A 57671-nucleotide genomic window follows, 5' to 3' on the forward strand; every position below is an offset into this window, starting at 1 on the left:
TTGTCAGAGTAAATTCTATGTAAGTCTTTGCCATTTGAAATTCCAGTGATACGCAGAATTTATTTTGGCAAATAATAAATTTGAGAAAATATGAAATATCCTTTAACTTTCGTGGTGAATTATGGTATACTAAGTAGGAGTATTATTTTCGCAAGAAAGGAATGCAATATCTATGCGTAGCGATAGAAACAAAAGATCAAAATCAAGACAAACAAAGCAGCAGGTCACTGAGCAGGCAGTTATGCACTCTGAGAGCAATACTGCTGTCCCCACTACTAATAAAAAGAAAAAAAAGCACAGGCTCAACTGGAAACGGTTTATCCTGTTCTTATTCTGTATCTTCCTGCTGGTCTGTATTGCAGTAGGTATTTACGTCGGCCGCGCAATTTCAGCAGCACCGGATATTGATACCAGTGAAATTTATTCTATTCTGTCCGAGAGCACAGTTATCTATGACGATGAAGGCAACGAAATTGATACTGTATTTTCAGAACAGAACAGAACCAATGTAGAATACAAAGATCTTCCGCAGGATTTAATTGACGCAGTTGTCGCTCTGGAGGACAAAACTTTCTGGGATCATCACGGATTTAACTTTATTCGTATATTGGGTGCCATTAAGGAATCTATTTTCGGCGGCGGACAGGTCAGCGGAACCAGTACCATCACCCAGCAACTTGCCAGAAATCTATTTCTGAAAGATAAGCAGTTCGACCACGACATGACTCGTAAGATTCAAGAAGCTTATTACACCATAATACTGGAAAAAGAGCTCTCCAAAGAAGAAATTATCACCGCCTATCTGAATACCATTTATCTGGGATACGGCAGTTACGGCGTTCAGGCGGCTTCTCAGGCATATTTTTCCAAAGATGTACAGGACTTGACTTTAGCGCAGTGTGCAGCCCTTGCTTCCCTTCCACAGTCCCCTGCTGATTCTCAGTTGGTGCTCTTTGTGGGAAGTCAAGATGTTTCTGCCAAGGACAAAAACATCCTAAAGAGCAATTCCAGAGGTACTTATATCGCCAATGACGCCAGCAAAGATCGGCGTGACATCTGCCTTTCCCTCATGCTGGAGCAAGGCTACATCACACAGAAAGAATACGATAAGGCTTCTTCTACTAAATTAAAGAAAATGCTGAATCCTACTTATAACAGTATTTTAGAAAAGTCTGCATACTTTGAGGACTATGTCATTGACCAGGTCATAGAAGCCCTGATGGAAGAAAAGGAATGGGACTACGATACAGCCTGGAACAAAGTATATAACGGCGGTCTGAGGATATATTCCACTTTGGACGCACAAGCACAGCAGGTCATCGAAACTGAGTTTGACAACGATGCAAACTTCCCTGCCTCCTATACTTACAATACACCAAATATGGACTCCTATGACAGTTACTTTGACGCAGAAGGCAACTTTACTCTGCAAAAAGGCGAGTTCTTAAAACGAAAGGACGGCGGTCTGGTCATCAAGACCGGCAAGCGTCTCAATGTATACGAAACTACCGTAAACGGAGAAACCGATTATAGTATTGAGTTTAAAAACATGTACAAATACGAAAATGGAACCCTTTATACCATCAGCGGCGGTTTTATCAATATTCCGCAGAAATATAAAATTATGAACAAAAAGGGTAACATTCAGATTCCGGCAGAATTCTTTGAGGATGAGGACTACGCAAACTTCTTCATCTTTAACGACGACGGAACCATAACCATTCCGTCTACTTCCTATACGCTGAACCAGAAAGTTGTTCAGCCTCAGGCCGCCATGACCATTGTGGAAAATTCCACCGGTTATATCAAGGCCATGGTTGGCGGCGGAAAAACTGCCGGCAGAAGGCTGCACAATAGAGCTATCAGCCCGGAACAGCCTGGATCTTCCATCAAGCCGCTGGCAGTATACTCTGCTGCTATTGCGCAGAGTGCTGAGGAAGCAAAAAACGGAAAAAAACATAATTTTACCAATTTCAAAATTGATAAACAAGGCGATAAGCTCTGGGGCTACTATCTAACACCGGCTTCCATTGTCATTGATGAGAAAACTACCATCAATGGCAAGGTTTGGCCTCAAAATGCTGGCGGTGCCGGCTATTCCGGGCCTATGACCATGCGTACTGCCCTCCAACAGTCCATCAATACCTGTGCTGTTAAGATCTTCCTTCAGGTTGGTGCAGATTATTCCGCAAACCTGGTAGAAAAATTCGGCATCACGACTTTAGAGCGAGAAGGCAGTGTTAACGACATGAATCCTGCCGGTCTTGCCCTCGGTGGTCTGACTAATGGTGTTACTACACTGGATATGGCAAGCGCCTATACGGTATTCCCTAACAACGGAACCCGTCGCGAAACAACCGCATTTACCAAAATTGTAGACAGTCAAGATGAAACTCTGGTTGACCGCACAAAAACAAAGAGCCACCGTGTTTTAGACTCCGGTGTTGCATGGATTATGACAGATATGCTGAAATCCGTTGTATCACAGGGCATCGGCTATCCCGCAGCAATTTCCGGCGTACAGGTTGGCGGAAAAACCGGTACAACTGACCATCAGGTTGATATCTGGTTTGATGGATTTACTCCATCCTACTCCGCTTCCCTTTGGATTGGTGTGGATCAGAACTGCAACGGTACAGAAATGAGTGGACCTGCAGCAAGACTCTGGGGTAAAATCATGAATCAGATTGACGGCGCAAAACAGGGCTCCTACAAGAGCATGCCAAGCAATGTCATCTCCTCCGGCGGAGAATATTACATCGCAGGTACGCAAGGCGGCGTCGGCAGTATCAAGGATTTAGAAAAGAAAGTTGCTATCTGTAAGGAAACCGGTTATCTGGCTACACCTGATTGTCCGGACACCGAAAAGAAAGGCTATTTCGACTTTGGCAATGACGATGATATTCCAAGATTCTACTGCCATAAACACAATGCTAACCCTGAAAAATATCCAATCAATCCGGATGAAAACTATGTTCCGTTCGTAAAACCAGAAGAGCCAGAGGACGATGATCCGGATAAACCAAAACCGGATGATTCTGATAATGAGAATGATGATGGTGATGGTGATGGCGAAGAAGACGACGCAGCATAAAATCATGTATGATAAAAGCGGCTAATTGACCTAACTGGCCATAGCCGCTTTTGTTATAAGTTTTTTTATATGGTTTGCGAAAGCCTCGCTATATTTACCTATACTTCTCCCTCCAAAATGTGTCTACAGTACTTCCTTAAATTCTTTTACCCGTTCCGTCAGATTTTCTGCACCAAAGACTGCTGAACCTGCCACAAAGATATCGCAGCCGGCAGCTTTAACCATTTCCACATTGTCGAGAGTGATACCTCCATCTACTTCAATAGTATAGTGATAACCGGCTTCCCTGCGCAAGGTATCCAACTGGCGGATTTTATCCAAAGCTACCGGAATAAATTTCTGTCCTCCAAAACCCGGATTTACAGACATCACCAGAATTAAATCTACATCCTCCAGCACACATTCCAGTGTAGAAATCGGCGTTGCCGGATTAATTGCAACTCCTGCCTTTACGCCGTAAGCTTTGATGTTCTGCAGGCTCCTATGCAGGTGGGGGCAAGCTTCTTGATGAACCACTATGTATTCAGTCCTATCAGTTACAAAATCGCTTACATACTGGTCAGGATTTTCAATCATCAAATGAACATCATAAGGGGCTGTGTCCAGCTTGTTCAGCGCTTTCATGACAGCTGCACCAAAGCTGATGTTGGGCACGAAATGACCGTCCATCACATCTATGTGGACGTAATCAGCGCCCGCCCTGCTGATTTCCTCTACCTGTTTGCCCAATTCGGCAAAATCTGCCGATAAAATTGAAGGTGCAAGTTTTCCCATCGTTTTCTCTCCGTTCTGCTGCAGGTGCAGCTACAAATTTAATACTTCTTTTTTTTCTTTATTTCTTCCATATTTGCAAGGTAGGAATCATACCGAATCCTGCTGACTTTTCCCTCTTCCAATGCCGCTCTAACCGCACAGTTCGGCTCTTTGATATGCCTGCAGTTATCAAATCGGCAGGCATAACTAAGTGCTGCAAACTCTGGATAATATGAAGCCAAATTCTCTTCTGAAGCCTCTAAAATATCAAAGGAGGTAAAGCCCGGCGTGTCAAAGACCAGGCCGCCATTATCAGTCTCAAAGATTTCCACATGTCTAGTGGTGTGCTTTCCCCTCTGCGTCTTCTGACTGACCGTGCCGGTTTCCATGTTCGCGTGAGGAATGAGAAGATTGGTAATGGTCGATTTTCCCACACCGGAAGGTCCCGCAAAAGCTGCTCGCTTTCCAGAGAGCTGTGCGGATAATTTCTCAATTCCTTCGCCGGTTTTTCCGCTGACAAAGACCATAGGATATATACTGCCGTAAATATCCCGTATTTCCTCCAGCGCTGTTTCCTTTGCCAAATCACACTTGTTGACGCAAAGAATCACCTCCGTATCCCAATATTCCGCCATAATCAGAAACTTGTCAATGACATGAAAGTTCGGCTTAGGTTTGGTCGCCGCAAAGACCACTATAAAACAGTCCACGTTGGCAATAGGAGGCCTGATAAATTGATTCTTTCTGGGCAAAATCTCATTGATGATTCCATCACCGTCTGGAAGAACCTCCATTTCCACATTATCTCCAACTGCCAAAGTAATCCCTTCTTTTTTGAAAATCCCCCGCCCTTTTGTCTGATATACACCATCAGCGGTTTTTACATAGTAAAAACCGCCGATTCCTTTCATGATAATCCCTTTCATCCTATTCTTCTTCTCCGCCGTCATCATCACTGTTATCTCCAGGTTCGTCGCCTTCATTTCCCTCATCAACAGGCGGCTCAGGCGGCGTTACAACCGGTTCACCCTTGCTGACTGTTATAATAACGGTGGAACCCAATTTCACCTTGGTTCCTTCTCCCGGCGTAGAGCCGATGACGATATTCTTAGCATAAACAGTACTTTCTTCATACTTAGGCTGACCCATATGCAGCCCTGCAGCTTCCAACGTCTCTCTCGCTTCATCCAGAGTAAGACCAGTCAGAGGTGGTACCGCTATCTTGTCAGTACCCTTGCTGATGGTAATATCAATCTTTGAGCCTTTCTTTAATTCCGCACCAGAACCCGGCTCCTGATCGATAATTTCACCAACATTTGCATCGCTTTCCATCTCATGAACCACACCAAGTTCATAGCCCGCGCTTTCCAGTATATTTTCCACTAAATCCCTGTTGGTATTATAGTTCATACCGATAACGCTCGGCACCTGTCCATTGGATTTGCCGTTGCTGAGAATGACAGTGATGGTATCGCCCTTGCTGACCTTTTCGCCTTTTCTCGGATCCTGTGCCGCAATCTTACCTTCATCAATATCATCACTGCTAATAGTCTGTTCGTCGACTTCCATCTTCAGACCCATTTCTTCCAGAATTACCTTAGCTTCATCAGGAGTCTTTCCTTCTAAATCCGGTGCTTTTAATCCACCACCGAAGAAACCACTTGCAAAGAGTATTACTGCTGCAAGGGCAATCGCTCCAACTACTACAGCTGCAATAATAATTGGTTTCTTAGACTTCTTTGAAGACCTATCATCTTCCTTTATTGGAGTAGCTTTTATCTTCTTTTCTTTCTTTTTATGAGGCTTCATATCCTCAAAGATTTCATCCTCCAACTCCTGGTTATGCTTCTGCCGGTTTTTCTCCTGAAAATCTTCTACATCAGAAGCAACAAAGACAGAATCACCTACCATCTTTGTCACAAAATCGATGTTTCCCAATTCTTCAATCATTTCCTCCGTACTCTTATATCGGTTGGACTGGAATTTGTCAGTTGCCTTCATCACCAGTTTTTCCAATGCCGGCGGAATGCCTGATACCAGATGGGACGGCGGCGTAATCTCGTCGTTAATGTGCATGAGCGCTACCTGTACCGGATTTTCTCCGTCAAAAGGTACCTGACCTGTGAGCATTTCATAAAGAACGATACCCAGCGAATAAATATCGGACCGTTCATCCACATAAGCGCCTCTTGCCTGCTCCGGTGAAAAATAGTGTACTGAGCCGATGACTCTATTCGTCTCGTTTGCCATAATAGTGGAATTGCTCACCGCTTTGGCAATACCAAAATCAGCCAGCTTTGCAGTGCCGTCTCGGGTAATCATGATATTATGTGGCTTAACATCTCTGTGAATGATATTGTTCCTATGAGCAAGCCCTAGCGCAGAAGCTACCTGTCTGGTAATCTCAATGGCACGCTTGTAGTTCATCGGGGCTTCTTCTTTGATAATATCGCTCAGCGGTCTGCCGTCGATAAGCTCCATGACTATAAAGTTTATATCGCCTTCCTTACCGACATCATATACGCTTACAATATTCGGATGCTGAAGCCCTGCTGCCGCCTGAGACTCACGTTTAAAACTCTCTACAAACTGTATATCCTTGGTAAACTCCGGTCTCAAAATTTTAATTGCTACATATCTGTTTAAGAGTCGACATCTGGCTTTATAAACAACCGCCATGCCGCCCTCTCCGATTTTCTCAATTAGTTCATATCTTCCTGCAAGTAATTTACTCATCTGATATCATCCTCCGTCACTTTCAAGACTACCATCGTAATATTGTCGCTGCCACCATTTCTGTTGGCGGCTTCTACCAGTTCGTTACAGATGTGGGTCATGGATTCTTCCTCGGTTAACCGGCTAATTAATTCGCTCTTTTCAACTTCTCCGTAAAGTCCGTCTGTGCAAATCAGTATCATGTCCCCCGCTTCAATGGAAACCTGAAAAAAATCAGGCTCAATGGTATAATCTGCGCCTACGGCTCTTGTTATCATATTTTTGTTCTCGTGGTTTGCTGCCTCTTCTTCTGAAATAATCCCAGCTTTCAAAAGTGTATTCACATAGGTATGATCCTCAGTAATCTGGTTCAGTTCTCCGTCTCTGAGAACATATGCCCTGCTGTCGCCTACATTAGCTATGTAAAGCTGATTATCCGCTACATAAGCGATGACCACTGTAGTTGCCATACCTTTATTTTTCTCAAAACGCTGTGACATCTCAAGTATCTTAAAGTTTACATCCTTCAGACATTCCTCAAAATATGCGCCAATTTCTTCCGCTGTAGAAAGTGCCTCCATCGAATGAGTTTCGACATATTTTGCAATGCCGTTTACACAGGTCCTGCTGGCAATCTCTCCGGAATTATTCCCCCCAACTCCGTCAGCGACAATAAACACCCTGTCCTTTTTCATGACAAAACAAGCGTCTTCGTTGTTGCTGCGCCTCTGGCCTTTATCTGTCTTAAAGCCTACCTCCATATATAATCTCCTTTCAGCATTTTTGCTTTCTCATTTTACAGATATAAAATCCGTCCGTTTCATCTGTGTCCGGCAGATACTGTCGTTCAAACAGCAGTGTAAACCCTGACCTTTCTTTGAGAAAGCGTTCTACAACTTCTGTATTCTCTATTCGATTCACCGTACAGGTACTGTAAACCAAAATCCCTCCCTCTTTTACATAACAACTGGCAGTTAAAAGAATCCGAAGCTGCTTTTCAGAAAGTTCTCTGCCCTCGTCTGCAAGCTCTTTATATTTGATCTCAGGTTTTCTCCGAATCACTCCAAGACCCGAACATGGACCATCTACCAGAACGCAATCCGAAGAATCCCTCAAATCTTCCCGCAGTACACATCCGTCACTTTCTTCGGTGATAATGTTGGAAAGCCCAAGCCTCTGCGCCTGCTGCGATATTAATGTGAGTTTGTGTCCGTATATATCAAAGGCTTTTACTACCCCTTTATTTCCCATCATTTCAGCCATCGCCAGACTCTTGCCGCCCGGCGCTGCACAAATATCAAGCACTGTCTGTCCTGGCAAAGGATTCACCGCCTCTGCTGCAAGAACCGATGCCTCGTCCTGTACAGAGAAAAGCCCCTGTTCATAAGCCTTCGTCCCCAAAAGTCCGCTACCGCTTGCAAAGAGCACCCTCTCGCTCAAGGTGGCTTCCTCTATAACAAAGCCTTCTTCAGTCAACTGCTCTGCCAGAGACTGTCTGTCTGTCCTAATCATATTCACCCGAATGGAAAGTTTTGGTCGATCGTTTCCTGCTTTCAAAATCTGCTCTGCTCGCTGCATCCCATACTGAGATAGCAGGAGTTCCACAATCCACTGCGCATAAGAATATCTGACGGAAAGATAGGAAATTAGGTCCTCTTTCGAATCAGGCAGTTTAATATCTGCGCCCTTTTTCTGATAACCTCTAAGCACACCATTTATAAAACCGTCTCTGCCCGGTGCCAGCTTCTTAGCAAGCTTTACTGTCTCCCCGATAGCTGCATAAGGCGGCACTGATTCCATAAAAATCAGCTGATAAAGCCCCATGCGAAGCAGCGTCAGAACCTGTTTTTTTATGCCGGAAAGTCCCTTGGGAATCAGATGCGCAAGAAGATAGTCAAGGTATATCCGATTCTCCAACACGCCGTATACCAGTTCCCGTACAAAGGCAGGATTATCTGGATTTTGCAGCCCAATCTGTCTGTTCAACTCCAGATTGGAATACGCCTGATTCTTTTCAATTTCAAAAAGCACTAAATAGGTTGTTCTCCGATTGCAGTCCATATCAATCACGCCTTCCCCTGATTGCTAAGATTCTGAGAAGATTGGCAACTGCTACAGCAAGAGCTGCCACATAGGTGAGCGCTGCTGCACTAAGCACTTTCTTTGCGCCTGCTTTTTCTTCCATGGTGACAATCCCCAGTTCCTCCATCTGCACAATCGCTCTATGGCTGGCATCAAACTCCACCGGAAGCGTAATCAGATGAAATATAACTATCGCAACAAACGCCAGTACACCGATATTAAAAATAGTATTTCCCATGGCATACATCTCATAGCTTTGTCCTGCTAAAAGTCCCAGCCCTACAATAATTAAAATCCATGTAAAGCTAGATGCAAGGTTAACTACAGGCACGATAGCATTTCTGATTTTCAGCGGCGCATAACTTCTGGCATGTTGAATAGCATGACCTGCCTCGTGACAGGCTACACTGATTGCCGCAACCGAAGAAACACCATACACATCCTGAGACAAGCTCAGTGTTCTGTTTCTTGGATCGTAATTATCTGTTAGATTGCCAGGAATCTGGCGAATCTCCACATCTCTAAGTCCATTGCTGTCCAGCACTCTTCTTGCTGCCTCTGCACCAGTCATATTTCTGTGATTGCGCACAGAAGAATATTTCCTAAAAGAACTTTTTACTTTTGCTTGTGCAAACAACGCCAGCAACATAGCTGGCAGCAGAAAAATGAGACTGGATCCTCCATAATAAAAATGAAACATTTCTTTTTCCCCCTTTTATTTATTCGAATAAGCTGTCTATCTCTATTTTGTTGCCCCTGAGATAATCCTTCACAGAAACCCGTTTCTTTCCAGGCATTTGAATTTCTGTAATGCGAAGCACCTGCCCATCTCCGCAAGCCGTATCAACGCCGTTATCTGAAACGCAGATAATGGTACCCGGCGCCTTTGATGTTTTTTCTGCCACAGGCTCCGCGCTCCAAATCTTCATCACCACGTCGCCATAATTGCAAAATGCTCCTGGCCACGGATCAAAAGCGCGAATTTGCTGCTGAATTTCTATAGGACTCTTGTGAAAGTCAATTTTTCCATCCTGTTTGGAAATCATGCCGGCATAGCTTGAGAGACTGTCATCCTGCTTTTCCGGGGAAATATTCCCCGCTTCAATGCGCGGCAAAGTCTCCACTAAAAGCTTTGCGCCGAGTTCTGCCAAATCGTCGTGAAGCTGCTGACAATTTCTATCTCCGATAACAAGACTTGCTTTGCTGAGCATATCTCCGGTGTCAAGCCCCACATCCATCTGCATAATGGTTACACCGGTTTCCTCCTCACCCTGCAAAATCGCATGCTGTATAGGCGACGCGCCGCGCAGCTTCGGCAAAAGAGACGCATGAACGTTGACACAGCCGTATTTAGGCAAATCCAGAATCTCTTTTTGAATAATCTGTCCGTATGCCACTACGACGATGATATCCGGCGCATAGTCTTTAAGGGTTTGTAAAACTTCTGTATCCTGCTTGATTTTTTCAGGCTGCAATACCTTAATTCCATGTTCTGCTGCCAGTTCCTTCACCGGCGTAAACTGGATCTTCTTTCCTCTGTTTTTGGCTTTATCAGGCTGAGTTACCACGCAGCCCACCTGATGACCTGCCTCCAAAATTTTCGCAAGCACCGGAACCGAAAAATCCGGTGTGCCCATGAAAACTACTTTCATTAACCTTCTACCTCTTCATCATATTCCGGTTCTCTGACGTTTACCGCTTTATCCGTATAAAGAATACCGTCCAGATGGTCGTTTTCGTGACACATCACGCGAGCGTCCCAGCCTTCAAAGTCATAAATCTTCTCTTCTCCATTAAAATCCAGCGCCTTGATTTTGATTCTTTCAGGTCTGTCCACAGTACCGATCAGTCCCGGCACGCTGAGGCAGCCTTCGTCGCCGGAAACAGAACCTTCCTGCTCCAAAATTTCAGGATTAATCATATAGTAAATCTTGCCGCCTTGCTCAGGTTCCGCTACAAACATTCTGCGCATAATGCCAACCTGCGGTGCTGCAAGTCCGCAGCCCGACTGCTGGTGCATGGTTTCCACCATATCCTCCAAAGTCTGCCGAATGCGGTCTGTCACTTCAGAAACCTCGCGGCAGTGCTTCCTAAGAATTTCATCTCCATCTAACACAACATTTCTAATTGCCATCTCTCATTCTCCTTTTATGCTTTATCTTAAATGGTGCTGTACGGATTGACGTCAATAGTCATCGCACAACTATCCCTATTTTTCTTTAAATTTTCTCCGAAACAGTCAATGCAGTAAATATACTTGTTTCTAAGTCCTTTCGGACATTTAATCAGTATAAAATAGCGAAAACTGTCCTTCCCCTTAAAATGATAGGACGGCTTGGCTTCAAAGATACTGCTCTCCTCTTCAAGCTTACAGCGAATCAGATAGTTCCTGCAGCTTTCTGCCGTCTCAAAGGCATATTCTTCCTTCTCACTTGTAAATTCTACCAAAATCAAATCCGAGAAAGGCGGGTAGTCCATCATCTGCCTGATAGAAGCCTCCATCTGAAAGAAGCCCTCATAATCATGGTTTGCTGCTGTAGTCAGCGCAAAATTGTCTGGCGTATAGGACTGCACGATTACATGCCCTTCCTCTTCACCTCTGCCAGCTCTTCCAGAAACCTGAGTCACTAGCTGAAAAGTTCTCTCCGTCGACCTGTAATCGGGAATATGAAGACTGACGTCGGCAGCAACGACACCGACAAGTCCAACATTTTTAAAGTCCAGACCTTTCGCGACCAGCTGCGTGCCGATAAGAATCTCCGTCTTTCCCTTTGAGAAGTTCCCGATAATCCGGTTAATTTCTCTGCTATTTTTAGCGGTATCAAGGTCCAGCCGCTCCACCTTTCTGTCTGGAAACAGCTCCCTTGTGAATTCTTCCACCTTTTCAGTACCTGAACCAAAATACTTGATATATTTGCTGCCGCATTTTGGACAGCTTGCCGGTACAGAAAATTTTTTTCCGCAGTAATGGCAAACCCCTGCGTTTTCTTTCTTATGATAAGTTAAGGAAATACCACACTCCGGACACTCCATTACCTCACCACACTCCCTGCAGGAAATAAAGGTGGAATAGCCTCTGCGGTTGAGAAACAATATAATCTGCTGTCCTTTTGCAAGGGTTTCCTCCATCTTTCGATAAAGCCTGTCGCTGAAAACAGTTCGATTGCCTTCTCTCAATTCTTCCCGCATATCTACAAGTTCTACCGTAGGAAGAGGTGCGCTGTTATAGCGCTGCTTTAGGGTGATAAGCCGGTAAATCCCTTCCTTCGCCCGCTGGTAAGAAACCACCGACGGCGTTGCGCTGCCCAGAATCAATACCCCCTGATAGTACATGAGTCGTTTCAGAGCAATATCCACTGTATCGTATTTCGGCGTCATATCCGACTTATAGGTCGCTTCGTGCTCCTCATCCATGATGATAACGCCGATGTTTTCAAGGGGAGCAAAGACGCCCAATCTGGCGCCGATGACGATGTTCGCCTTTCCCGCCCTGATTCTCTGCCATTCATCAAAACGCTCTCGTTTTGTCAGCTTGCTGTGTAAAACTGCGATGGATTTCTTTCCAAACCTGGCAATAAAACGGTCGATAATCTGCTTCGTCAGCGCGATTTCAGGCACGAGCATAATAGCTGTTTTACTCGCCGCAAGAACCTCTGCGATGACCTGCATATAAACTTCCGTCTTGCCACTTCCGGTGACCCCGTGAATGAGAAAACTTTCCTGTCTTTCTCCTCTGACCGCACAGCTGATGGTATCCACCGCTATCTGCTGCTCCTCTGTCAGCCTTCTGATGTCCTGTCTCTCGCCCTCCGCGTCCTTGTAGGGTTCCTTTTCTTTGCCTTCTTTTGCAGGATTTCCGTTTGGCACAAAACATTTAACAGCGTCCAAATATTTGATTCCGTATCGCCGCTTCATCCAAATACAAGTTTTCACCATCTCAGGATTCAGGGAGATATCCGGATTTTTTCCAGTAATCGCTTTGATTTTGGAAACCTCGCAATCGGGGGTAACTCCCTCTTCAAAGACATAAGCGTTCTTTGGCTTATTACCTCTGTTAAAGGACACCTCTACGATGTCCCCAACTGTAATATCATCGGGCGCTGCATATGTATAGTATGTGTCCGTATGCCTGCTGTTATGATTAATAACTACGTTTATATATTTCATCTTATAGTAAGAAAATATTATCTTTTTTGCACTCGGAAATCATATCCTCCGGCCATACAGAAACCTGCACCTCACCAATGTGAGCTTTACGCAGGAAGTACATGCACAGCCTGCTCTGTCCGATGCCGCCGCCAATGGAATACGGCAGCTCATCGCTTAAAATGGCTTGATGGAAAGACTGGCTTCTTCTGTCATCAGCGCCTGCCAGCTTCAACTGGCGATCCATAGCATCGGCATCTACGCGGATGCCCATAGAGGATATCTCAAAGGCTCTGTCCAGCACATCGTTCCATAAGATAATATCCCCATTCAGTTCCCAGTCGTCATAGTCCGGAGATCTTCCGTCGTGCTTTTCGCCTGAGGTCAAGGTTCCACCGATTTTTTCAATAAAGACTGCGCCGTGAGTTTTGCAGATTAAATCTTCTCTTTCCTTTGGTGTCTTATTTGGATACATATCTGCAAGTTCCTGGCTGGTAATAAAATAAATCTCATTAGGAATCTCTGTCTGTAAATCTCTGTAAAGACGATTTACATAATCCCCCAGATTCTTCATTGCGTTGTAAATGGTTGTCACTGTCTCGTGGAGATACTCCGTGTTTCTCTGCTCTTTGGTGATTACCTTTTCCCAGTCCCACTGATCTACGTAGACAGAGTGGAGGTTGTCAAGCTCTTCGTCTCTTCTGATTGCATTCATATCTGTATAAATGCCGTGTCCCGGCTTAATTCCATATTTTCCAAGAGCCATTCTCTTCCATTTTGCGAGAGACTGCACTACTTCAACTTCTTTTTCTTCAAGGTCAAGCAGGCTGAATGAAACTCTACGCTCCACACCGTTCAAGTTGTCGTTCAGTCCGGTCTCCGGAAAAACAAAGAGAGGTGCGGATACTCTTCGCAGGTTTAACCCGTAAGCCAGTTCCTGCTGAAAGTAATCCTTAATTTTTTTGATTGCACGCTGGGTTTCCAGCGGACTGATTACCGGTGAGTAGTCCTTCGGTGTGATTAATTGTGCCATTTTTGTTTCCTCCATATTATATCTCAAAAATATTGAATTATCGTTTTGAATACTCGCAGCCACAGTAGTTCTGTCTGTAAAGACCGTATTCCTTAGATAGCTGAATGCTGCGATGAAATCCCGCCTTTTTCTTAAAGTCGATGTCCAAAAATTCTATGCCATACTGCACTGCAAATTTCTTTCCGATTTCTGAAATGAGCGGATAATTTTTATGAGGACTTACAGTCAGGGTTGTGGCAAAAATGCCATATCCCTTGGCTGCCGCTGTCTGTGCCGTCTTTTCAAGACGCATATCGAAGCAAATCGTGCAGCGCGCCCCGCCTTCCGGTTCATTACTGAAGCCGGATACCCGCGTATAATACGCGTCCGGCTCATATATTCCCTCCATAAAGTGAATCTTCTGCGTACCGCCGAGATTCTGGTTATATTTCTCAATAAAAGCGATTTGGTTCATCTTCCGCTTCTCATATTCCTCTCCGTCAGTGATACACGGGTTATAGAAAAAAACGGTGATATCATAATCAGGTGCCAGCCGCTCAATAACCGATGTGCTACAAGGTCCGCAGCAACTGTGAAGAAGCAGCGGCGGTTTCATGGCGGTTTCGCCTGCGCCCGTAAGACCGCACATGCAGTCAGAACAGTCAGAAATGCCTCTTTCCAAGCTCCAAGGAGTTGTTTCTTTCTTTGTCATAGTTACTGCTTGCTCCTTCCTGATTTTTCTCTGGTATTTTATGAACTATTGACTCTTTATTATATCCGATTTCGCACAGTTTTACAATAAATTCGCCGGAAAAAGTTGACTTTTTCTTTTCCACCCCTTAAGATTGAATCAGTACAAAAAGAAACGAGGACTCTATCATGCAGCCATCTATTAACATGGTTAGTAAATACCTAAAATCATACTTTGGAGAAAAGACTGTCAAGCTCTCCATCGACGGCGGTTTCACCTGTCCAAACAGAGACGGCACCAAAGGAAGCGGCGGCTGCATCTTCTGCTCTGCTGACGGCAGCGGCGACTTTGCCTCTACCATCGAAGAGCAAATTGCCCTCCTTTCAGACAAGTGGCCGAGCGCCAAATATTTGGCATATTTCCAAAATCACACTAACACCTACGCTCCGGTTGATGTTTTGCGAGATAAATTTTATGAAGCGCTGAACCATCCGCTGATTTCCGGTATCGTCATCGCCACAAGGCCTGACTGTATCGATACGGAAGTACTGGATTTGCTTTCTGAAATCAACGAAAATCACTTTCTCTGGGTAGAACTGGGACTGCAGACCATTCACGAAAAAACAGCCGTTCTCATCAACCGCTGCTATGATTTATCGATCTACGATGAAACAATCAGCAAGCTAAACGCTCGCGGTATCAAAACGGTCGTACACCTGATTTTGGGACTTCCCGGCGAAAGTCAACACGATATGGAACGTTCTGTGCGCTACATATGTCAAAGCGGCATCTGGGGAATCAAACTGCACATGCTAAACGTAGTAAAAGGCTCTGCCATGGCACTTTCTCATCCAGATTACTGTTCCTTTGACTCTATCGAAGAATATGTCAATCTGGTGTGCGATTTAATTGAAATCATTCCGCCGGAAATTACTATTCACAGGCTCAGCGCCGATGCGCCCCGCAAAATTCTCATCAGTCCATCGTGGAGCTATCAAAAGCGTACAATTTTAAACAGTATTCACGCGGAACTTGCAAGACGCGGCAGTACTCAGGGATGCAAGCTATAGATTTCAACGATTTACGATGTGAAAAAGGGGATATCTCAAAATCAATTTTGAGATATCCCCTTTTGTTTACTTGTAAGTTCTATATGCCTGATTTGACCATTTTGTATAATACTTTGTTCCGTCAAAAGTGCGAACGCCACGAATTTTATAGTAGTAGCGAGTGCCTTTCTTCAGGCTTTTCGTATTTTTATAACTGTTTTTTACACCATCTGTTGTCTTAAAGAACGGTATACTGCTGTATTCTCCCGATTTTGTGCTTCTATAAATCTCGAAATAATCCACTTTATAGCCTGCAGACTTTTTCCAATTAATTTGGATATAACCCGCTCCCAAAACAGAGGACGCCTTAATCGTCGTTGCCTGTACACCGGCAATCTTCGAAGAATAATCCGGTTTGTATACGCAGCTCACCTCGCTGGACCACGGAGTATAGTAGCCGATGCCGTCGACATTACGAACACCTCGCACTTTATAGTAATACGTAGCATTTTCTGTCATGTTGGATTTATCCTCATAAGTGAAGATATCCCCCGACGCTGTGACACCGTGAGGCGCGCTTCCATATTCTTCGTTTTCACCTCTTCTAAAGACCTGATAGTAATCCATGGCATATGCGCCGGATTTAGTCCAGCTAAGCTGAATCGTGCCTGGCACCGATACAGCCGCTGCGTTCAAAGCTGTTGCCTGCACCCCCTCTATAATCTTCTCATTTGAAAGTTCTGGCGCTCGATAAGTTCTGTACGCCTGATTTGACCATTTGGAATAATAGGTTTTTCCGTCTATGACACGAACTCCTCGCACTCTATAATAATATCTGGTGCCGTCTTTTAGATTTTTGGTATTTTTGTAAGTCGTTTTCGTGCCATTAGTCGTTACAAAGTATGGCGTTGTACTATAGCTTCCTGAAGTAGTACTTCTGTAAACCTCATAGTAGTCCATCTTATATCCAGCTGACTTCGTCCAGCTGACCTGTATATTGCCTTCTCCCAGAACAGAAGACGCTTTAATTGTAGTGTTTTCTACACCTTCAATCAGTTTTTCGTTAGGATCCGGCACAGCACTGGAATCCTTAACGACTGTAATATTATAAGTTTTGCTCACCGCACCAGAAGGAGCTGTAACTTTTACTGTAATCTTGTTAATACCTTCGTTTAATGTAGTATTTCCGCTGACGGAAACGGTAGCAGCACTATCATTCTTTTTAGTGCTGATGGTCAGCTTATCAACAGCACCGATGGTCTGCTTCACCGTATAATCAGTAGTAAAGCGATTAAAATCTGAAATAAAACTCAGCTTCTTCCCATCCAGAGATACCGAAATGTCATCTAAATAACAGTTGTTACTGCCACTTCCCGGTTTTGCTGCCGGCGAAGACGGCATACTTTTGAAAACCGGAATTTCAAAAGAAAATGCTTCTGTCAGAACCTTATAATCATAGTAATTCCCATGAATAATTGCAGACTGCGTTGCCGCTGCAAAAATCGAAGTCGCATACTGATATGTGCCAATGCCAGAAAGCCCATTCAGCACATTATATCTTTCGTAATATGAGGTATATTGATTTCGCTCAAAAAAGGTACCTGCAATATACAAGGCACCGCCTGTCACTGCTTTCTTCAGTGTATTCCACGGACGAAGATACGTAGTTCCGCTTCCATCCGAACCGCCTGCTGCATAAACTAATCCCTTCAGCGCTGCAGTACCGTCGGCACTGTCAGTTGCTCCAATATTATAAGCGTTATACAACCCGGAATACTTCTTGCCGCCATAGGTAAAGGCATGTCCGTTTATCATAAAATCGCTGCTGCCCAGTTCTAATCTTGTTTTTGATGCTAAATATACAGGACTGATACTGTATTTCTTTCCGTTATAAGTTTGTTCTGCTGCCTCAATATAATATTTCGCTGCTGTAGATGGAAGTGCAGTGGTAGACAAAATCTTCTTTACCAGATCTTCCGTCTGATAAGAGGCATCATAAAGGTTAGGCTCAAACATGAAAATAGAACTCTCATCCAGCCAGTTTCTCGGATCCATGTAAAATGCAACAGCCTGTCTGGAGGCTGCAACCCAGCTGGCTCCATCTTTTCCGATATAGGTATGGGTGTCAAAATTATATGTACCATTCTGTACTGCCTTGTAACCTGCAGGAAAATTGTTAGAGACCAGATTGGCATTTACATTGGAGCATTGCTTATCCAGTGCATCCGCCCAAGTATAATTCAACTGTTTGGCCTTAAATGTCCAGTTCGGATGAAGCCGATGCAATGCTCTAAGCTTTGTCTTGTAGCTTTCAGGAAAGCCTTCTGAAGTAAGCTGTGCTTCAAACTCCGCATCAGTACTACTGGCAGCAAAAACCTGCATTTGGGGTGCTATAGCCAGCACTGAGACCACAAAAAATATAATTAAAATTATCCTTATCAAATATAATTTAAAATTCATAGGTATTTCTCCTATCTTCTTCTCATGTCTTATTTTGATATTTTTCTATTTCTCTGGACCGATTCGCCCATCATTGTAATGCTTGCGGCAAAGGGATACATACATGTCGTTGCCCCCGATCATAACCTGTTTGCCTTGCTTGACAAATTTGCCGTCAACAATTCTGGCAACCATAGTTGCTTTGCGTCCACACCAGCAGATAGTCTTGATTTCTTCAATCTTATCTGCATAAATCAGCATATAATAAGATCCCTCAAAGAGCTCGTTTCTAAAGTCGTTCTTAAGTCCGTATGCAAGCACTGGAACTTCAAAACTATCCACAATTTCTACAAGTTCTTGTACATGATGTTTCTTTAAAAACTGACATTCATCAATGCAAACACAATCAATCCTGTGTTTTTCATTTTCACGCATGAAAAGCTCTAAAATATTTGTATCCTCACCTACAATCATTGCGTCCCGCTGCACGCCAATTCTGGAGGTAATAACGCCAGTTCCGTATCTGTCATCAATAGCAGGCACCAAAGTCAGCACATGTTTTCCTCGTTCCTCGTAATTATATGCCACCTTAATCAGTTCGATAGATTTGCCTGCGTTCATTGTACTGTATCTGTAATATAGCTGTGCCATGTTGTCCTCCCTTTTAACAATTACCATGTATTATTTTAAAGGAAAACACGAATAAAATCAATATTAAGTCGATGGTAAATCACGGCAGAAACATGAAAATTACATCACACGAAAATTTAGATAATAAAAAACAACCCTTCGGACATTACGTCAGCGAAAGGCTGTTGGATGAATGGTGCCCAGACTCGGAATCGAACCAAGGACACGGGGATTTTCAGTCCCCTGCTCTACCTACTGAGCTATCTGGGCATACCACATATTCAATTATTTAACTGGTGGGCCATCAGGGACTTGAACCCGGGACCTGCCGGTTATGAGCCGGATGCTCTGACCAACTGAGCTAATGGCCCACATATTGGATAATGGTCGGGGTGGCAGGATTTGAACCCGCGGCCCACTGGTCCCAAACCAGTTGCGCTACCAAACTGCGCTACACCCCGTTAAGCTTAAGATTGTGTCATTATTGGCAGGGGCAGTAGGAATCGAACCCACGGCACGTGGTTTTGGAGACCACTGCTCTACCAGCTGAGCTATACCCCTGCAAAATGGCGGAGAAGATGGGATTCGAACCCATGCGGCCCTAATCGAACCCTAACGGTTTAGCAAACCGTCCTCTTCAGCCTCTTGAGTACTTCTCCAGGCTAAATAAATCTCACAATCATATACTATTCAATTAAGATGATGGCGGAGAGGGTGGGATTCGAACCCACGGTCCCTTTCGGAATCACTGGTTTTCAAGACCAGCTCCTTAAACCACTCGGACACCTCTCCTCGCTGTGGATTCAACCAACATCTGTATTTAATTTAGATGGTGACCCATCGGAGATTCGAACTCCGGACACCTTGATTAAAAGTCAAGTGCTCTGCCGACTGAGCTAATGGGTCATATTCTTGGCTGGGGTAGCAGGACTCGAACCTACGAATGACGGAGTCAAAGTCCGTTGCCTTACCACTTGGCGATACCCCAAAATCATCAAATAAATGGTGAGCCCACAGGGATTCGAACCCCGGACACACGGCTTAGAAGGCCGTTGCTCTATCCAGCTGAGCTATGAGCCCACACTAAATTTGAAAAAATGGAGCGGATGATGAGAATCGAACTCACGCCATCAGCTTGGAAGGCTGAGGTTCTACCATTGAACTACATCCGCATGATGGAGCGGAAGACGAGATTCGAACTCGCGACCCTCGCCTTGGCAAGGCGATGCTCTACCCCTGAGCCACTTCCGCATGCTTGAAAAAAAATTGGTCGAGGGAGATGGATTCGAACCATCGAAAGCTCAGCTAACGGATTTACAGTCCGCCCCCTTTGGCCACTCGGGAATCCCTCGACAAAAGTTTCCAAACTTAGTCATGTTATTTGATGAATTGGAGTCAGTCTCCAACCTAATCTGTATTGGAGCTGGTGGAGGGAATCGAACCCCCAACCTGCTGATTACAAATCAGCTGCTCTACCGTTGAGCCACACCAGCGCATTATTATGTTAAAAAATTGGCGACCTGGAACGGGCTCGAACCGTCGACCTCCAGCGTGACAGGCTGGCATTCTAACCAACTGAACTACCAGGCCGCATTGCTTGTGCTTTTGCACCTCGTTCGCGAATCTGCGAACTCACTGCGCAGCCGGTATTCCATCTCACCGCCATTGCGCTATCTCGGTCACTGTAGGAAAATGGTGGGCGTTATAGGGCTCGAACCTATGACCCTCTGCTTGTAAGGCAGATGCTCTCCCAGCTGAGCTAAACGCCCGCAGTGTCCGTTGCTTGTTTGCTTGGCACGTTTACATAGTATACTATATCTTGTGTTACTTGTCAAGCACTTTTTTAATTTTTTCTAAGCTTAGTGGAATCACCAGATTCATAAGCCGAAAATTATATTATCACATTTCTTTTTACCTGTCAACATGATTTTCGTAAGTTTTAAAATTAATTTTCTCTTCTTACTTTCTCATATCGAACGCTCTCAGAAAGCTTCTCAGCCCTCCCACCGGAAAGACCTGTGATAACTTCAGAAACCGCCGCAGTGTCCTCCGGATTAGTAACCAGTTCAAAGGTAACCGCGTCAGCATAGACTATATTAGCAAATTTTACCGGATATGTAAAGGGGGAATTTTGTATTTTATTAAATACAGCATAATCCACCCTGTATTCCGTCACCTGCATTTCCTGCACATCGCAGATTCCTGCCGCAGCAAGCCCCTGCTTTGCGCTGCTGGTGTAAGCACGCACCAGTCCACCGGTGCCCAGCTTAATACCGCCGAAATATCTGGTAACGACCACCACTACGTTGGTAATTCCCTCCTGCACCAGCATTTGCACCATAGGCGCTCCGCTGGTTCCCTGAGGTTCTCCGTCATCACTTGCCCACTGCACCTGAAAATGGTCGCCGAGAACCATTGCAGGCACATTGTGGGTTGCGTCCTTATGTTTCTTCCTGATTTCTCCAACAAAAGCATCCGCTTCTTCCTTTGTATCGACAGGCTTTACATAAGTGATAAATCTGGATTTTTCAATCACCTGCTCTGCCTGGCCCATTCCAAGAACCGTACTATATAACTTCATATTCACTTAACCTCTGATAATCTTCCTGATTGATTTCTACCTCAAACAAGGTTCCTTTTTCCACATACTCCATGGATTTCACCTGCGCCTTTTCGCAGAGATAGGAGGAAATATCTCCCCTCGTGTACGGAATCAGCAAACTGACTTTAACATCGGAAAAGATTCTCTTTTTAATCAACTCGATGAGAAGTTCAATATTGCTGCCTGTTTTCGCAGATACGAAGACCTGTGAGTCAGAATTTGCTATATTCGTAAGCTCTGGCACCAAATCAGTCTTGTTGTAGACCATAATCTTGTCCTTTGCGGCAGCACCGATTTCAGCAAGAACCTTGTCCGTCACATCAATATGAAAACTGTGCTCTTCGTAGGCGCTATCCACCACGTGGAGCAAAAGATCCGCATAAAGAACTTCCTCCAAAGTCGCCTTAAACGCTTCTATCAGACTATGGGGCAGCTTGCTGACAAACCCAACTGTATCTACCAGAATGAACTGATGACTGCTGTCTACTTTGACACTGCGGCTTTGGGCATCCAAAGTCGCAAAAAGCATATTTTTTTCAGTGACGCTCTTTTCTTCTTTGTCAGTAATAGAAAGCAGTCTGTTCATCAGTGCAGATTTTCCAGAGTTAGTGTATCCTACGAGCGCAACCACCGGCACACCGTTTTTCTCTCGCCTCGCCCGCTGTACCGTGCGTGTTTTGCGAAGTTCTGAAAGCTCATCTTTGATATCCTCCATGCGCCGCTCAATATGTCTTCTGTCTGTCTCCAGCTTTTTCTCACCGGGACCTCTGGTACCAATTCCGCCGCCCTGCCTTGATAAGGATTTTCCAAAACCGGTCAACCTCGGCATTCTGTATTTCAGCTGAGCAAGTTCAACCTGCAGTTTACCTTCCTTAGAATCTGCGCGAGCTGCGAAAATATCCAAAATCAAAATCGTCCGGTCGATGACACGTACGCCGATAGCGTCTTCCAAATTTCGCAGCTGCATTCCAGTCAGTTCATCATTAAAAATCACCACGTCTGCCTCCATGTTAGCAGCCAGCTTTGCAACCTCTTCTACCTTGCCCTTTCCTATCATGGTTGCAGTATTGGGTCTTTCCAGTACCTGAATGACTTTGCCGAGAACTTCTGCGCCTGCCGCTTCTGAAAGTCCGGCAAGTTCCTCCATGGAATAAGAAATATCTTCCTTTCGCTGCAATCCCACTAAAATTGCGCGATATGTTTCTTCTGTAATAATTTCATTATTTTCATTAAATCTAAGCATGTTCTTAGTATAACACAAAATGCACTGAAAAGTCATCATGTTGCGTCTAAAATATCTTCTTTTGGCACATTTACATAACTGTCAGGCACATCGCCCACGATAACAGCCTCAGAAATCAACACTTTATTAATTACTTTTACGCTTTCCTTTGAAAAGGGCTGCAAAATCTGCACGCTGCTTTCCAGCACAATATAAATCTTGTATTTAGTCTGATTGATTCCCTGACTTTCAAACTCCGTTTCAAAATCGTATTTCGTCACCGCAAGAGGTAAAAGTTTCACCTCAACTCCAAAGCCGGTCTGTGACAAAACCTTGCTGCCCAGCAGTGTTCCGTAAGAAATCTCCACAATTTTCCGGTCCATAGCCTCGTACTTCTTTTGCAGGCTTTCTGCAAAAGAAGACACCATCTTATTAATCAAACTGGTGTTAGCCTGCACCATCTGCATTTTTCCATCATCGCCGGTTTTGATGAGGAAAAGCTTATCCGCATAATCTTCGTCAGAAAAATTTTCCCTGATTGTTTCGTTAATCAGCTCCGTCACCATGCCCCTAGCTTTCAAATGGCTGATTGCGTCAATATTTGGACCAATCTGCCGTTTTAACCCTTCTGCCAGTATTAAACACCCTAGTGCAAAAATCAGCAGCCCTATGGCCGTTTTTTTCCAAAACCAGCCTGCTGCGGATGACCGTCTTCCCATAAAAAACCTCCCGCTTCTGTCATAATATGACCGCTTGGAGGTTTTGGTTACTCTAAACTATACAATTATAAGTTTAAACTTCGAAATCTTTAATACCATCGCGAAGGAACTCATTGGTGATTTTTATTCTCGTACCTTTCATACCCAGAGATCTGGACTCGATAACACCGGCACTTTCCAGCTTTCTCAGCGCATTTACAATAACAGAACGGGTGATTCCGGATTTATCTGCAATCTTGCTGGCAACAAGCAGACCTTCTGAACCTTTCAATTCTGCAAAGATTTTTCCTACTGCATCCATTTCAGAATAAGAAAGAGTTGACAGTGCCATTTCTACGGCTTCGCGCATTCTAACGTCTTCTTCCTCTTCCTGGGCGATAGCACGGGAAACCTCAAGGCCTACAACTGTTGCACCATATTCACAGATGGCGATATCTTCATCATCATATGCCTTTTCCGGTCTTGCAAGAAGCAGTGTTGCAATACGCTGACCGCTGAACACAATTGGCACGATGGTGTGATATTTGCTTGCCATAGTGTACTCATCACCATAATACTCCTTAATGCTGTCATAGGTCAAATTAGTTCGGGTTTCTTCCACCTTTAAAAATCTGTCATTATATACCTGCGGCAGAACGACTTTCTCAATTTCTTCATCGTATGTCAAAGGAGCCTCCTCGCCATCTTCGTATTTGGCAGCCAAAAGTTTTCCTTTTCTGTTTAAAATATAGATGTTGGACCCCAGCAATTCGCTCATGACGCCGCAAAGCTCATCAAAAGATATATAGCCCGCTGTACTGTCCGCAAGTACGTTATTCAACTTTCTTACTCTTTTTAACAAATTTTCACTCATAATTTACCTCAATTTCTTCTAAACAATTACTCAACTAATATTAGCTCTAAAATACCGGAATTATAGAATATACCGGTCAACATCATCCTTGTGAATGGTATCCATAAACTTATTCTGCACATACTCCCTGTCAATGACAATCTTTTCTTTATCCATATCCGGAATGTTAAAAGATATGTCCTCCAACAGTTTTTCCAGAATCGTATGCAGTCTTCTTGCTCCGATATTTTCAGTCTGCTCATTCATAAGATACGCCATTCCGGCGATTTCGTCAATAGCTTTTTCAGAAAATTCCACATTTATTCCTTCAGTTTCTAATAAAGCCTTATGCTGTTTCAGAATTGCATTCTCTGGAACTGTAAGAATCTGGATAAAGGATTCCTTTGTTAAGTTCTGCAGTTCTACCCTAATTGGAAAACGCCCCTGCAACTCTGGAATTAAATCAGTGGGTTTTGCAGTATGGAATGCACCAGCGCCGATGAACAGAATATGGTCGGTTTTTACAGGGCCATACTTAGTATTTACCACGCTGCCCTCTACAATAGGCAGAATATCACGCTGCACCCCTTCTCTGGACACGTCAGCACCGCTGCGATAGCTGGAGCCAGATGCAATCTTATCAATTTCATCGATAAAGATAATGCCGTTCTGCTCTGCATTTTCCAAGGCTTCATCGGTCACTTGATCCATATCCAAAAGATTCTGTGCCTCCTGTTCTCTTAAAATCTTTCTTGCCTCTTTGACTCTGACTCTCTTGGTCTTTGTCTTCTGAGGCATCATGTCACCGAAAATATTGCCGATAGCAATGCTCATGCCTTCATTACTCATGTCAAGCTGGTTGCCTTTTGGGGTATCCAGCACTTCAATCTCGATAAACTGTTCTTCTAACAGTCCATCTCGAAGCTGCTGTCTCACTTGTTCCCTTGCCATTTCCACATCGGTAGGCTCGGATTTCACTTCTGCTTCCTTCGCCTTGCTTTCTTCATAAAGCTGCTTCTGACTTGCATAGCCACCGCTATTCATGATAAAGTCAAACGGGCTTCTTGCCTTTGGTTGTCCGCTTTTTTTCTTACTGCCAGGGATCATCGCTTCGATAATTTTTTCTTCTGCAATTCCCTCTGCTACCTCGTATTTTTCTTTCAATCTGGACTGCTTGGTGATGCGAATAGATGCTTCCACCAAATCACGAACCATGGAATCCACATCTCTTCCTACATATCCAACCTCTGTAAATTTAGTCGCTTCGACCTTTACGAAAGGGGCTTCCATCAATTTGGCAAGACGTCTTGCAATTTCAGTCTTACCGCAACCAGTAGGTCCCATCATCAAGATATTCTTCGGCGTAATTTCTTCGCGCAGCTCGTCAGAAAGCAAACTTCTTCTGTATCTATTTCTGAGGGCGATAGCTACAGACTTTTTCGCCTCATCTTGACCGATAATATATTTGTCCAATTCACCGACAATCTCTTTCGGTGTCATGCTTTGAATTTTCCCTGCCATGTTAAAATCCCCCCTTACAGCTTTTCCACAGAAATATTATCATTGGTGTACACGCAAATAGAAGAGGCAATTTTCAGCGATTCTCTTACAATTTCCTCTGCGCTCATTTCCGTATGGTTAAACAGCGCATTAGCCGCGGAATAAGCAAAATTGCCGCCGGACCCTATTGCAATGAAATCCTGATCCGGTACGATAACTTCTCCATTGCCTGAAACTACCAGCAAATCATCTTTGTCTGCTACAATCATCAAAGCTTCTAAGCTGCGCATACCGTTATCACTTCGCCACATCTGGGCTAAATCCACTGCAGCACGTTTCAGGTTACCGCCGTGTTCTTCCAGTTTTTTCTCAAATTTTTCTGTCAGCGCAAAGGCATCGGAAACTGAGCCTGCAAATCCGGTCAAAACTGTATTCTTAAAAATTTTCTTTACTTTTTTTGCTCCATTTTTCATGATGGCAGTTTCACCCATAGTTACCTGTCCGTCACCGCCAATTGCGACATCGTCTGGTCCTCTTCTCACTGCGCAAATCGTTGTTGCATGGAACTGTACCATTTCTCTACCTCCACTTTTCCTTCTATTCTTTATAATCACACTCACTGTTAGAACATGCAAATTTTCCTGTTTTTGATTTTTTCTCTACCAAAAGTGCGCCGCATTTTGGACAAGATTTATCCACCGGTTTGTCCCAGTAAGACTGGCTGCATTCCGGGTAACCGCTACAGCCGTAGAACAGCTTGCCGCGCTTGCTTTTTCTTGCCACAATATCCTTACCACAATTTGGACATTTTACACCAATTGTTTTTACAATCGGCTTGGTATTTTTACATTCTGGATACCCACTGCACGCGGCAAATTCTCCAAATCTTCCCATCTTCAGCACCATAGGTTTGCCGCAGAGTTCACAATTCTCTCCCGTAGGCTGATCTTCTATGACAACCTTTTCGATGGCTTCGTCAGCGACTTTCAACTCTTTTTCAAAAGGTCCGTAGAAATCGCGAATGACTTTCTTCCACTCTGTCTTTGACATTTCCACATCGTCCAGATGGTCTTCCATTCCCGCCGTAAAGTTGACGTCGACGATTTCTTTGAAATATTCTTCCATCAAACCGGTTACCAAAAATCCTAGTTCCGTCGGAATCAGTGACTTCTTCTCTCTCGATACATATTTTCGTTCAGATAAAGTCGCCACGATAGGCGCATAGGTACTTGGGCGTCCGATATTCTTCTCTTCCAGTTCTTTAACAAGGCTTGCTTCTGTATATCTTGACGGCGGCTGGGTAAAGTTCTGTTCGCCCAAAACGCCGGTATTCGTCAAAGTTTCTCCCTTTTCCAGTTCAGGAAGGATTCTGTCCTTATCATCGTCTAAACTGTTCTTATATATTCGCTGATAACCGTCAAAGAGCAGCTTGGAACCGGTAGTCTTAAAGGTATAATCACCATTTTGAATTTCCACCTGCAGATTATCGAATCTGGCAGCGGTCATCTGACTAGCCATAAAACGACACCAAATCAAACGATACAGCTTGAACTGATCATTTGTTAAGGAGTCTTTGATATCTTCCGGAACCAGACTGATGTTACTTGGTCTGATTGCCTCATGGGCGTCCTGAATATCCTTTTTCTTATTGGTATATACATTGCGCCCCAAGTATTCACTTCCATAATGCTCTGTGATAAAGGAAGCCGCAGCACCTCTTGCCTCTTCAGAAATTCGCACCGAATCTGTACGCAGATACGTAATCAAACCTACGCTGCCAACACCTTTTACATCTACACCTTCATAAAGCTGCTGTGCAACCATCATAGTCTTTCTTGTATTAAAGTTCAACTTGGTAGACGCTTCCTGCTGCATGCTGCTGGTAGTAAAGGGCGCATAAGGCTTTTTAGTCCGCTCTTTCTGCGTCAGTGCAGTTACGGTATAATTACCTCTTTTCAGTTCAGCGATGATACGGTCATTTTCCGCTTTATTTTCGATGGTGATTTTCTTCTTTTGATATTCAGACAGCTTGGCAGTAAAGAGCTTGCCTTTTTTAAATTCAGCTGTAATAGTCCAGTACTCTTTCGGCTCAAACTTCTGGATTTCCTTTTCTCTATCGCAGAGAATTTTCAGTGCTGCTGACTGCACGCGACCTGCTGACAATCCTTTCCTGATTTTTCTCCACAGAAGCGGACTAATCTGATAACCTACCAGACGATCCAGTACTCTTCTCGCTTGCTGCGCATCCACAAGACTGAGATCAATCTTTCTCGGATGTTTGATTGCTTCTTTAATGGTAGTTTTCGTTATCTCATTGAATACAACTCTACAAACCGCATCAGAATCCATTCCCAGTAAATTGGCAAGATGCCAGGAAATTGCTTCTCCTTCGCGGTCCGGGTCAGTTGCCAGATAAATTTTGGAAGCCTTTTTGGCTTCTTTTCGCATCTCTTTGATAATATCCCCTTTGCCTCTGATAGCAATATACTGCGGCTCGAAATCGTTCTCGATGTCTATCCCCAGTTTGCTCTTTGGCAAATCTCTCACATGACCTACCGACGCAATCACTTTGTAATTGGAACCAAGATATTTTCCTATGGTCTTCGCCTTAGATGGTGACTCTACAATTACCAGTGTCTTCCTTGCAGCCGTCTTTGTCGTTGTCTTTTTCTTTGTAGCTGCCATTTCTCCTCCTGCTATTTTGATTTTAACACTACAATGTTACATTGTAGTAGGGATATCAGAATTTTGCAACAAAAACTTTTCCAAGAGAGGAAAAAATTAGACCCTTCATCTCTAGAATAGTGATTATACCACTAATTTCAGAAAGTTTCATGTTGGTTTTGTGATAAATTTGGTCAATTGTGACTTCTCCATCATTTTTTATTACTTCAAAGACTTTTTTCTCCGCATCACCAAGATTCGCCTCAATTGTTTCGTTTATATTGGGCTTAAGCCCCATATCAATAAAAAGATCATCAATAAAAATCAATGGCATTGCGCCATCACGAATCAGTTGATTGGTGCCAAAACTGAAATGGCTGGTAATATTGCCCGGTACCGCATACACACCGCGCCCTTTCTCCACAGCATCTACCGCTGTAATCAGTGCACCGCTTTGATTTCCCGCTTCCACAACCACTACATGCTCACAAAGGCTGCTGATTATGCGGTTACGCACAGGAAAATCATAGGGCTTTGGCTGATAGCCATGCTCATGGATAGACAGCAGCAGACCCTTTTCTGCAATTTCCTGCTGCAGCTTTCTGTTTTCGGAAGGATAATAGTACTCCGTGCCCCCGCCAACTACAGCAATCGTGTTTCCACCTGCCTCCAAAGCCCCTTTGTGAGCAGCAGTATCAATGCCTCTCGCCAGCCCACTAACTAAAATAACTCCGTTTTCTGCACATTTAGCACCGATGGACTTTGCTACTGTCCTTCCGTACTGAGTGCAGTTTCTGCTGCCCACTACCGCAATGGCTCTTTCTTCCAGTAATTGCAGATTTCCTGCATAGTACAAAGTCTTCATTGCCGGTTCATGATTTTTCAGTTCTTTCGGAAAGAAACTGTCCGTATTCGTTATTTTTCCCTTTACCATTTTCTCTCCCTATATTGCAGCGCTTCTGCTAAATGACTAACATGAATATCCTCACTTTGTTCCAAATCAGCAATGGTTCTTGCCACCCGCTTTACCCGCATTAAAGTTCGAGGATTCAGCGTCAGACTGCTGTATGCCTGTGCAATCATTGCCTGTTCCGCACTTCCCAGAGGACAATATTTTTCTACCATTTTATTTGTCATCTGCTGATTCAGATAAATTCCAGTGCCGCTGTATCTCTCCCTCTGCATTTTTCTTGCTTTTTCAATCTGACTCCTCATCATTTCGGAGCTAAGAACACTTTCTTCTGTCTCACGGTTCAGCTGGTTGTAAGGTACTGGCTGCAGCAGCAGGTGCATATCAATTCGTTCCAGTATTGGACCGGAAAGTTTGCTCCGATATTGATTTATCTCTGCCGGCGTACAGGTACAGGGGTGGACAGGATCATCGGCATATCCACATTTGCAAGGGTTTGATGCCGCAACCAGCATAAACTCTGCCGGATAAGTATACGTAATACCTCTTCTCGTCAACGCTATACATTTCTTCTCCAGCGGCGTACGCAGCGCATCTATGACATGCCTGTTAAACTCTCCCGCCTCATCTAAAAACAATACTCCGTTATTTGCCAGAGTAATTTCTCCCGGTTTCGGCACATCATGTCCGCCTCCCAGCATTCCCGCCACGGTCGTTCCATGAGAAGGTCTCCTAAAAGGTCTTTGCAAAACGCAGGGCATCCCCTCATGAAGAAGCCCTGCAATAGAATAAATCATCGTAGTCTCTAGTATTTCGTCCGGTGTCATCTTCGGCATAATGGTAGGAATCCGCTCTGCCAGCATGGTTTTTCCCGTAGAGGGACTTCCCGTCATCAAAATGCCGTGGCCGCCGGATACCGCCACCGTCAGCGCTCTCTTTGCAGCTTCCTGCCCTTTTACTTCAAAGAAATCTACTTCATAGGGGCTTTCTGCGATGCATTCCGGCAAATGACCCCACCTGCCTGTTAAATCTTTCTTTAGATTAAAAAAATTTACTACATCTTCCAGATTTTCTGCACCATAAATTTGAATTCCCTGTACCAGCATAGCTTCTTCTTCATTGACCTTCGGCACTATGATATTTTCGAAGCCCGCTTTCTTGGCTGCCATCGCCATAGGCAGAATACCGCTGATTTTCTGCAGACTACCATCCAGCGAAAGCTCTCCTACGAAACAAAAGTTTTCTAAATTACGCGTAAAAACTTGCCCCGACGCCGCCAAAATACCCATTGCCATTGCCAAATCAAAATGGCTGCCCCGTTTTCTGATTCCCGCCGGAGACAAATTGATGGTAATGCGCCCATTAGGGTTTTCCATATCGGAATTGACAATGGCGGAACGAATCCGCTCTCTCGCCTCTTTCACCGATACATCCGGCTGCCCTACAATATACAAATTGGGCAGCCCTCTGCTGATATCCGTTTCTATGACAACCGGCACTGCCGCCACTCCGTTTATTACTGCTGAATTGATTTTTGATAACATTTTATTCCCCTTTCATTTTCCGTGCTAAAAAGCATAGTCAATTTGATTGCAGAAAACCTCTATCACCTGAAAATCTGCGGTCTGCTGCTGTTTCGGATGGCTCTTTAAGTAAAACTCTGCAGTCCTTCGCATCCTGCGCTGTTTCTCCGCGCCCACAGCTTCTGCAGGCATTCCAAAACGCGCCGACCTTCTTGTCTTGACCTCCACAAAGGAAATCTCCCCGTCCTTCTCCGCAATGAGGTCAATTTCCCCCATTCTACAGCGGAAGTTCCGCTCCAAAATTCTGTATCCCTGTAATTCCAGCAGATTTGCAGCAAAATCTTCTCCGATTTTTCCGAGCTCAGTTGTCTTCATGTTTATTTGTTCACTTCCTTCTCTTTCCACTTGCCATTCCTCCTCTTGATTTTTAATTATTTTTACATAATTGGTAATTACTTCTAATATTGATAATTTACTACATATAACTTCTTTTGTCAAGGATTAATATCGCAAGCAGGGACTTTCTGCCTGCCCTTCGCGCGTTCCCCCTTGCGCTCTGCTGTGCATATTTGGAAAGATTATGTCAAAAATATGCATAATCGTGTGCATATTTTTAGGAAAAATGCCTTTTATATGCACATTTACTCCTGTAGAACGAAAAAAGCCGCTGAAAGAACAGTAAAATTGTCCTTCAGCAGCTTTGAATGTGCATATTTTGAAGATTTTTTTAAAAAATATGCATGGCTCTGTGCATATTTTGAGGCTTTTCCGCAAAAATATGTATTTTAAGATTCCAATGCCCGGAGTCGATGCCTGGATGGCAAGCCAGGCTGCAGCGATGTGGTTTATTTCTTTACCGGAAAGTAAATCTCTGTTTCCCATTCCTCCGGCGGCAGCTTATCAAAAGCTGTCTTTCGATAAATTTCAAAAGGCGCGCCGTCAAGAGAATAGCCGGAAGCCTTCAGCCAGCTGTAAACTCTGCCGTAGGCGTCGGGCAGCGCCGCGTAGGGACCTTTATGCACGGTTGCAGCGCAGAGCATAACTGGCAGCACTTTGTCCGCCTTCTCCTCCTCTGCCACAATTACCCCAAGTTCCGTATCATTGCACGCCGGATCAAAGGTTTCATCATGATAAATCGCCATGGTCAATCCCGATGCGGTAATGCCCTCTGCAATGACCCGTTGAAAAAGGCGGGCGTAATGATCGCCGAAGGCCGAAACCGGCATTGTCTCCCGCACTGAAATCAGCGCCATCCTCTCTGACTCTTTTAATATTACTTCATATTGATTTTGATAACTCATCAAATCACCAGTCCTTTCAAACTCCGCCAGATGGCTGTCCATTTCGTGAATGGTGACAGAAAGCCGTTCTACTTCACGAACCAGACGCAGCCTCTGACCCTTTAGCTGTCTGTGCAGTTCCTTTTCGCAGGAAATCTGCAGTAACTCCTGAATTTTCGCAAGAGAAAAGCCGTACCGTTTCAGACGGTCGATCAAAAGCATTCTGCCGATTTGTTCCTCGCTGTAATAACGATACCCTGTGTCCCTATCTACTTCCTGCGCCGAAAGCAGACCGATTTTGTCGTAATAGTGCAGTGTTTTTACCGTGACGCCGCAGGCTTTTGACATCTGTCCAATGGTAAGCACGTCTATCCCTCCTAGAAAAAAATGTCTCGAGACAGCCACCAACAAGGCGACCTACCTATACTATACCCCATGCCCTAAGAGGAGAGTCAAGGAATTTTTGAGTCCAAAGTTCCTCCTCGAAAGCCGGCAAAATATTTGTTATGAAATACAACAAACATGCCTCTAACTTGTTGACAGCGTACAACTTCAGGAGTAAAATATGAGGTAGATTTTTGAAGAATTCTAAACAAAGAGAGGGATAGAAAAATGAAATACGATTTTCCAGTAACCAAGAATCCGAATCCGGGTAAAAAACCTGAATCCAAAGGGCTCAGATTTGGTACAGTTTTTACAGACCACATGTTTATCATGGATTACAATCCTACTGATGGCTGGAACAACGGCCGCATCGTGCCTTACGGTCCGATTGAACTGGACCCGGCAGCTGTCGTGCTCCACTACGGACAGGAAATGTTTGAAGGACTAAAAGCCTATAAAACACCGGAAGGCAGAGTGCAGCTGTTCCGTCCTTATATGAACGCAAAGAGAACCAACAGCACCAACGACAGACTCTGCATTCCGCAGATTGACGAAGATCTCTTCGTGGAAGCCATCAAGGCTTTGGTCAAAGTCGATCAGGACTGGATTCCGCAGGGTGAAGGCACTGCCCTTTACATCAGACCGTTCATCTTTGCAGACGAACCATTCCTGGGCGTCAGACGTTCCGAAACTTACAAGTTCATGATTATCCTGAGCCCTGTAGGTCCTTACTTTGAAAACGGACTTGCACCGACCAAGATGTACGTAGAAGACGTTTACGTCAGAGCGGTCAAAGGCGGCACTGGCGAAGCTAAGTGCGGTGGAAACTACGGTGCCAGCCTGAAAGCACAGGAAATCGCCCACGAAAAAGGCTATGAACAGATACTCTGGCTGGACGGTATTGAAAAGAAATACATCGAGGAAATTGGCGCTGCCAACGCCTTCTTTGTCATCGGCGACGAAGTGGTAACCAGCGAGCTCAACGGCTCCATCCTGCCGGGCATCACTAGAAACTCCATCATCGCCCTCTGCAAGAAGAAAGGTATCAAGGTTTCTGAACGAAAGATTTCCATCGACGAGTTGGAAGAAGCCTACAGAGCAGGTCAGCTGAAAGAAATGTTCGCTTCCGGTACAGCAGCTATCGTATCCCCAGTTGGAGAACTCCTTTACAAGGGCGAAAAAATGGTCATCAACAACAACGAAATCGGCCCTGTTGCTCAGGAAATGTACGACACCATCTACGGCATCCAGACCGGCAAGCTGGAAGACTTCATGAACTGGACGGTAGCAGTTGAATAATATGAAAGATTATTTACAGCTTTTAAACAGACAGCTAAATGCCCTCTCTGTTTTTCGGAGTATTCTCGATACCCCAGTGGTTTCGGCACTCCAAGAACTAATATATGCCATCAGCGAAGGCTCTGTGGACACGCAGATTTCTGCCTGCGGAGCCTTTTCAAAGGCCCTTTACGAAGAAGGCGGCATCCTGTCTGATTTTGTGCGCCGTTACGTAAGAAACGACGAAAATGTTTATCTACAGGCAAAGCTTTCTGGCCTAGATATATGCCCTGCTATGACAGAAAGTATGCAGGCTGATTTAAAGACTTTGCAAAAGTTGGCTGACCTGCCAGCCTCAAAGGTTGCGAAAGTCATTGACTACGACGGATTTCTGCCTCTTTGGGTCACAGAGCCGATAGATTTAGAATCGGAATATGCTGCAATGCTGACAAGTCTTTCCACAAAGGGCTACGGCATTTTCGCAAACTATCGCTCCTTTAAAGTCAAAGACGGCAGGCTGGTTCCTGTAAAACACGCTGATTCTCAGACTATCGACCAGCTTTACGGCTACAGCAGAGAGCGGAATCAAGTGCTGGAAAATACCAAAGCCCTGGCTAAGGGCTGCGGTGCCAGCAACGTACTCCTTTACGGAGACGCCGGCACTGGAAAATCCTCCACGATTAAAGCCTGCGCCAACGCATGTGCTGCTATGGGCGTTCGTCTCATCGAATTTGACAAAACCCAGCTGTCTGAAATCCCTGCCCTTATGGAGCAGCTAGTAGCTAGCCCGCTGAAGTTCATTTTCTATATCGACGACCTTAGCTTTGTGGAGGGCGACGATGCCTTTTCCTGTCTCAAAGGCATCCTGGAAGGCGGCGTGACAGGCAGCTCTGCCAATATCGCTATTTATGCGACCAGCAACCGCAGACATCTGGTGAAGGAATCCATCGAGGCAAGACAAGGCTCCGGACTTCATTTAAACGATACCCTGCAGGAAACCATGAGCCTTTCCGCTCGCTTTGGACTGACCATTACTTTCTCCAAGCCGGAAAAAGACCTGTATCTGGAAATCGTCGCAAGTCTTGCTAATGAATACGAACTAGAGATGGAAGAAGCCGAACTCTTTAAGAGAGCCGAAGCTTTCGCCATTCGTTCAAACGGCAGAAGCCCAAGAACCGCAAAGCAGTTTGTACAGCTTGCAAAGATTGGGCTGAAATAATGAAAGACAACGAAATAAAGTCGCCAAATGGCGGCTTTATTTCTTGCAGTATGAAATTTCACTTTTGACGATTATCTTTTATTGCGGTGTTTTCTGATTAAATACACAATCAGAGATACTACCGCGCCTACGCCGCATAAAAAAACGACCAGCGTAAGTATTTGTTGAATTAAAGTGATTTGAGTCATGTTCATAAGCTATCCTTTCGATCCTATCAATGATTCATTAAATATGATTTTTTGATAAAATTTGAATATCGCCCCCTGTCAAACCGCCAATCGTATTGGTTATAATATACACAATATCTACTACAACCAAATCAGAATATCCATTGACCGTCTCAAAGTATTGCACCAGTTCTATAAGAACCGACACAATTATTGAAAAAATGTCTGCACTTCTCCACTTATCAAACACCTTCATTTGGGCTGCTAATCCCAAAATAGGTACCGGGGCGAAATTAATCAATCCGGCTCTACTGAAAAATGCAGACAGAATTGGCTTTAAACTGAAATTCAAGTTTACGACGGTATCGTTGATACCAGGAAAATCAATTGGCAAAACTGTAAAACATATCATAACTATAAAGTAAAGCCAAAAGATAAATTTTGAAAAATATGCTCTACCAGAAAATCTGTTTCTTTTTATTGCGACATATATTATAAAATGTGCGAAAAAAAATCAGCAATGCATACTTCAATACAAACACCGCATCAAAAGTTTACACAATGCCTTTCCCCTCCAGATTTTCTAGTGCGAGGAATTCAAGCCATTTTAGCAACATTGTATTTTACCTAATTCGCCATCAAGTGAGGGCTTGCTGCAGAGCTATAAGCTCTTGCTACAGGCTATCGTCCGAGGGCGGTCTTTCACTTTTTTCAAGTTCCTTCAGTAGCTGCTCCAATACTTTCTCCTGCTTATCGTAGCTGTAACCTAGAAAGAAGGCAATTGGCCCAACTGCTGCTGACAAAATAATTATCGGATTCAGAGTTATAAAGCATGCTACGAATATGCATCCTATCGAAACCGCAGGTAATATAAATTTCATCTGTTTCATTTTGACTTTTCCTCCTGCCTGCAAAGACTTTCTTTTACAGTAATACCATCAAGTCCGGGCATTTCAATGTCAAGGAGCAGAATATCAGGATTCCATGACCTGATTTTCTCAGCTTCTGTTATAGAGACAACTTCAGCCGCAGTATCCCGTTTCTCAAAAAAGCTACAGCACAGTTTCTCTAACTGGATTGCACAATCTCTATCATCGTCACATATTAAAACTAACAAATCCTCTGCTCCTTTATATTCTATATCTATTTTATTTATACTTTAACATATAATATACTATTCGTCAATCAAACTTTGTTTTCCTATCACGACTAATCCATGAAAGAAAAGGAGAGTTGACAAATATCTATGATTTCTTTATTTTTGTCAATGTTTTATAGGATTTTTATCCGAATTTCTATGAAAACTAGCTGCGTTATTGCCAATATTGACAAAAATCAAAAAAAGTGTCAATCCTGTCAAGGTTTTACGATGAAACATTGACAGGATTGACAGATTCTCGTTTTTCTGTCAACATTGGCAATATTTAAGCCATCTTAGACAAGAATTCAGACTGTTCATTGACAAAATATCGCAACTTGACTTGAATTTGTCAATGTGACACAGAAGAATAATCCTCATGCCTTTGTCGTGATTTTCCGATTGCAATATAAAAGGACTCCACCATATTAGATGAAGTCCTTTTTAAAGTAAATATTTTATTGTCCTTCAAAAGCGCCCTTTACAATAGGTTCGCCTTTCTTTACCATAACCTGTCCCATAGCGATAACCGTGTCGATTTCCAAATCCTTTGTCATCAGACACAGATCAGCATCCATGCCTTCTTCGATGCGGCCTTTCTGCGGCAGGCAAAGCACCTTCGCAGGATTGGAAGTGATTGCCTTGATGGCAATTTCAAGAGGAATTCCTTCCTTTTCCACACATTCTCTGACTTCTTTCAGCAAGCAGCTGGACTGTCCCATACCCATTCCCTGAAATACGCCGTCAGCGCTGAACATAGGCAGACTGCCTTGTCCGTCAGAAGAAATGGTAAAGAGATCACTGCTGACACCTTCGTCCAGCAAACGCTTAATCCCTTTGCTGACGCGCACTTCATCGCAGATAGTTTCCCAGTAATCGATATCTTCATTTCCGGTAAAGTCCACTGCACCGCCCAGTTTTGCATATTCTACAGCTTCTTCAAAGAGCGCCGCGTTGCGGTTTACATGGGTCGGCAGAAATTGCGTCGCAGGAATCTCTGTTTCAGCGATAACCTGATTGATTAAGTCCATACACCGAGGGCTGTCTCCAAGGTGAATGTTGATAATGCCCGCTTTTCCGGACAAAATACCGCCCACGCGAGTGTCAGCACACAGCCGCTTAAACTCGTCTGCTGTCGGCTGAGAAGAACGATGATCAGAAATGGCAATTTCCCCTGTTCCGATGATTTCTTCAATCATCATGATATCATCGATGATGCCGCCGGTCAGGGTGCGAACAGGAACCTGATAACTGCCGGTATAAGCATAGGCTGAAATTCCCTGCTCCCGCAACCCTTTAATCTTTGCAACCAGCGACTTGATATCCCTGCCGATGCCATCAGTGCCCAGGCAGCCCACTACCGTAGTAATACCGTATCTGGTCAGCCCTGACAAAGTCGCCTCCGGCGTTCTGTTGGCAAAGCCGCCTTCACCGCCGCCGCCAAGAACATGAACGTGAGAATCGATAAAGCCCGGCAGCAGCAAAAGTCCTGTGCCGTCTATGACTTCCACCTCTAATTCGGTAGGCAATTCAATATTATCTGCAATTTTGCAGATTTTTCCTCCCGCGAGGAATACGTCTTTTACACCCAGATACTCTGGTGTATATAAGTTTACGCCTTTAATTAATTTCATCATAGTACCTTACTTTTAGAATCCCATTACGCTTGCAATAATCATTGTTGCTACTGCCATCAGGAACAGTATACCTAAGAACTTCCACATGAACTTAATCCATTTGGACCAGTCCAATCTTGCGATTGCAAGGGCGCCCATCAGACAACCAGAAGTTGGTACAATCAAGTTAGTCAGTGCATCCCCTAGCTGGAATGCCAAAACGGAAGTCTGACGCGTTACATCCAGCAGGTCCGCAAGCGGCGCCATAATCGGCATAGTCAAAGCCGCCTGACCGGAGCCGGATACCACAAAGAAGTTGAACACAGACTGGAATATATACATCAATACAGCGGCAACTGTACCAGACAGGCCGACAAAAGCGTCCGAAATCCCATGAAAAATGGTATTCAGTACAGTCGGCGCAGTTGGATCTGAACCGCCCAGTACCAACATAATACCCTGTGCCATACCTACAATAATTGCTGCACCTACCAGGTCAGACGCACCCTGTTTAAACGCTGCCGCAATATCGTTTACTTTCATACCGTTCAGTTTGAATACAACGCCAATCACACCTGCAACCAGACCCATAATAAAGAATTGGGATGCAATTTCCGGAATGTAATAGCCGTTTTTCATAACGCCCCATACAACCCAAACCATGCCTGCTACCAGCGTCAGCAGTACCAGAATATGACCGATATTGAACTTTTCTACCGAACCGTTTTCCTGATTGGCTTTAAAATCATCTCTAAAATATGCGTCAGATTCATAAGCGACAGATAAAGTTGGATTCTTTTTAATTTTAGACGCGTAGATCATTGTCATCACAGCGCCTGCACCGGTAAATGCCACCCAGAGAACGATTCTGAATGTTGCGCCGGAGAATACCGGTACCCCTGCAATCCCCTGTGCGATGGCAACAGAGAATGGATTCATCCAGGATGTACCAAAGCCGATCTGGGTCGCAACATAAGTAATCAGCACACCTGTTACGCCGTCGTAACCCATTGCGATGACCATCGGAATCAGAATCATTGCAAACGGAAGTGCTTCTTCACCCATACCGAATACTGCGCCGCCCAAAGAAAACAGGACAAAGAGTACCGGAATCAAAAGTTTTTCTTTTCCGTTGGTTTTCTTGATCATGTTCATGATACCGGATTCAACAGCGCCGGTTTTCAGCACGATACCAAATGCGCCACCGATAACCAGGATAAATGCAATAATGCCTACGGCAGAGCCCCCTTTATCACCACTAACCAGCCCTTCAAACAGATAGTTGAACAGACCTACGCCGCCGCCAGCTTCAAATAAGCTAATTCCATCCTTCAGCGGATTTCCATTTTCATCAAGTGCATACTGGAAACTACCGTCCTTGATAACGGTACGCGTGCTTTCACTGCCATCTACCATGTAGGTGATGTCCTCGGTCTGGTACATCCCCTGTGGAATCAGATAAGTCATCAGTGCCGCCAGACATACGGCAAAGAAAATGATAACGTAAGTGTCGGGAACGCGGAATCCTTTGTTTAAGGAGTTGAGCGTTTCACCTTTTTGTTTTTTTGACATTGGTGTTGCCTCCTAATTCAATTTTTCTTAACTCCTATTATATAAGCAAATTTGATGCCAAAAGAAAATCCCCGATTTTTCGAGGATTTTTTGTAGATTTTATGAAAGTTGCGGACAATTTTGGTCGTTATATGGAATGTTTTGGCTTATTTTGGATGATTTCGTACTAAAAAATCCCACCCTTTCTCTGTCAAATAAACACCATATCGTCCGGTGGCAGACTGCACCAGGTCCATTGATTGAAACTGCTGCAGTTCCTGCCTGATTCGATATTCACTGACGGACTTTCCTTGCGCCTTCAAGTGCTTAAAAATCCCTGTCCGACCCGGAATTCCGTTATTTTCGCTGATTTCCCGAATCGCAACCAAAATGCATCGCTGTGTGCTAGTGCAGATACAGTCGGAAAATGCTTCTGCCTGCGCAGCCGGTGGAGACGACTCTTCATCCGGCGGCAAATCTTTCGGCAAAATCGTGTCGCCATCGCATACCGCAAAGGCATATTTCATCGTATTGAGCAGTTCACGAATATTGCCCTGCCAATCACGTTCCAGTAAAAGCGCTGTCACTTCCGGAGAAATGGTCTTAGCTCCATCAAAGCGGGTCTTTAGCCAGTCTTGCAACAACAGCGGAATATCTTCTTTTCGATCCGCAAGAGCAGGAAGATGCAGATACCCCTCCTTCAAACGGTAATACAGATCCTGACGAAAACGCTTTTCCGCAATCATCTGCTTTAGATTGCGATTGGTGGCTGCAATGATCCGCACATCAATGGGGATGATTTTATTGCCGCCCACCCGCATAATCTCACGTTCCTGAATGACCCGTAGCAGTTTCGCCTGCAGCGCCGGCGAGGCGTCTCCGATTTCATCCAGAAAAATCGTACCGCCATCTGCCTGCTGAAACAAGCCAATCTTACCGCCTTTTTTCGCACCAGTGAAAGCCCCTTCTTCATAACCGAACAATTCGGACTCAACCAGCGTATCAGGCAGCGCCGAAAAGTTAATCGCCACAAAAGGCTCTTTGCTGCGTCCCGACGCCTTATGAATGGCGCTGGCAAACAGTTCTTTGCCCGTACCGTTTTCCCCTTCCAACAGCACCGTTAAATCTGAGGCTGAAATTTTTCTGGCAAGATTCTTTGCATGCAAGATTCCCGGTGAGGCGCCGATGATATCATCAAAATGATACTTGGCAAAATGACCGTTTCCAGCAAGCTGCATTCTTGCAGCTTTTGTCACCCTGCTGGTCTCATAAGCAACATCCGAAATACGTGCCGCCGTATCCAAAAGACTTTGAATAAATGTGTCCGTATAGGCATAGATTTCGGTTTCCAACACGCCGTAATGCGCCATAATACGAACGACGGTAGAAGGATCAAAGAGCCGCGTGCCGACAATGTGGCTGCTGATCAACGATTGCCCTCCTTGGTGCAGAAACTGTTCATAAACCTCTTCACTGGAAAACACGGTAAAATAAGTGCCGTCAAGCGGCGGATTTTTCTCCTCGACCATATACGGGACGATGGCAACATCTTCCGGCAGAAAGCCGGAAAGCTGCTTTGCTAAACTCTTTTGGGTAAACCTACTGCCGGTCACAAGCAGCAGCGCACGTGTTCTATCACTTTGTCGATCCATGGTGCCTTCCTTTCTGTACTTTTCACTACAAATCAGTATAGCATAGAAGATACCTTGATACAATGTATGATTTCTTGATTACGTATACATCCGCAGCCGCTCTATAACGCTGTCCCGCACCGTCTTTTTCTGCAGTACCAGCGGAATCACAATGCAAATGGCAAAGAGAAACATCACGCCGCACAAAAGCGCTGCCCACGGATAGGAAAAGGTAAAATACGCAATACGCTGGTTCACCAGCTGCCGCATTCCATAGAGCACGCCGCTGCCGGCTGTCAGCGTCAGACCTGTCACAATCAGACTATAAAAGATCCCTTCTAACACAATACTTTTCCGGAGCTGCTTTCGCGTCATCCCCAGACTTTCCATGACGGCAAACTCTTTCCGACGTGCCGTAAGCCCTGTCAGCGTCACATTGATATAGTTCAGAAGTCCCATGGACAGAAGCACCAGACAAATGCCGCCCATAATCACTCTGCTGGAACCAATATAGTCCCTTGCCGCCGTAAGCAGATCCGATTTGGCGGTAATCTCTAAAATCCCCTGCTCATACTGCAAATCTGCAGGGTGCAGCTTCTTTTGCGCCCGGTTATAAGCAGAAACCATACGATCCGCCTGGGCTTTTACAAGAGGTTCCGATGCTGATTCCACGTTAAAGTCCAGCCTGAAAATCCGTTCCGGAAGTCCCATCCGCGCAAACCCCTCTTCACTGACCAGAAAATAGAGGATGCTAGGTCCATTCCAAGTCGTCATCATGTTCGGAAATCCCTTTGCGGTAAAGTCCAGATAACCGCTGCATTCCATCTGGGTCTTCCGATCTTTCGCCAGGCTAAAAAGCTGCGCTGGCTGTCCTACCGCCTCCCTGCTTTTTTCTTCCATCGCCTGCGATAAATTATGGTAATGCAATACGATAAAGCCTTTCCCCGCGCGCACTGCATCCATGTCGACCATCTCCGACAGTTCCTTTTCCTCTACATACCTCGCAAGTTCTTCCAGCACATCATCATGGAGCGTCTGCACCACAAAGGGCAGAAATGTCTCATGTTCAAGTTTCCAGGAGGCAAGACGCATGGATAAAGCGGGTTCACTGCTCTTTACCCTGCCAAAACCGCCGTCGACCGTCTCTGCCTCTGTCACACCAGGTAGGTCGAGTAATTCTTGCGCAAAATCAGGATCAAAATGGATCTCATCATCGGTGTAGTCCTCCGCCGTCATGGCAGAAGCTCCGCACATAATACTAAAATCCTGATTATCATATTCAATCTGTGCTGTCTGATCAAGTCCTGTTGAAAGCACGACCGCACTTAAAAAGACTGTCATAGAAAGAGTCAGGGAAATGACCGCAATCACAAATCGTTTTCTATAGCGAAATAAATTTCTGCATGCCAGAAGCGCCAGACTGAAGCGCTGATTTCCTGGCTTCTGTTTCTTTCTGCGACTTGCAGAAAGTCCTACAAATCTTACCGCCTCAATCGGCTGCATGACTATGACTTTCATCATGGCAAGGGACGTTGCCGCAAAAGTGACAAAGATGCCAAATCCCACTGCAAATACCAAAATCCACGGTTTGAACGCAATCATAGCCGATGCGCTGCCAAACTCATGCAAATACAGATTTTCGAGGAGTTTTGGCACGATAAAAACCGTCATTGCCATACCGGCTGCCATTCCCAGCAGGCAGCCTTTGCACACAATCCAGCCTGTTTGTCTGTATACAATCCGTGCCAGTTGTCCTTTGGTCGTCCCCAGCGTCTTTAAAAGACCATACTGCCGCACATGCTCCACCATAGAAATGCTCATGATATTGTAAAGAAGCAGCCAGGCGCCTGCAAAGATGACGATGGCCAGAATCACCGCAACGTCAAAACCGCCGGCAAATTCATAGATTGCGCTGTAGGTCAACGCATTTCCGCCGAAAAACTGCTGTGTGTCATCGGTCATTTCCACGTCTTGATACAATCTGTCCTCTGCCGTCTCTCCGTCCAAACTGTCCTGCTGCTTGATTAAAAGCGTGGTATGCTGCTGCGACGCCAGATGTTCCTTTTCTAAAAATCGCTCTGAAAAAAAACCATAGGGGGGCGCTTTTGCCGCTTCCACATATTCTGTATAATATCCGGAAAGCCGAAAGGTCTGCTGCAGCCTTTGTCCTCCTGTCGTCTGCATCGTTACATCAATTTCCATGCCGAGGTGAGGCTTTGCAATCCCCAAATCAGAAAGCGCCCGCATTGGCAGCATCACTTCATCTGCTTCTTTTGGATATACGCCGTGTATATCACTGTAAGCCGGCGCCTGCATGGTTTCATAAGCCGTTTCATCTAAAACCAGACAGGTAAACGCCTCCGTTTCGCCGATATAGACTTCTTTTCCTACGGCTTTAATATAGTCCAGGTTTTCTATGACCACAATCTGTTCTTCTGTGGCGCGCTCCAGCGTTGTCGATGCAGTCGTTCCCATCATTCTCGCGTAAAGTAGGCAGTCCGCCTCCAGTTTTCCTGCGGACAGGCTGAATACAGAAAAGATCAGAAGGACGACAAAGGCAACAGCGCAGGTGAGCACTCTGTTTCGGTTCAGATTTGCCCGATACAGTCTTCGTGATAAAAGGCGCAGCACTTCTCCATTATTATTCCGCATCACTGCCTCCTCTTACTTTTCCATCCTCGATCCGAATCATCCGATCTGCCATCTGCGCAATTTCCTCGTTATGGGTTACAATCACCATCGTCTGTCCAAAGCGTGCGGCACTTGCTTTCAGCAGTCCGATGACTTCCAGACCGGTTCTGGAATCCAGATTTCCCGTAGGCTCGTCCGCAAGAATGACCGCAGGTTTGGTCATTAACGCTCTTGCAATGGCCACTCTCTGCTGCTGTCCGCCTGAAAGGGTTTCCGGCATATTGCAGAGTTTATCTTCTATGCCGAGAACTTCTACTACCTGCGCAAAGAACGCTGCGTCCAGTCCTGCGCCGTCCAGCTTTAAAGGCAATGTAATATTTTCTTCCACGCTCAAAATCGGCAGCAGATTATAGTTCTGAAACACGAATCCGATATTTCTTCTGCGAAATACGGTCAGTTCTTCCTGGGTCAACTGTTCCAGATTTCTGTTTCTGATTGTGACGCTGCCTCCTGTCGGCTGATCCAGACCGCCCAGCATATTGAGCAGCGTAGTCTTTCCGCTGCCGGACGAACCGATGATTGCCGCAAACTCCCCTTCTTCTATGGAAATACTTACTCCATCCAGCGCTCGCACCGCGCAGGGCGGTACTGCGTAAATTTTTTGCAGATTCTCTGTTTTGACAACTTCCATCTAAACACCTTCCTTTCTGCCTCTATCCTACCAAATAGTATTTACAATTTCCTTACAAAAAGAAAAACTGTCCCCGCAAAATTACACCCTGTGTATTTTGCCGCACAGTTTTCTCCTGTCTTATTATCATCGCGCAGGCAGAAAAATCGATACTTTCAGACCCTGCTTCTGCCTTTTTACTTTCATAAATCCGTCATGCTGGCTGATGATTTCCCTCGCCAAATAAAGTCCGATGCCAAATCCTTCCTCCACCGTCACGCGTTTTCCTCGGTAAAACCGCTGAAAGATCAGATTTTCTTCTCCCTCTTCTATGCCAATGCCGTCATCCTCCACGGAAATTTCCGTAAACATGGCATTCTTTTCTGCTTTGATCAGAATCCTTCCGCCATCCTGCATGTATTTCACACTGTTATCCAAAAGATTTACCACTGCTTCTCCCAGCCAGTTCGCGTCGTGGGGCACAGATAAACGCGGTTCCATGGAAAGCTGCACATCAATGTGCTTTTCCAGTGCCTGCTGACGTATCTGCAAAATGCAGGAAAGCAATGTTTCGTGCAAGCTGCAGGATTCTTTTCGGATTTGTATGACACGGCTTTCCAGCCTCGCCATTTTTATAAAACTCTCCGTTAAAAACCGAATTCTCTGCTCTGCGGCCATGACAGCCTGAAAGTAAGCCGTCTGCTCCTGCGCCGAAAGGTTTTCCGAAGAAAGAAGTTCCAGATAGCTTTCCATATTCGCAAGGGGATTGCGCAGCTGATGAGCAATTTCACTGATCAGCTCCTTCAGTCCATCTCGTTCTCTGCACACTTGCTGCTTGCTCTCCCAGATCTGATCGGAAAGCCTGACTAACTGATGAGAAATCTTCGACGGCAGCGTATCTGAAATACAATCCGCGAGTTCCAGCCTCTTGCCGTGATTTATGGTTTCTAGCGCTTCGGATAGTTCCTCCAGCGCTTTTTTTGTATTTCGCATCGCACTTCCTACTTTCCAAAAGTATAACCTATTCCAAATACATTCCTGATGAAAATCGGTTCCTCCAGATTGGGTTCGATTTTCTTTCTCAGCCTGCTCAGCGTCACATTTACGGTATTTTCCTCTACAAAAGCGCCGTCCGCATCCCAGACCTGTTCCAGCATCATTTCTCTGGTAACGACTCTGCCCCGGTTTTTTACAAGAAGCTCCAGCACTTTATATTCCTTGGCAGTCAAATTGATGGCTTCACCCCGATAGGTTACCGACTTTCTGTCAAAGTCCATTGCAAGTTCCAGATAGGAAAATCGCTGATTCTGACCGCTGCTCCTGCGCAGGATCGCCTCCACATGTTTCAAAAGCACCGCCATGGGAAACGGTTTGACAAGATAATCGTCCGCGCCAAGATCAAAAGCCCGAATCATATCACTTTCATCATCTCTTGCCGTCAAAAACATCACCGGCGTCTGCCCGGATTCTCGAATACGCCTGCAAAGTGTAAAACCATCGCCTGCAGGCAGATTCACATCCACAATGAATAAATCCGGCTGCTTGTCAATCAGCGCCGTTCCTTCCCCGTAGGAATGCGCCCTGTCTACCGCATAATCTGCTTTTTTCAATGTCTGATACAACGCCTCGTTGAACAGCCTGTCATCCTCCACAATGGCAATCCGCTTCATCCTTGACTCCTTTCGTGCCCATTCGTTTCTATTGTAGCAAAGAAATCCGAAAAGGGAAATACTTTTCTTGGGGCATGAAACAGCAAAGACACGAAGCTGGATTTTTGTTCCGAAATTCATACTCTGACCGTTTGGGCAATAAATCGCCGTCATACGGTCAGACTTGAAAATCCTGTTGAGGCATTTCTGACCGTAAAAGGCTAAATTTGAACGAATACAGTCAAAAAAATAAACTCACTGACTTTCAATACTGTGAATTTATATCTTCAATTCCATTATATTATAGTTTCTTCCAAAATGATGAGGAAAAACTTTTGAGAATTCCCTTTGAACAAGGGAATTTATAACCGCAATTGTTCGAAAAAGAGATTTGCGGTCATTTTCGGCCTGTCACACGTTTTAAAGATGACCGCAAGATAGCATTTTTGCTACAATACAGTCAGATTTGTCGTCACGAAAGAAATTCAAATATTTTCACGTGTTTAGACTACCCTTTTATTTACGACGTTTCCGAATGAAATATACGATTAACGACACAGTGACGCCTATTCCACATAAAAAAACTAATAATGTCAGCATCTGCTGAATTAAAGTAAATTAAGTCATGTTCACATGTTCACCTCATATAAGCAGGGATTATATGGAGTTATACTCCTCAATTCGGTAATAAACATCATGACAACCAACACCCCCCGTATATCAAACCCATAATAACCGCAGGAAGTCGTTGTCTTTTAAGTGAATCTAAGTATAGGTTCATTTGTTTTCTCTCCTTTCAAAAGGATAACGAAAGACTGCAAGCGCAGTCTTCCTTCATGTCATCTTAGTTGCTTCTCCATGTACCTTCTGCCTGCGTGTCTACAAGCGTTGTTACATCATTATGCCACGTAGAACAATAAGCCATATTCATTTTTTTTCCTTTTCAAGTAGTGTGCAATAATCCCAAAATACTGAAGTATTATTTTCTATATCATACTGAGATACACCTTGAAATAGTCGCAATTCTTTATATAATTCTTGAGATGAGCATTCAATATAACCAGTTTTTTTTTCAATTATAATCCTTATAAGTTCCTCTTTTTCTAAAGCTCCAGATAGAATCGCTTTCTTATAATAATTCTCACTTTTTGTATTTCTTATTATATCGAAAATCAATATATCAAGTTCATCATATTTTAAAAACTTATTTTTATTTAATTCACATTTTATAATATTATTTATAATAATATTAAATCTTGAATCACTTAATTTCTCCGGTTCAATCATAGTAACATCAAATTTATTATTTAAAAAACTCGTTATATCTGATAATTTTTTAATCAAATTACACTTCACCCCTTATTTTCATGCGACAAATCTATTTATATTTATTTAATAGGTTTCTGCCCAACAGGATCTCCTGCACTAATCCAACCATAACCCATAATATATGCTTGATAAGTTCCCACATCTACTCTAACTGCTTTGACTGATGTTGCAAGCTTTACTTCTTTCAATCGAACATGAGCCTCTTTAGCTGCCATAAAGTTTCTAGTACCTGGAGAAAATGTCGGTACTAACTGTTTTCGATTCAAAAGATTTGTATTCCAAATTTCAAAGTTCGTAATCTTCACAGCATTTGCAGGATCATCACCTGTATACTGCACATAAACTTCAACCTTTGTTGTATCTCCTGATCTAATAAACACAGGCTCTAGTCTTGCGGAACGAAATATCCCTGCAACATCAATTGAAATATTTGGAGTATATTGGCTATCAAATGCTTCCCGATTGCTTCCATAGACCGGTATTTCTTCAGAAACACTAACTACTTCATTTGCGAATGTAGTAGAAGAACAAATGAACATGCATATAATTAAACTTATAGTTGCTAAAAATAATTTTTTTGATAATGATTTTTTCTTCATTACTCTATCCTTTCCAATCAAAATACAATTTCCATCTTGATTTTCTCCTAATCTTGCGCTAACTTCTTTATTTTCCGCCCAGCAGCTTTTCAGCCACTCCCACCAATTGGAATCAAGATATTCTGGCATACACTCACCTCCCGCAAACCTATTTGCTAACACCTTCTAGGTTCACTCTATCATAGGTCTGCGCAGGTTCCAATTTAAATGTTGCAGGTGGTTGCTTTTTTGATGTAGGTGGTCGTTTACTTTCCTTAAATTTCTATTTTTGTCGTAACCTGTCCTTCTTCATCATACTCCCAGGTCAATGTTCCGTCATATTTTTCTACTACCTGCTGCATATTCTGTGTGCCAATTCCATGATTTTCCTTGTCCTGTTTACTGGTTAAAAGCTGTCCGTCCTGCACCCTGGGCGCTTCCATGGCTGAATTTCTAATTTCCAGGAACAACATCTTTTTATAGGATTTGATCAAAACAAATACTTCTCGTTTTTCTGCACATCTTTCAGCCGCTTCACAGGCATTTTTCAGTCCATTGGAAAGGAGCATCGCAAGGTCTGCGTCACTGATTCGCATCTGTGCAGGAAATCTTCCCGCCACAAAAAAGTCTACAGCCGCCTCTTCTGCCCATGCCGCCTGGGCATTCACAATGGCGTCTGCCACCAGATTTCCAGTGGCTATGTAATCAAAATCTCTGGCTTTCTGTTCTAAATCTTCTGTATATCTGCGAAGCTGGGTCAAATCTCCCTCGTCGATCAACGCCCGCAGTGCCAGCAAGTAGGCTTTCTGATCATGTCGAAAGCTTAGCAACTTCTTGTTTTTTACTGTGATTTCCTCGTACTGTGCCGCCTGCTGTTCGATGCACCTCTGTTTAAATTGATCGTCTTCTTTTAACTTCTTCCTCTGCTCGTAGAGCACGTTAAGCAATACACCAAAGGCAAGCATCCCGATGCCCAGCACACACACGGCAAGCTGCATCGCCACTTTATACCGATAAATCATACCGTTATCCATCGCTATTCCACTGGCAACCCCAATTACAACACCTGAAGAAAAAATCCACACTGCATAATAGAGCACTTGTTTCCAGCCGAACTGCTTCAGATAATGCTGCAGTACTGGCTTCGTATATTTGGATATAGCCGCTGTCACACCCAGTATCACGATGCAAGTTGTCATTCCGCAAATTGCATCAAGAGCAACCTCCCGCTCGCTTTCCAGCACCATCCCCGCGTACCAGAACATTGCGATTACGCTCTGCACCAGCGCTTCTGCGGTCATCAGAGCAAAATGCAGCAGAAACGTAACCTCTGCTAAAACTCGCTTTTTTTCCGCAAAACAAATGACAGCAAACATCATCTGCACAAACAGCGATACAAAAATCCGATTTGACGGATCGGAAAGCAAAAGCGTCACCACCGCGCCAGTCAGCACCAGAACCGCACCCAATAACAAAGCGCTCCTGCGCATGGAAAAAGAGAATCCAAATATGCCGCACAGAACGGCTGCCAAACGCAAGATATCAATGAAATACACCCCTGTATAAAGTACATTCATACCAGCTTCGCCATCCTTTTACAATAGTTTCGATAAGATTCCTTGCACGCCGCTTTTCTGCGTCTGCTGATATGCAGCACACCCAAGCTGTGCTCCAAAATAGCACCCTCATCGTTTATTTCCTCTATATAGGCGCAATTGACCAGATGCTTGTCACTGACTCTGAGAAAGTCAGTCTCCTGCAGCGTTTCCTCCCATGCAGACAAGCTTTTTCTCTGATTAGAAACATGTTCACCTGATGCCAGATGCACATCGGTGTAAACGCCAGCTACCGCAATATAGGCGATATCCGCGCTGCTGACAGTATTTCCTCCTTCCAATTCTATCCCGATGTCTCTGGGCAGCAATCGGATTGCAGTTTCCAGAGATTCTTCTATTTCAAACTGCCGCGCCGGCTTGGCAATAAAGCTAATCACATTCCGTCCAAAAGCCTGCGGCATCATTTCCGTGTGACTGGACACAAAGATAATGAGAGGCTTTCCATCTGACTGGCAAAGCATATCCTTTGCTGTAATCCCGGAAATACCGGGCATTTCAATATCCAAAAGTAGAATATCCGGATCATGCTGCGTAATTGTTTCTGCAGTATACTCCGTCAGAAATTCCGCTTCTATCCCGGAGCGTGTTAAATAATCCATGCACTGCGCTGCAAGTGCCTGCGCGCAATCCCTTTCATCCTCACAAATTAAAATCCTCATATCCTGTTCCTAATCAATCCATGCTATTTCTATTTTATTATATTTTATCATGCTAGATATTGGAATTCAATCATTTTCAGAATATAACAAACAAGTTCCCTCATCTTGAAGGAACTTGTTATCGTAATATCCATATATTGCATCACAGTGTACGGACCTGCCGCGGATTTATTGTTGTTCCGCAAGCTTTTTCATCACACCTGGGATATCGATTTTCTGCGGACACCGGGAAAGACACGCGCCGCAGGAAAGGCACGCCGAAGCGCCTTTCGTCTCTGTCAGCATGCCGATTTTCCAGGTAGAACCGGTAATATTCTGCTCATTGTATCCTTTGAGCAGCAGCGGAATCTCAAGTCCTGCCGGGCAGATGCCGCAGCAATACCGGCAGCCGGAGCACGGCACACCCATAGTTTTAAGAAAGGCGTCCGCCGCCCTTTGTAAAGTCTTTCTCTCCGCGGCGCTCAACGGCTTTGGCGCATCAAACAGCGCTGCATTTTCGATGACCTGAGATACATCCGACATGCCAGAAAACACGGTCTATACGCCCGAAAGTCCCTGCAGAAAACTTTCCCGCGGATACTTTGCAAGATCCTCCCCCAGAAACCTTTCTGAATCACCGTCCTGATAAGACCAGGCAGTGTCAAAGACATTGATGCCCTGCCCCATTGCCGCATCCACCACCTTCTGCGCCGCCTCTCTGTCAATCTGGTTCGGATCGCCGTCTGCCGCCGGAAATCTGAGGCCCCCAAATCCAAGAGTAGAAATCTTTTTTCCATAAAAATCCTGATACTGCATCCGTCATCTCACCTTTCTTTATTCTCTTACCCATTGTACCCCTTGCGGTCTGCAATAGCAAATACGCATCAAGTATACCTTCCATGCCCAAAAGGCATGAATTGTTCTTAAGAAAAAATTAAGAGGTTCCTCTGGTTTTTCTTCCGTCTTTCCTGCTATGATTCTTTTTACAAGAAAAATACGAGGTGAATTGAAATGAAAAAGAATCTGTTATTCATAACTGCACTGATACTAATACTTGCGATTGCCTGCACCGGCTGCAGCAAAGCTTCCCCCGGCAGCACAGACGATAAGAAGCCTTCAGAAAACACCAAGAACAGCGATGTCCTGCATCAGCAAAGCCAGCTAAAAGAATCAAAAAAACTCTCTCTTTCCGAAGATGGAAGCCTCACAGTGGAAATCGATACACTGGCAAAACCTGACAGCATTGCGCCTGAAGGTAAACCGATTTTTCTTGCCGTCAAAGTAAAGGAAGATGCCGATATCGCCCTGCGCTACACCTATGATACCTATGGAAAAGAGGGCGTCATGCTCTGCTGCGACGTCAACGATAGCGATGAAAATGAAGTTCTGCTGAAACCCATCTATACCATGCGCCTAGCACAGTCTTCTGAGGAAAATTACGGAGAAATCTGGCTCGGTGGCGGTACATTTTTGAAAAAAGGCACTAATCTGTTTTATTTAAGCGCAGGCGATCAGACCCTGCCCTGCCGCATAATTCTAAAACTTACCTTTTTTGATCCAGACAAGGTAGAAAGCATCACGCTGTATCCTGCCGAGAGTTAAAACTTTTCCACTGCAAAACCGCCGCGGTCACCCGCGGCGGTTTTGGTCTACTTAGAAGGTATTGCTTTATCTCACTCATACAGTATAGGACCATTCATCAAAGATCCTTTTCTCTACATCCTCATTTCCATGTGACATCAGCCACAGCAAAACTGCAACCTCTTTGTCCCGCCCCTCCGGGGGCTTTGCTTTCTCAGCTTTTGCAGACTTTTTTCTACTTTTTTTGTTCTTCATGTTTTCCTCCTGATAAAATTTCTAATTCTAATTCCCTTTTGCACTTTCATTATACAGTCTGACTTTGTAGAAAACGATAAAATTATGTGTGCATTTTGTGAGTAAAATCTTGCGAAATTATTACAAATAGTGGTATCATACTATCAGTGACTTTAATATACCAGAAGCATTTGGAGGAAATACATGATTAGAAAGTTTGCAAAATACTATAAACCGCATTTACGTCTGTTCACATTGGACATGGTATGTGCTTTTATCGTGGCGTGCTGCGACCTGTTTTACCCAGTCATCGCCAAGAATATTATCAACGACTATGTGCCAAATCAGAACATCCACCTCTTCGTCGTTTGGGCGATTGTTCTGCTCTGCATTTACGTGCTGAAAGCATTTCTCAACTACATCATTCAGTACTGGGGTCATATCGTCGGCGTCAGAATTCAAGGAGATATGCGCCGTGAACTGTTTCGTCACCTGCAAAAGCTTCCATTCTCATTCTTCGATGAAAACAAAACTGGCGTCATCATGAGCCGGATGATTAACGACTTATTCGAGGTATCTGAACTTGCCCACCACGGTCCGGAGAACCTATTTCTATCGCTGATTATCTTAATCGGCGCTTTTATCATGCTGGCACAGATCAGTTTGCCGCTGACACTGATTACCTTTGCAGTGCTGCCATTTATGATTTTCTTCGCCTTTAAAACCAGAACCATGATGAATAAGGCTTTCAGCGAAACCCGCGTCAAAACTGCAGAAATCAACGCTAATGTGGAAACCGCCATCGCTGGCATCCGTGTTTCCAAAGCTTACACCGCAGACGAACACGAAAATAAAAAATTCAACGTCGCCAACGAAAATCTAAAACGTTCCCGTTCCGGCGCCTATAAAGCCATGGGGATTTTTCACTCTGGCATGACACTGTTTATGGACCTTCTTTATCTAGTGGTGCTTTCCTCAGGCGGACTCTTTTTCTTCTATGGAAAAATCAATGCTGGCGAGTTTGCCGCATTCCTGCTTTACATTTCTATGTTCCTGAATCCTGTCAATAAACTGGTTTCTTTCTATGAACAACTACAGGAAGGAATGACGGGCTTCCGCAGGTTTTGTGAAATCATGGCGATTGATGAAGAAGAAAGTGACAGCACAGATTTACTTCACCCTGACCATCTGGACGGTAATATCTGTTTCGAAAACGTTACCTTTAGCTACGAAAACAGCGACAAGGAAGGCGAAGCACCGCCTGTTATCAAAAATCTCACCATGGATATCAAAAAAGGACGCACCCTTGCCCTGGTTGGTCCATCCGGCAGCGGTAAAACTACCATGTGCCATCTGATTCCAAGATTTTACGATGTAGATTCAGGTCGAATCACTATAGACGGCATTGATATCACAAAAATTTCCCGTTACGATCTTAGAAAAAATATCGGTATGGTTGCACAAGACGTCTTCCTGTTCAACGGTACGATACGTGAAAATATCGCCTACGGCAACTTAGATGCCACCGATGAAGAAATCATCGAAGCTGCAAAAAAAGCCAACATTCACGACTACATCCTAACCATGGAAGATGGCTATGATACCCAGGTTGGCGAGCGTGGCATCAAACTATCCGGCGGTCAAAAGCAGAGAATTTCCATCGCCCGCGTATTCCTGAAAAATCCACCGATTCTGATTCTTGATGAAGCGACTTCCGCCCTGGATAACGCTACAGAAATGCTGATTCAAAAGTCTCTGGAAGAACTCGGCCGCGGCAGAACCTCTGTCATCGTCGCCCACCGCCTGTCTACCATAAAAAGTGCAGATGAAATCATCGTTCTCACAGCTAACGGTATTACTGAGCGCGGCAGTCACGACGAGCTGGTAGCTGCTGGCGGCATGTATGCAGAACTTTATCAGTATCAGTTTAGGGAATAGCTCTTCCCATTATTGCAATCATCGAAAGTTGTGTAAATGTATCTGTTTATACAAACATTTACACAACTTTTTTCTATTTCTATGAACAATGTTGTGCAGACTGTTCTTTTTTAGCCAATATGCACAACTTTATTTCGCTTACATCTTTAAGAGTTGTGCATAGGTTAATAGACCTCACTATTTTACACAACAGCTGCACGAATTTACTATGTAAAGATTATTTCCGGGCTAAAAAGTTGTGCTAATTTAGTGTATTATTAACTGTCTACAAAACTCTTCTCTGATTAAACTCACAAAAGTTGTGTATCATCTCTACATATCTCTTTACCTGCAAAACTCTTCAATAATCTTGTCTATGAGCTGCGTATTAATATTCCCGTATATATCTTCAAAAGTAAAAATAATATCTTCCCACGGCTTGAATCCGTTCTCTAAGTAAAACTTAACTTTCCACATGACATCTTCCATATATTCAGCGTTTCCTATCATTCCAAAATGCTCAAGAAGCTTAATACGATTTTCACTTTTTACTAAAATCCTAAAGTCAGGAACAATTATTTTTCCATTAATTTTTATGACTTCTTCATACCTATATTCGATTTTCTTTGTAAAGAAAATATTTGAAATAATGGCTTCAGATTTTGATCTGACAAAATCACCTTTTAAAGTCTGATGAACCAAATGTTCTGAGTATTTCTGACTTCTTTCATATTTACTACTACCCCAGCTAGAAGAATTTTGTTTGCTTAAATTAAAATAATCGATTGGCATTTCTCTATAAGCTTTCGGTGACTGTGTCATCATTTCTTCTAAGTTTATCGATATGTACTCCTGTCCTATTTTCTGAAGAAGCTTCTGATTTGAATCAATTCTCTTCAGTGATTCTTCTAAATAGTATCGTTTCTGTAAATCTTTTACTACTTCATTTTCTCCACTGCCCAAATACTTCCGCTCTCCATTTGACAGGTGAAAATAGTAAGGCTTTCCTTTTACAGTATTAACCGAAAGTTTTCCTTCCGGTAAACGCTTCAACTCTTTCCGATAACGCTTTGCAAGCTCGCTTTGATATTCTAGTTCTTTTTCTGTATATAATTTACTATTATACAATATATTACCATCTCCTTTCTGTTATAATTTTCACTATACTGCTGTTGTATGGGGAAATCAATGGTAATTTTCAATCTGCCTACAAGTTTTATTCATAAAAAAACTGCGCACTTGCTTTTGAAACAAATGCGCAATCCTTCTTTTTCACGTTTTTACATCATTACGCTTATGACTTTTGGATTATATCCGCCAGCAGCCAGCACTTCAATGATTTTTTTCTTATGGTCAGGACCGAATGCCTCAATGGTAATTTTCAGTTCCACTGCCGCATTTCTATTGGTGCTGACAAACTGATTATGATCCAGTCTGATAACATTGCCCTGCTCTTTGGCGATAATACTTGCTACATTAACGAGCTCACCTGGCTTGTCCGGCAAAAGCGTAGATACGGAAAAGATTCGCTCTCTATGAATCAGTCCGTGCTGTACTACCGAAGACATGGTTATAATGTCCATATTGCCACCGCTGAGAATGGAAACAATTTTCTTTCCTTTTACCTTCAGGTGCTTCAGTGCAGCCACCGTCAAAAGTCCGGAGTTTTCTACAACCATCTTGTGATTTTCTACCATATCCAGGAAAGCTACCACCAATTCATCGTCCTCTACTGTAATGATATCATCGATGTTTTCTTTAAGGTAAGGAAAAATACTGACACCCGGCGTTTTCACAGCTGTACCGTCAGCAATTGTACTGATTGTAGGCAGAGTTACTGGCTCACCAGCTTTCAGCGAAGCCTGCAGGCAGTTTGCACCTGCCGGTTCAACGGCAATAACTTTAATCTTTGGATTCAGCATTTTAGCCAGCGTTGATACGCCAGTCGCAAGACCGCCGCCGCCAACAGGAACTAGGATATAATCCACTAAAGGCAATTCTTTAATGATTTCCATAGCGATGGTTCCTTGACCTGTTGCTACTACTGGATCATCAAAGGGATGAATAAAAGTATATCCCTTCTCCTCCGCCAGCTGCTTTGCATGGGCCGCAGCCTCGTCGTAAACATCACCGTAGAGAACCACTTCCGCGCCATAGCTCTTTGTACGGTTCACTTTCATCAAAGGCGTAGTAGTCGGCATAACGATAACCGCTTTACAGCCATAAGCCTTTGCCGCATAAGCAACCCCCTGGGCATGATTGCCAGCAGAAGCTGTAATCAACCCCTTTGCACGTTCTTCGTCTGTTAATGTACTAATTTTATAATACGCGCCTCGAATTTTGTATGCACCGGTCACCTGCATATTTTCCGGCTTCAAATAGACTTTATTTCCGGTCTGTTCACTGAAATAGTCACTGTAAAGCAAATTAGTCGCTACCGCAACTTTCTTTACGACCTCCGTCGCCTGCTCAAATTTATCTAATGTTAACATCTTCTGTTTTCCTTTCCAAAAAATCTCTAGGAATTATTATACTCCTTGTGTGTATGCACTGCAAGGAAAAACTGTATTCCGTCACGGCAAGCCTGTGAAAAATGGTCATCGTGATTTCTGCTCGAATTCATATGTAAAGCAGCCACTTTATTGCCAATATTGACAGAAATCAAAAAAAGTGTCAATCCTGTCAATGTTTTTACGGTGAAACATTGACAAAATTGACAGATTCTCGTTTTTTTGTCAACATTGGCAATATTTAAGCCATCCTAGGTAAGAATTCAGCCTGTTTATTGACAAAATCTCGTAAATTAACGAAATTTGTCAATATAAAATAAAAAAAAGCGTTCATGCCTTCCCGTGTTCCATACCACAGATACCAATCCCACCTTTCCATAAAGTAAAACTTTGGGATGGGTGTCCAGAAACCTTGTTGCCCCGGACAATCACAACAGGGTCATTGCTTCTGCAACAACCCCGTTATTATCAATCAGGTTAGTCTTCCAGCATGACTGCACCCTTGTTGGACGGTGCAACCATCTTGGAATATCTGTAAAGCCAGCCGCTCTTTACGTTCGGCTCGCGCGGCACATAAGTTTCACGCCGTTTTGCAAATTCTTCCTCTGAAACTTTCGCATTAACACTGGAGTTTGGAATATCAATTTCGATGATATCGCCTTCCTTAAGCAGTCCGATTTCGCCGTCGCTGGCAGCTTCCGGACAAACGTGACCGATAGAAGCACCACGGCTTGCACCGCTGAATCTACCGTCTGTAATCAGTGCTACGGTTTTATCCAGCTTCATCCCGGCAAGGGCACTGGTCGGATTGAGCATTTCCCGCATGCCCGGACCGCCCTTTGGACCCTCATAGCGGATTACGACTACGTCGCCGTCTACAATCTTTCCGTTGTAAATTGCATCAATCGCGTCTTCTTCACAGTCAAAAACTCTTGCCGGACCACTGTGGGTCAGCATTTCCGGTGCGACTGCACTTTTCTTAACAACACAGCCGTCCTTTGCGATGTTGCCCCAAAGAATAGCAAGTCCGCCTGTTTCGCTGTACGGATTGTCAGAAGGACGCATTGCGCCCGAATCCAGCGAACCTTTTCCTTCAATATTTTCACCTACGGTTTTTCCGTTTGCGGTCAAAAGTGTCGTATCGATGAGACCTTTTTTGGAAAGTTCAGCAAGAACACCCTGCACACCGCCTGCGTTATTCAGGTCATGCATGTGTGTGCCGCCAGCAGGCGCCAGATGACACAGATTCGGTGTCTTTGCACTCATTTCGTTGAACAACTCCAGATTCAGTTCTACCCCTGCTTCGTGAGCAATTGCCAAAAGGTGCAATACGCTGTTTGAAGAACAGCCCAGCGCCATATCGCAGGCAAGAGCGTTTCTGATTGCCTTTTCGTTTACAATATCTCTGGCCTTAATATCTTTTTCAACCAGGTTCATGATTGCCATACCTGCGTGCTTTGCAATCATCATT

Annotated in this window: 50 protein-coding genes and 15 tRNA genes (1 of these 65 running past the window's edge); 6 read left to right on the forward strand and 59 right to left on the reverse strand. The window is 44.2% G+C overall.

Annotated features, from left to right (window positions below; all coding sequences use genetic code 11):
• The first annotated feature begins 172 nt into the window (after nucleotides 1–172).
• Entirely contained in the window at nucleotides 173–3094 is a 2922-nt protein-coding gene (locus NFR88_RS10115; protein WP_251615710.1) for a transglycosylase domain-containing protein, read from the forward strand.
• 123 nt (nucleotides 3095–3217) lie between these two features.
• On the opposite strand, the gene rpe is transcribed toward NFR88_RS10115, so the two are convergent.
• The 11 genes from rpe to NFR88_RS10170 are packed head-to-tail and all read right to left on the reverse strand — an operon-like array spanning nucleotide 3218 to nucleotide 14514.
• Nucleotides 3218–3868, reverse strand: a complete 651-nt coding sequence (gene rpe, locus NFR88_RS10120) for a ribulose-phosphate 3-epimerase (protein WP_160202400.1) — start codon at nucleotides 3866–3868, stop codon at nucleotides 3218–3220.
• A 38-nt stretch (nucleotides 3869–3906) separates the two neighbouring features.
• Nucleotides 3907–4830: a ribosome small subunit-dependent GTPase A gene (gene rsgA / locus NFR88_RS10125; protein WP_243151075.1), complete on the reverse strand. Its 924-nt coding sequence runs from the start codon at nucleotides 4828–4830 to the stop codon at nucleotides 3907–3909.
• Nucleotides 4775–6583 (reverse strand): Stk1 family PASTA domain-containing Ser/Thr kinase, encoded by a 1809-nt coding sequence (pknB, locus tag NFR88_RS10130; protein WP_160202401.1) that lies wholly within the window; start codon nucleotides 6581–6583, stop codon nucleotides 4775–4777. The genes rsgA and pknB overlap by 56 nt, the downstream gene beginning before the upstream one ends.
• Entirely contained in the window at nucleotides 6580–7323 is a 744-nt protein-coding gene (locus NFR88_RS10135) for a Stp1/IreP family PP2C-type Ser/Thr phosphatase (RefSeq protein ID WP_160202402.1), read from the reverse strand. The genes pknB and NFR88_RS10135 overlap by 4 nt, the downstream gene beginning before the upstream one ends.
• Nucleotides 7324–7336: 13 nt before the next feature.
• A complete protein-coding gene (gene rsmB / locus NFR88_RS10140; protein WP_251615712.1) occupies nucleotides 7337–8623 on the reverse strand; it encodes a 16S rRNA (cytosine(967)-C(5))-methyltransferase RsmB in 1287 nt (428 codons plus the stop codon).
• A gap of 1 nt (nucleotide 8624) precedes the next feature.
• Nucleotides 8625–9344 (reverse strand): zinc metallopeptidase, encoded by a 720-nt coding sequence (locus NFR88_RS10145; RefSeq protein WP_251615714.1) that lies wholly within the window; start codon nucleotides 9342–9344, stop codon nucleotides 8625–8627.
• 19 nt (nucleotides 9345–9363) lie between these two features.
• A complete protein-coding gene (gene fmt / locus NFR88_RS10150; RefSeq protein WP_160202405.1) occupies nucleotides 9364–10296 on the reverse strand; it encodes a methionyl-tRNA formyltransferase in 933 nt (310 codons plus the stop codon).
• Nucleotides 10296–10778 (reverse strand): peptide deformylase, encoded by a 483-nt coding sequence (def, locus tag NFR88_RS10155; RefSeq protein WP_160202406.1) that lies wholly within the window; start codon nucleotides 10776–10778, stop codon nucleotides 10296–10298. The genes fmt and def overlap by 1 nt, the downstream gene beginning before the upstream one ends.
• Nucleotides 10779–10804: 26 nt before the next feature.
• A complete protein-coding gene (gene priA / locus NFR88_RS10160; RefSeq protein WP_251615717.1) occupies nucleotides 10805–12811 on the reverse strand; it encodes a replication restart helicase PriA in 2007 nt (668 codons plus the stop codon).
• A gap of 1 nt (nucleotide 12812) precedes the next feature.
• Complete coding sequence (asnA, locus tag NFR88_RS10165) at nucleotides 12813–13823, reverse strand: aspartate--ammonia ligase (RefSeq protein WP_330588258.1); 1011 nt, start codon at nucleotides 13821–13823, stop codon at nucleotides 12813–12815.
• 37 nt (nucleotides 13824–13860) lie between these two features.
• The gene (locus tag NFR88_RS10170; RefSeq protein ID WP_251615719.1) at nucleotides 13861–14514 is read right to left on the reverse strand and encodes an epoxyqueuosine reductase QueH; all 654 of its coding nucleotides are present in this window, start codon (nucleotides 14512–14514) and stop codon (nucleotides 13861–13863) included.
• A 185-nt stretch (nucleotides 14515–14699) separates the two neighbouring features.
• On the opposite strand from NFR88_RS10170, the gene mnmL reads away from it, so the two are divergent.
• The gene (mnmL, locus tag NFR88_RS10175) at nucleotides 14700–15563 is read left to right on the forward strand and encodes a tRNA modification radical SAM protein MnmL/YtqA (protein WP_251615721.1); all 864 of its coding nucleotides are present in this window, start codon (nucleotides 14700–14702) and stop codon (nucleotides 15561–15563) included.
• A gap of 66 nt (nucleotides 15564–15629) precedes the next feature.
• Here mnmL and NFR88_RS10180 read toward each other — a convergent pair whose 3' ends face one another.
• From NFR88_RS10180 to NFR88_RS10315, 28 genes are all read right to left on the reverse strand, one after another.
• The gene (locus NFR88_RS10180; protein WP_251615723.1) at nucleotides 15630–18002 is read right to left on the reverse strand and encodes a cadherin-like beta sandwich domain-containing protein; all 2373 of its coding nucleotides are present in this window, start codon (nucleotides 18000–18002) and stop codon (nucleotides 15630–15632) included.
• A 45-nt stretch (nucleotides 18003–18047) separates the two neighbouring features.
• Nucleotides 18048–18632: a thymidine kinase gene (locus NFR88_RS10185; protein WP_160201085.1), complete on the reverse strand. Its 585-nt coding sequence runs from the start codon at nucleotides 18630–18632 to the stop codon at nucleotides 18048–18050.
• Nucleotides 18633–18805: 173 nt separating this feature from the next.
• Nucleotides 18806–18881, reverse strand: a tRNA-Phe gene (locus tag NFR88_RS10190).
• Between the two features lie 24 nt (nucleotides 18882–18905).
• A tRNA-Ile gene (locus tag NFR88_RS10195) sits at nucleotides 18906–18982 on the reverse strand.
• A 13-nt stretch (nucleotides 18983–18995) separates the two neighbouring features.
• A tRNA-Pro gene (locus NFR88_RS10200) sits at nucleotides 18996–19072 on the reverse strand.
• Nucleotides 19073–19096: 24 nt separating this feature from the next.
• Nucleotides 19097–19172, reverse strand: a tRNA-Trp gene (locus tag NFR88_RS10205).
• Nucleotides 19173–19178: 6 nt separating this feature from the next.
• Nucleotides 19179–19270: transfer RNA gene (locus tag NFR88_RS10210), tRNA-Ser, on the reverse strand.
• A gap of 44 nt (nucleotides 19271–19314) precedes the next feature.
• A tRNA-Ser gene (locus NFR88_RS10215) sits at nucleotides 19315–19403 on the reverse strand.
• Between the two features lie 38 nt (nucleotides 19404–19441).
• Nucleotides 19442–19517, reverse strand: a tRNA-Lys gene (locus NFR88_RS10220).
• A gap of 7 nt (nucleotides 19518–19524) precedes the next feature.
• Nucleotides 19525–19599: transfer RNA gene (locus NFR88_RS10225), tRNA-Gln, on the reverse strand.
• Between the two features lie 15 nt (nucleotides 19600–19614).
• Nucleotides 19615–19691 (reverse strand) — tRNA-Arg (locus NFR88_RS10230).
• A gap of 18 nt (nucleotides 19692–19709) precedes the next feature.
• A tRNA-Gly gene (locus tag NFR88_RS10235) sits at nucleotides 19710–19783 on the reverse strand.
• 4 nt (nucleotides 19784–19787) lie between these two features.
• Nucleotides 19788–19862: transfer RNA gene (locus NFR88_RS10240), tRNA-Gly, on the reverse strand.
• A 16-nt stretch (nucleotides 19863–19878) separates the two neighbouring features.
• Nucleotides 19879–19963, reverse strand: a tRNA-Tyr gene (locus NFR88_RS10245).
• A gap of 66 nt (nucleotides 19964–20029) precedes the next feature.
• Nucleotides 20030–20104, reverse strand: a tRNA-Thr gene (locus NFR88_RS10250).
• Between the two features lie 20 nt (nucleotides 20105–20124).
• Nucleotides 20125–20201 (reverse strand) — tRNA-Asp (locus NFR88_RS10255).
• Nucleotides 20202–20304: 103 nt separating this feature from the next.
• Nucleotides 20305–20380 (reverse strand) — tRNA-Val (locus tag NFR88_RS10260).
• A 176-nt stretch (nucleotides 20381–20556) separates the two neighbouring features.
• Nucleotides 20557–21192, reverse strand: coding sequence for a YigZ family protein (locus NFR88_RS10265; RefSeq protein ID WP_251615726.1), 636 nt, complete (start codon nucleotides 21190–21192; stop codon nucleotides 20557–20559).
• Nucleotides 21179–22456 (reverse strand): GTPase HflX, encoded by a 1278-nt coding sequence (gene hflX / locus NFR88_RS10270; RefSeq protein ID WP_251615729.1) that lies wholly within the window; start codon nucleotides 22454–22456, stop codon nucleotides 21179–21181. Before hflX ends, NFR88_RS10265 begins: the two co-directional genes overlap by 14 nt.
• Before the next feature lie 35 nt (nucleotides 22457–22491).
• Entirely contained in the window at nucleotides 22492–23154 is a 663-nt protein-coding gene (gene yunB, locus NFR88_RS10275; RefSeq protein ID WP_251615732.1) for a sporulation protein YunB, read from the reverse strand.
• Between the two features lie 73 nt (nucleotides 23155–23227).
• Nucleotides 23228–24007, reverse strand: a complete 780-nt coding sequence (codY, locus tag NFR88_RS10280; protein ID WP_161907850.1) for a GTP-sensing pleiotropic transcriptional regulator CodY — start codon at nucleotides 24005–24007, stop codon at nucleotides 23228–23230.
• 60 nt (nucleotides 24008–24067) lie between these two features.
• On the reverse strand, nucleotides 24068–25507 hold the full coding sequence (hslU, locus tag NFR88_RS10285) for an ATP-dependent protease ATPase subunit HslU (RefSeq protein WP_251615734.1): 1440 nt from the start codon (nucleotides 25505–25507) through the stop codon (nucleotides 24068–24070).
• A gap of 14 nt (nucleotides 25508–25521) precedes the next feature.
• Nucleotides 25522–26061, reverse strand: coding sequence for an ATP-dependent protease subunit HslV (hslV, locus tag NFR88_RS10290; RefSeq protein ID WP_160201090.1), 540 nt, complete (start codon nucleotides 26059–26061; stop codon nucleotides 25522–25524).
• A gap of 22 nt (nucleotides 26062–26083) precedes the next feature.
• The gene (topA, locus tag NFR88_RS10295; RefSeq protein WP_160201091.1) at nucleotides 26084–28171 is read right to left on the reverse strand and encodes a type I DNA topoisomerase; all 2088 of its coding nucleotides are present in this window, start codon (nucleotides 28169–28171) and stop codon (nucleotides 26084–26086) included.
• 55 nt (nucleotides 28172–28226) lie between these two features.
• A complete protein-coding gene (gene dprA / locus NFR88_RS10300; RefSeq protein ID WP_160201092.1) occupies nucleotides 28227–29084 on the reverse strand; it encodes a DNA-processing protein DprA in 858 nt (285 codons plus the stop codon).
• Nucleotides 29078–30604 carry a YifB family Mg chelatase-like AAA ATPase gene (locus NFR88_RS10305; protein ID WP_251615737.1) on the reverse strand — a complete coding sequence of 509 codons (1527 nt, stop codon included), beginning with the start codon at nucleotides 30602–30604 and terminating at the stop codon, nucleotides 29078–29080. The genes dprA and NFR88_RS10305 overlap by 7 nt, the downstream gene beginning before the upstream one ends.
• A gap of 24 nt (nucleotides 30605–30628) precedes the next feature.
• Nucleotides 30629–30988 (reverse strand): YraN family protein, encoded by a 360-nt coding sequence (locus NFR88_RS10310; protein WP_251615740.1) that lies wholly within the window; start codon nucleotides 30986–30988, stop codon nucleotides 30629–30631.
• A gap of 440 nt (nucleotides 30989–31428) precedes the next feature.
• Entirely contained in the window at nucleotides 31429–32229 is an 801-nt protein-coding gene (locus tag NFR88_RS10315) for a MerR family transcriptional regulator (protein ID WP_160201094.1), read from the reverse strand.
• 246 nt (nucleotides 32230–32475) lie between these two features.
• Between NFR88_RS10315 and NFR88_RS10320 the strand changes: the two genes are divergently transcribed.
• Both NFR88_RS10320 and NFR88_RS10325 read left to right on the forward strand, forming a co-directional pair.
• A complete protein-coding gene (locus tag NFR88_RS10320) occupies nucleotides 32476–33546 on the forward strand; it encodes a branched-chain amino acid aminotransferase (protein WP_251615743.1) in 1071 nt (356 codons plus the stop codon).
• Nucleotide 33547: 1 nt separating this feature from the next.
• A complete protein-coding gene (locus NFR88_RS10325) occupies nucleotides 33548–34744 on the forward strand; it encodes an ATP-binding protein (RefSeq protein WP_251615745.1) in 1197 nt (398 codons plus the stop codon).
• Between the two features lie 225 nt (nucleotides 34745–34969).
• Here NFR88_RS10325 and NFR88_RS10330 read toward each other — a convergent pair whose 3' ends face one another.
• From NFR88_RS10330 to NFR88_RS10405, 16 genes are all read right to left on the reverse strand, one after another.
• Nucleotides 34970–35323, reverse strand: coding sequence for a hypothetical protein (locus NFR88_RS10330; protein WP_160201097.1), 354 nt, complete (start codon nucleotides 35321–35323; stop codon nucleotides 34970–34972).
• Nucleotides 35324–35585: 262 nt separating this feature from the next.
• The gene (locus NFR88_RS10335) at nucleotides 35586–35801 is read right to left on the reverse strand and encodes a hypothetical protein (RefSeq protein WP_160201098.1); all 216 of its coding nucleotides are present in this window, start codon (nucleotides 35799–35801) and stop codon (nucleotides 35586–35588) included.
• Nucleotides 35798–36028: a response regulator gene (locus tag NFR88_RS10340; RefSeq protein ID WP_251615748.1), complete on the reverse strand. Its 231-nt coding sequence runs from the start codon at nucleotides 36026–36028 to the stop codon at nucleotides 35798–35800. The genes NFR88_RS10335 and NFR88_RS10340 overlap by 4 nt, the downstream gene beginning before the upstream one ends.
• A gap of 479 nt (nucleotides 36029–36507) precedes the next feature.
• The gene (gene iadA, locus NFR88_RS10345; protein ID WP_330588261.1) at nucleotides 36508–37686 is read right to left on the reverse strand and encodes a beta-aspartyl-peptidase; all 1179 of its coding nucleotides are present in this window, start codon (nucleotides 37684–37686) and stop codon (nucleotides 36508–36510) included.
• 12 nt (nucleotides 37687–37698) lie between these two features.
• Nucleotides 37699–39237: a putative basic amino acid antiporter YfcC gene (gene yfcC / locus NFR88_RS10350; protein ID WP_251615750.1), complete on the reverse strand. Its 1539-nt coding sequence runs from the start codon at nucleotides 39235–39237 to the stop codon at nucleotides 37699–37701.
• Between the two features lie 146 nt (nucleotides 39238–39383).
• Entirely contained in the window at nucleotides 39384–40868 is a 1485-nt protein-coding gene (locus tag NFR88_RS10355) for a sigma-54 interaction domain-containing protein (protein ID WP_251615752.1), read from the reverse strand.
• 78 nt (nucleotides 40869–40946) lie between these two features.
• A complete protein-coding gene (locus NFR88_RS10360; RefSeq protein ID WP_251615754.1) occupies nucleotides 40947–43499 on the reverse strand; it encodes an ABC transporter permease in 2553 nt (850 codons plus the stop codon).
• Nucleotides 43489–44169: an ABC transporter ATP-binding protein gene (locus NFR88_RS10365; protein ID WP_251615756.1), complete on the reverse strand. Its 681-nt coding sequence runs from the start codon at nucleotides 44167–44169 to the stop codon at nucleotides 43489–43491. The genes NFR88_RS10360 and NFR88_RS10365 overlap by 11 nt, the downstream gene beginning before the upstream one ends.
• A 126-nt stretch (nucleotides 44170–44295) precedes the next feature.
• Nucleotides 44296–45141 (reverse strand): sensor histidine kinase, encoded by an 846-nt coding sequence (locus NFR88_RS10370; RefSeq protein WP_251615758.1) that lies wholly within the window; start codon nucleotides 45139–45141, stop codon nucleotides 44296–44298.
• Between the two features lie 8 nt (nucleotides 45142–45149).
• On the reverse strand, nucleotides 45150–45818 hold the full coding sequence (locus NFR88_RS10375) for a response regulator transcription factor (RefSeq protein WP_161907861.1): 669 nt from the start codon (nucleotides 45816–45818) through the stop codon (nucleotides 45150–45152).
• Between the two features lie 906 nt (nucleotides 45819–46724).
• On the reverse strand, nucleotides 46725–47141 hold the full coding sequence (locus NFR88_RS10380; RefSeq protein ID WP_160201106.1) for a hypothetical protein: 417 nt from the start codon (nucleotides 47139–47141) through the stop codon (nucleotides 46725–46727).
• A 44-nt stretch (nucleotides 47142–47185) separates the two neighbouring features.
• Nucleotides 47186–47854, reverse strand: a complete 669-nt coding sequence (locus NFR88_RS10385) for a hypothetical protein (protein WP_160201107.1) — start codon at nucleotides 47852–47854, stop codon at nucleotides 47186–47188.
• 125 nt (nucleotides 47855–47979) lie between these two features.
• A complete protein-coding gene (locus tag NFR88_RS10390; RefSeq protein WP_160201108.1) occupies nucleotides 47980–49281 on the reverse strand; it encodes a sensor histidine kinase in 1302 nt (433 codons plus the stop codon).
• Nucleotides 49278–49979 carry a LytR/AlgR family response regulator transcription factor gene (locus NFR88_RS10395; protein WP_251615760.1) on the reverse strand — a complete coding sequence of 234 codons (702 nt, stop codon included), beginning with the start codon at nucleotides 49977–49979 and terminating at the stop codon, nucleotides 49278–49280. Before NFR88_RS10395 ends, NFR88_RS10390 begins: the two co-directional genes overlap by 4 nt.
• A gap of 168 nt (nucleotides 49980–50147) precedes the next feature.
• A complete protein-coding gene (locus NFR88_RS10400; protein WP_251615762.1) occupies nucleotides 50148–50501 on the reverse strand; it encodes a 4Fe-4S dicluster domain-containing protein in 354 nt (117 codons plus the stop codon).
• A 15-nt stretch (nucleotides 50502–50516) separates the two neighbouring features.
• Nucleotides 50517–50774 carry an aldo/keto reductase gene (locus NFR88_RS10405; protein ID WP_251615765.1) on the reverse strand — a complete coding sequence of 86 codons (258 nt, stop codon included), beginning with the start codon at nucleotides 50772–50774 and terminating at the stop codon, nucleotides 50517–50519.
• A gap of 195 nt (nucleotides 50775–50969) precedes the next feature.
• Here NFR88_RS10405 and NFR88_RS10410 point away from each other — a divergent pair, with 195 nt between their 5' ends.
• Nucleotides 50970–51560 (forward strand): hypothetical protein, encoded by a 591-nt coding sequence (locus NFR88_RS10410; protein WP_251615766.1) that lies wholly within the window; start codon nucleotides 50970–50972, stop codon nucleotides 51558–51560.
• Between the two features lie 75 nt (nucleotides 51561–51635).
• On the opposite strand, the gene NFR88_RS10415 is transcribed toward NFR88_RS10410, so the two are convergent.
• On the reverse strand, nucleotides 51636–51794 hold the full coding sequence (locus NFR88_RS10415; RefSeq protein WP_251615768.1) for a hypothetical protein: 159 nt from the start codon (nucleotides 51792–51794) through the stop codon (nucleotides 51636–51638).
• A 183-nt stretch (nucleotides 51795–51977) separates the two neighbouring features.
• Between NFR88_RS10415 and NFR88_RS10420 the strand changes: the two genes are divergently transcribed.
• A complete protein-coding gene (locus NFR88_RS10420; RefSeq protein ID WP_160201113.1) occupies nucleotides 51978–53711 on the forward strand; it encodes an ABC transporter ATP-binding protein in 1734 nt (577 codons plus the stop codon).
• A 324-nt stretch (nucleotides 53712–54035) separates the two neighbouring features.
• Here NFR88_RS10420 and NFR88_RS10425 read toward each other — a convergent pair whose 3' ends face one another.
• The 3 genes from NFR88_RS10425 to ilvD all read right to left on the reverse strand — a co-directional run.
• Nucleotides 54036–54818, reverse strand: a complete 783-nt coding sequence (locus NFR88_RS10425) for a hypothetical protein (protein ID WP_251615770.1) — start codon at nucleotides 54816–54818, stop codon at nucleotides 54036–54038.
• A gap of 152 nt (nucleotides 54819–54970) precedes the next feature.
• Nucleotides 54971–56182, reverse strand: a complete 1212-nt coding sequence (gene ilvA / locus NFR88_RS10430; RefSeq protein ID WP_251615772.1) for a threonine ammonia-lyase — start codon at nucleotides 56180–56182, stop codon at nucleotides 54971–54973.
• A gap of 495 nt (nucleotides 56183–56677) precedes the next feature.
• Nucleotides 56678–57671: the 3' portion of a dihydroxy-acid dehydratase gene (gene ilvD, locus NFR88_RS10435; RefSeq protein WP_160201116.1), read on the reverse strand. 677 nt of this gene lie beyond the right edge of the window; 994 of the gene's 1671 nt are visible here — the last part of the coding sequence; the start codon falls outside the window, past its right edge; its stop codon occupies nucleotides 56678–56680.

Source organism: Senimuribacter intestinalis (assembly GCF_943192965.1).
Lineage (GTDB): Bacteria > Bacillota > Clostridia > Peptostreptococcales > Anaerovoracaceae > Senimuribacter > Senimuribacter intestinalis.

Excerpts from the sequence above, each read along its gene's own strand:
- NFR88_RS10115 (WP_251615710.1), top strand. The coding sequence starts at position 173 with ATGCGTAGCGATAGAAACAAAAGATCAAAATCAAGACAAACAAAGCAG.
- rpe (WP_160202400.1), bottom strand. The coding sequence starts at position 3,868 with ATGGGAAAACTTGCACCTTCAATTTTATCGGCAGATTTTGCCGAATTG.
- rsgA (WP_243151075.1), bottom strand. The coding sequence starts at position 4,830 with ATGAAGGCGACGAACCTGGAGATAACAGTGATGATGACGGCGGAGAAG.
- pknB (WP_160202401.1), bottom strand. The coding sequence starts at position 6,583 with ATGAGTAAATTACTTGCAGGAAGATATGAACTAATTGAGAAAATCGGA.
- NFR88_RS10135 (WP_160202402.1), bottom strand. The coding sequence starts at position 7,323 with ATGGAGGTAGGCTTTAAGACAGATAAAGGCCAGAGGCGCAGCAACAAC.
- rsmB (WP_251615712.1), bottom strand. The coding sequence starts at position 8,623 with ATGGACTGCAATCGGAGAACAACCTATTTAGTGCTTTTTGAAATTGAA.
- NFR88_RS10145 (WP_251615714.1), bottom strand. The coding sequence starts at position 9,344 with ATGTTTCATTTTTATTATGGAGGATCCAGTCTCATTTTTCTGCTGCCA.
- fmt (WP_160202405.1), bottom strand. The coding sequence starts at position 10,296 with ATGAAAGTAGTTTTCATGGGCACACCGGATTTTTCGGTTCCGGTGCTT.
- def (WP_160202406.1), bottom strand. The coding sequence starts at position 10,778 with ATGGCAATTAGAAATGTTGTGTTAGATGGAGATGAAATTCTTAGGAAG.
- priA (WP_251615717.1), bottom strand. The coding sequence starts at position 12,811 with ATGAAATATATAAACGTAGTTATTAATCATAACAGCAGGCATACGGAC.
- asnA (WP_330588258.1), bottom strand. The coding sequence starts at position 13,823 with ATGGCACAATTAATCACACCGAAGGACTACTCACCGGTAATCAGTCCG.
- NFR88_RS10170 (WP_251615719.1), bottom strand. The coding sequence starts at position 14,514 with ATGACAAAGAAAGAAACAACTCCTTGGAGCTTGGAAAGAGGCATTTCT.
- mnmL (WP_251615721.1), top strand. The coding sequence starts at position 14,700 with ATGGTTAGTAAATACCTAAAATCATACTTTGGAGAAAAGACTGTCAAG.
- NFR88_RS10180 (WP_251615723.1), bottom strand. The coding sequence starts at position 18,002 with ATGAATTTTAAATTATATTTGATAAGGATAATTTTAATTATATTTTTT.
- NFR88_RS10185 (WP_160201085.1), bottom strand. The coding sequence starts at position 18,632 with ATGGCACAGCTATATTACAGATACAGTACAATGAACGCAGGCAAATCT.
- NFR88_RS10265 (WP_251615726.1), bottom strand. The coding sequence starts at position 21,192 with ATGAAGTTATATAGTACGGTTCTTGGAATGGGCCAGGCAGAGCAGGTG.
- hflX (WP_251615729.1), bottom strand. The coding sequence starts at position 22,456 with ATGCTTAGATTTAATGAAAATAATGAAATTATTACAGAAGAAACATAT.
- yunB (WP_251615732.1), bottom strand. The coding sequence starts at position 23,154 with ATGGGAAGACGGTCATCCGCAGCAGGCTGGTTTTGGAAAAAAACGGCC.
- codY (WP_161907850.1), bottom strand. The coding sequence starts at position 24,007 with ATGAGTGAAAATTTGTTAAAAAGAGTAAGAAAGTTGAATAACGTACTT.
- hslU (WP_251615734.1), bottom strand. The coding sequence starts at position 25,507 with ATGGCAGGGAAAATTCAAAGCATGACACCGAAAGAGATTGTCGGTGAA.
- hslV (WP_160201090.1), bottom strand. The coding sequence starts at position 26,061 with ATGGTACAGTTCCATGCAACAACGATTTGCGCAGTGAGAAGAGGACCA.
- topA (WP_160201091.1), bottom strand. The coding sequence starts at position 28,171 with ATGGCAGCTACAAAGAAAAAGACAACGACAAAGACGGCTGCAAGGAAG.
- dprA (WP_160201092.1), bottom strand. The coding sequence starts at position 29,084 with ATGGTAAAGGGAAAAATAACGAATACGGACAGTTTCTTTCCGAAAGAA.
- NFR88_RS10305 (WP_251615737.1), bottom strand. The coding sequence starts at position 30,604 with ATGTTATCAAAAATCAATTCAGCAGTAATAAACGGAGTGGCGGCAGTG.
- NFR88_RS10320 (WP_251615743.1), top strand. The coding sequence starts at position 32,476 with ATGAAATACGATTTTCCAGTAACCAAGAATCCGAATCCGGGTAAAAAA.
- NFR88_RS10325 (WP_251615745.1), top strand. The coding sequence starts at position 33,548 with ATGAAAGATTATTTACAGCTTTTAAACAGACAGCTAAATGCCCTCTCT.
- NFR88_RS10330 (WP_160201097.1), bottom strand. The coding sequence starts at position 35,323 with ATGATATGTTTTACAGTTTTGCCAATTGATTTTCCTGGTATCAACGAT.
- NFR88_RS10335 (WP_160201098.1), bottom strand. The coding sequence starts at position 35,801 with ATGAAACAGATGAAATTTATATTACCTGCGGTTTCGATAGGATGCATA.
- iadA (WP_330588261.1), bottom strand. The coding sequence starts at position 37,686 with ATGATGAAATTAATTAAAGGCGTAAACTTATATACACCAGAGTATCTG.
- yfcC (WP_251615750.1), bottom strand. The coding sequence starts at position 39,237 with ATGTCAAAAAAACAAAAAGGTGAAACGCTCAACTCCTTAAACAAAGGA.
- NFR88_RS10355 (WP_251615752.1), bottom strand. The coding sequence starts at position 40,868 with ATGGATCGACAAAGTGATAGAACACGTGCGCTGCTGCTTGTGACCGGC.
- NFR88_RS10360 (WP_251615754.1), bottom strand. The coding sequence starts at position 43,499 with ATGCGGAATAATAATGGAGAAGTGCTGCGCCTTTTATCACGAAGACTG.
- NFR88_RS10365 (WP_251615756.1), bottom strand. The coding sequence starts at position 44,169 with ATGGAAGTTGTCAAAACAGAGAATCTGCAAAAAATTTACGCAGTACCG.
- NFR88_RS10370 (WP_251615758.1), bottom strand. The coding sequence starts at position 45,141 with ATGCGAAATACAAAAAAAGCGCTGGAGGAACTATCCGAAGCGCTAGAA.
- NFR88_RS10375 (WP_161907861.1), bottom strand. The coding sequence starts at position 45,818 with ATGAAGCGGATTGCCATTGTGGAGGATGACAGGCTGTTCAACGAGGCG.
- NFR88_RS10385 (WP_160201107.1), bottom strand. The coding sequence starts at position 47,854 with ATGCCAGAATATCTTGATTCCAATTGGTGGGAGTGGCTGAAAAGCTGC.
- NFR88_RS10390 (WP_160201108.1), bottom strand. The coding sequence starts at position 49,281 with ATGAATGTACTTTATACAGGGGTGTATTTCATTGATATCTTGCGTTTG.
- NFR88_RS10395 (WP_251615760.1), bottom strand. The coding sequence starts at position 49,979 with ATGAGGATTTTAATTTGTGAGGATGAAAGGGATTGCGCGCAGGCACTT.
- NFR88_RS10400 (WP_251615762.1), bottom strand. The coding sequence starts at position 50,501 with ATGTCGGATGTATCTCAGGTCATCGAAAATGCAGCGCTGTTTGATGCG.
- NFR88_RS10405 (WP_251615765.1), bottom strand. The coding sequence starts at position 50,774 with ATGCAGTATCAGGATTTTTATGGAAAAAAGATTTCTACTCTTGGATTT.
- NFR88_RS10410 (WP_251615766.1), top strand. The coding sequence starts at position 50,970 with ATGAAAAAGAATCTGTTATTCATAACTGCACTGATACTAATACTTGCG.
- NFR88_RS10415 (WP_251615768.1), bottom strand. The coding sequence starts at position 51,794 with ATGAAGAACAAAAAAAGTAGAAAAAAGTCTGCAAAAGCTGAGAAAGCA.
- NFR88_RS10420 (WP_160201113.1), top strand. The coding sequence starts at position 51,978 with ATGATTAGAAAGTTTGCAAAATACTATAAACCGCATTTACGTCTGTTC.
- ilvA (WP_251615772.1), bottom strand. The coding sequence starts at position 56,182 with ATGTTAACATTAGATAAATTTGAGCAGGCGACGGAGGTCGTAAAGAAA.